Consider the following 57,428-nt stretch of genomic DNA (forward strand, 5'->3'; position numbering starts at 1 on the left):
GCCGCTTCGCCCACTCGGTCCGGATGTCCGATGTGGCCGCCGCCGCGCGGGCCGTGCCGGGCGGCCCGGCCGCTCCTCCCGCGCGCCCGGCGGATCTTCTCCTCGACGCGCTGACGACCCGGGCGACGGAGGGCTTCACGGCGGCGGTGCCGCTGTTGCGCCGGGTGGTGGAGACGTACGACGCGGAGGGACGAGGCCGGGTCCGGGCGCGCGCCGACACCGGTCCCCGTACCGGAACCCACGGCGAGCGGGGCGACGGCGGCCGTCCCGCGACAGGCGAGCTGTGGCTCGCCTGCTGCGCCGCGATGGACCTGTGGGACGACGGCGCGTGGATCTCCCTCGCGGAGCGCCAGCTGGCGGAGTCCAGGGCGGCGGGCGCGCTGGCGGTGCTGCCGGTGGCACTCAGCTACCGGGCGCTCGCGCACATCCACACCGGGCAGTTCGCCGACGCCGCCACCCTCGTCGCGGAGGCTTATTCCGTCGCCGAGGAGGTCGGCGCCCCGGGCCTGGAGTACGTCGAGGTGACCGTGGCCGCCTGGCGCGGCGAGGAGAGCCGGACCCTGGAGCTGGCGGACCTGGCGAGGGCGGGTGCCGAGGAGCGGGGCGAGGGCAGACTCGTCACCGCCGTCGAGTACGCCCAGGCCGTCCTCCTCAACGGACTCGGCCGCTACGACACCGCCCTGGAGATCCTGCACCCCGCCTGCCGGCTCGACGAGATGGGGTTCCACGCCTGGATTCTGACCGAGTTCCTGGAAGCGGCGGCCCGCACCGGCGAACGGGAGATCGCCGCCCCGGTGCTGGCGCGCCTGCTCGACCGGGCGGGGAGCGCGGGAACCGACTGGGCGAGGGGAGTGGCCCTGCGCGCCCGGGCCCTGCTGGCGGAGGGACCGGAGGCCGAGGAGTGCTACCGGGAGGCGATCACCCGGCTCGACCGCACCCGGGGGGCCGTGCACGCCGCCCGTGCCCGTCTCGTCTACGGCGAGTGGCTGCGGCGCGAGGGGCGCAGGCGGGAGGCCCGTACCCTGCTGCGCACCGCTCACGAGCGGCTCTCCGCCATGGGCGCGGGCGCCTTCGCGGCCCGTGCGGCCCGCGAGCTGGACAGTACGGGAGAGCACCCCCGGAGCCGTAAGCTCCCGGCCCCCGTCGGACTGACCGCGCAGGAGTTCCGGATCGCCCGCATGGTCGCCGCCGGCGCGACGTCGAAGGAGGTCGGCACGCGGCTCTTCCTGAGCCCCCGGACCATCGACGCCCATCTGAGGAACATCTTCGGGAAGCTCGGCATCACCTCGCGCAGACAGCTCGGACAGATGCCGTTCCACCGTGATGACACACCGGGGGAGCGGAGCGGACGGGCCGGTCGCGACGGCTGAGCCGCGCTCGGGCGCCGGAGCCCTCCGGCCGCGCCGGGCCGTATTGTTGACGTGTCCTCAAATGTGGGAGGGTGAGGCGCGCGCCCGTGATGCCCGGGCGGGCGGCGCGCCGGGCCCCGGCGTGCGGCGGTCGCGTCGGACGACGGGGGAGCGGTGTCCACCCACCGGATGTCGCCCGGGAGCGGGGCTCCGCTCATCGGCCGCCGCCAGGAGAGCCGGCGGCTCCACCGGCTGATCGCCGGCCTCGCCGCCGGGCGCGGGGGAGCGCTGGTGATCGTGGGCGAGGCGGGCATCGGGAAGACCGCCCTGCTGGCGTCGGTGCGGACCCCGCCGGGGACCACCGTCCTGCGCGGCCATGGCGAGGAGACGGACAGCCGCCGGGATTACGACGGGCTGAGCCGGCTCTGCGCCCCGCTGGCGGCCGTCGTCGCCACGCTCCCCCCGCCGCAGCGGCGCTGTCTGGAGGCAGCGCCGCTGCGGGGCGCCGCCGCCACCGACCGGAATCCGTTTCTCGTGGCCACGGCGGCGCTGGGCCTGCTGGCCGCGGCCTCGGCCGAACGGCCCGTGCTCTGTGCCGTCGACGACGCGCACCGGCTGGACCGGGCCTCCAGCCGGGCACTCGCCTTCGCCGCCCGGAGAGTCCATGACATTCCGGTCGTCTTCCTGCTCGCGGCCCGGCGGCACCACGGCCGGACCGAACTGGCCGGTCTTCCCACGCTGTTCCTCGCCGGACTGCCCGAGCGGGACGCCCGAATCCTTCTGTCGCGGCGCGACCTCGACCCGCTCGACCGCCCGGTGCGGGACCGTGTCGTCGCCGAGGCCCGGGGCAACCCTTCCGCCCTCATCGGAATCTCCCGGGCCGCCCGCCTCCCCGCACCGGACGACCCGGATGAACCGGAAGAATCCAATGACCCGGACATCCCGGGGGGCCCGGGCACCCCGGACACGCCATCCGGTGACGCCCCGCCCCGGGCGTGTGCGGAGGCCGACCTCCGCGACCGCCTCTCCGCGCTCCCCCCGGCCACCCGCCGGCTCCTGCTGGTGGCGGCGGCCGAGCCCACCGGACACCCCCTGTATCTGTGGCGGGCCGCCCGGCACCTGGGCATCGGCGCCGAGGCGGCGGCGCCCGCCGAGCGGGCCGCGCTCCTGGAGGTCGGCCTGTGGGTCCGGTTCAGCCACCCCCTCGTGCGGACCCTCGTCTGGTGCGGGGCCACACCGGCCGAACGCCGGTCCGCCCACCGCGCCCTCGCGGTCGCGGCGGACGCCGTCGCCGGCCGACCGGACCCGGGGACACGGCACCGCGCGCACTCCCTCGCCGGTCCGGACGAGGCCATCGCGGCGGCCGTCGAGCGATCGGCCGCGCGGTCCGGGACACCGGGCGGGGCCGCCGTCCTCCTCGAAGCGGCGGCCCGGCTCACCCCCGGCGCCCGGGACCGCGCCGCGCGCACTCTGAGCGCCGCCGGGGCCCACCGTGCCGCCGGAGCCCACCGGTCGGCCGAACGGTTGCTGGCACGCGTCCGCTCCGGGCCGCTCGACGAACGGCTGACCGCCCGTGCCGAGACCCTCCACGCCCGCCTGGCCCTCGATCGCGGCCGGTACGCGAGCGCGGCCGGTCTGCTGCGGCGGGCGGCCGCGCTCCTGGCCTCCGTCCCCATGGACGCGCCGCTGCTGCGGGAGGTCTCTCTGGAGCGGCTGATCGCCACCGAGCGCGCGGGCCGCCTCGCCACCGGAGCGCATCCCCCGCATCCCCCGGAACCCCCGCATCCCCCGGAACCCCCGGAACCCCCGGAACCCCCGGAACCATCCGGCAGCGGGCACCCCACCCCGCCTCCCGGCCTCCCACGCCCTCTCGATCTGCTGCTCAGCGCCCTCACCACCCGCGAGCGCGCGGGTGTCGCCTCCGCCGCGCCCGCGCTGGAACGCGCGCTCCGCTCCCACCTCGACGGCCAGGGGACCCCGCCCCCCGGAGCGGATGAGGCGGGGGCGCTGTGCGGTGCGGCGATCGATCTGTGGGACGAGTCCGCGTGGCACCGGCTCGCCGACCGCCAACTGCGCGAGGCCCGGCGCTCGGGCCCTTGGACCGTGCTCCGCGCCGCCCTGGGCCGGCGGGCGTTGCTCCATGTCCACACCGGCGAGTTCGGGGCCGCCGCGGCCCTGGTCCGGGAGGCCGGCTCCCCGCCGAGCGGCCCGGACCGCCCCGACTGCCCGGATGGGTCCGGCGACCCGGAGCTGTCCTGTGCGCGGATCACCCTCGCCGCCTGGCGCGGGGACCGGGCCCGGACCGCGTCGCTCGCCGCCGAGGCCCGGCGGGACGCGGTCGCGCGCGGGGACGGCCGGCTGCTCACGGCCGTCGGCCACGCCCGGGCCGTCCTCCTCAACGGACTCGGCCGCCCCGCCGACACCGTCCGGGTGTGGCGCTCCGACCATCGGCTCGACGAGACCGGCCTGCACACCTGGGGTCTGGCCGAACTCGTGGAGGCGGCAGCCCGGTCGGGAGAGCGCGGCCTCGCCGACGCGGCGCTGGAGGGAGTGATCCGGCGCACCCGCGCCAGTTCCACGGACTGGGCGCTCAGAGTACGGCTGCGCTCCCAGGCCCTCCTCTGCGGCGGTGCGGAGGCCGGGGAGCTGTACCGGGAGGCCATCCGGCGCCTCGATCTCAGCGGGGCGGCCCCGCAGGCCGCTCGCGGCCGTCTTCTGTACGGGGAATGGCTGCGGGCCGGCGGATACCGGGTCGAGGCACGCCGACAGCTGGGACAGGCGTACACGGTGTTCTCCGCCTGCGGCGCCGCCGCCTTCGCCGCGCGGGCCGCCCGGGAGTCGCGCGCTGCCGGGGAGCGCGCCCGCACCCTCCGGGCGCGCTCCGCGCCCTGGACCGGACGGGCCGACACCTCCTTGCTGACCTCCCAGGAACGGAGGGTTGCCCATCTGGTGGCGACGGGAGCCACCACCAGGGAGGCGGCGGCCGAACTGAACCTGAGCCCCCGGACGGTGGACGCCCATCTGAGAGGTGTGTTCAAGAAGATGGGCCTCTCCTCCCGCCGGCAACTGCCCACCGCGCTGCCCGGGATCTGACGGAGTCCCGGCCCGGGGAGCGCGCTCATTTCCCCCTCCGGGGCCATGCCGGCCCTCTGCTACCTTCCCTCCCATGAAAGAACCGCGATGGCTCGACGAGCGGGAGGCGCGGGTCTGGAAGATGTACCGGGACCTGCGCCGGGATCTGCAGAGCGCGCAGGAACGCCAGCTCCTGCGGGACTCCGGTCTCTCGGGTGCCGACTACGCGCTGCTCGTCCCCCTCTCCGACGCGCCCGGCGGACTGCTGCGGTCGAGAGAACTGGGCCTGGAGGTGGGATGGGAGCGCAGCCGGCTCTCCCACCAGATCATCCGTATGGAGAAGCGCGGCCTCGTCACCCGGGAACCGTGCGCCGACGACGCCCGGGGAGCCATGGTGCGGCTGACCGCCTCGGGGCGGAGCGCGATCGAGAGCGCGGCCCCTCTCCATGTGGAGACGGTCCGCCGGTGTTTCTTCGACCCCCTGACGTCCCAGGAGGTCGACACCCTGGGCGAGCTGATCGGCAGAATGCTGGACGCCGTCGGCCGGGAACCGGGATAGGGAACCCGTCCGGGGTGTTCCGCGCCCCCCGGGGAGGATTCGCCGGACGGGCCCCGCGACCGCCCCGGCGGGGGCACCGCGGGGCCGTCCGGCGCGGGTTCAGCTCTTGTCGAGGCCGAGCAGTTGCAGCTCCCAGGCCAGGCTGGTGCCGAAGACACCACCGTGCTCCAGCAGGATCTCGGTCACGCCCGGTACGGTCTCCTCGCGGGCCCAGTCCCGCTGCCACTCCCCGATGACGGTTCCGGAGCAGGTCGGGATCACACCGGCCTGGATCATGCGCTGGATGCCGCGCTCATGGGCCTCGACACTGGTGGCGCCCGAGGCGTCCGTCACCGCGAACACCCGGTAGCCGTCGGCTATGGCGTGGATCGCGGGCCAGGCCAGGCAGATGTCCGTCCAGAGCCCCGCCATGACGATGTCCCTGCGGCCCGTGGCGGCCACGGCGTCCACCACCCGCTGGTCCTCCCATGTGTTGATCGTCGTACGGTCGATCGGGGTCTGGTCGGGGAACACGTCCTGGATCTGCCGGATGAGCCGGCCACCGCGCTCCTCCACCACGGTGGTGAGGATGGTCGGCACATCGAACACCTTGGCCCCCTTGGCCAGCGCGGTCACATGGTTGACCACCAGACCGGCGTCCATGCTGCGCATGCCCGCGAACTGGGCACCCTGATGGTCGATCAACAGAACGACGGAGTTCTCCGGGGTGAGGAGCGCGTCGAGACCGGTGTAGGTGATGCCCTGGGCTGCCATGAGTTCTCCCGCTGGTCGTTGTCGGTCCGCGGCCGTTCGGTCACCGCGCCTGTGACCTTTCCACCGCGCCGTACGCGCTCGCGTCGGCGACAACCACCTAGAACCGCGCCGCGCCGGCGGGCCGGCCGGTTCACAGCCATCCGCCGCGCTGCGCCTGCAACGCCAGCTGGAAGCGGTTCGCGGCCCCGAGCCGGGCCATCAGGATCTGCAGCCGCCGGAACAGCGTGCGGCGGCTGATGCCCAGTTCCCGGGCGATGGCATCGTCGCTCGCGCCGGAGGCGAGAAGCCACAGCAGACGCCGGTCCGCGGGTGGCGGGCCGCCCGGACCCGCCGCGCGGCCGGGGAAGGGCAGGGCGTTCCGCCAGGACTGCTCGAACAGCGCGATCAGCGCGGAGAGCAGGCCGCACGGCTGCACGACCAGCATGGTGTTGTGCACATCGGCCTCGTGGATCGACAGCGAGACCAGCGCGTACACCTCATCGATGATCACGAGTTTGACCGGTACCGACGGCAGCACCCTGGCCTGCTCGCCGGCCCGGACGCACGGCTCGACGGCGTCCCTCAGATGCCCCGGATGCTCCAGCGCGTCCCGGGAGTACACCACCCGCTGCGTCACCCCCCGGGCGAGTGTGGCCAGCGCGTCCTCCGTGGCGCCCGCCAGGGGTGCGTACGGAGGCGACTCGAACTGCCGGATCTGATCGCGGGCGCTCGCCCAGGCCTGGCGGATTCTGGGGCCGACGGCGTCGCCGGTGACCACTTCCACGAGATGGTCGTTGTACGCGGCGAGCCGCTGCCGCCGGAACGCGTCGAACGCGCCCCCGACAGCGAGCCGCGACTCCTCCACCTCGGCCGCCCGGTGCCGGGCGAGGATCTCCAGACCGGCGGTGGGCGGCACCGGCGCCACCGGGGCCCCGCCCTCCCCGGCGGCGCTCGCCAGCCCGGCGTCGACCAGCGCGCCATGGGCCGAGGCCAGCTCAGCGCCGCCCAGACCGGCCGCGGCCCCGATCTCCCCCAGCGGGGCCGGGGCCACATCGAGGAGGGCCAGATAGAGCTGGGCCGCCGCACGGTCGAGCCCCAGAAGGCGGAGCGCCTCACCGAGTTTCGCGTTTCTCATGCGCCTCATTATCGGCGGCCCGGACCCACCGGTGGCCGATCCGTGCCAGTGGCACTCCTGGGCACCGGGCGGGCACCACGCGGGATACCGTCCGGGAACCGCCGGCGAACCGGCCCAGAGAAAGGTGTACGAGGACATGGCGAAAACCCGGAAGAACGGTCTCTACGCGGGGATCTCCGAGGAACTCTCCGCCCTGATGCGCACGGGCTGGGCCGACACCGAGCGCCGCGATCTGCGCCCCGGTGAGCAGGCCCCGTACGCCGCCCGCCGCCGCGCCGCGCTCTCCGCGCGCTTTCCGGGCGAGCGTCTGGTGATCCCCTCCGGGAACCTCAAGGTCCGCTCGAACGACGACAGCTACCCCTTCCGGCCGCACTCGGCCTATGTCCACATGACCGGGGACCGGGCCCGGAACGGCGCGCTCGTCCTCGAACCCCGGCCGGACGGCGGCCATGACGCCCACTGCTACCAGCTGCCCCGGGACAGCAGGGACGACGACGAGTTCTGGACCGGCCCCACGGCGGAGCTGTGGATGGGCCGGCGCCGCTCCCTCGGGGAGGCTGAACGCGTCCTCGGTCTGCCCTGCCGCGACATCCGCACGGCCGCCGCCGACCTGGCCGCCGCGCCCGGCGCGCCGACCCGGATCGTCCGGGGTGTCGACCCCTCGCTGGAGGCGGCCGTCACCACCGACGCGGAGCGCGACGAGGCACTGGAGGAGGCGCTCAGCGATCTCCGTCTGGTCAAGGACGACTGGGAGATCGCGGAACTCCGCAAGGCCGTGGACTCCACCGTGCGCGGATTCACCGATGTGATCGGGGAGCTCTCCCGGGCGGTCGCCTCCTCCGAGCGGTGGATCGAGGGCACCTTCTTCCGCCGCGCCCGCCTTGAGGGCAACTCCGTCGGCTACGGCTCGATCTGCGCGGCCGGGGAGCACGCCACGATCATGCACTGGACGGACAACGACGGTCCGGTGCGCCCGGGGGACCTGCTGCTGCTCGACGCCGGGGTGGAGACCCACACCCTCTACACCGCCGATGTCACCCGCACCCTGCCGATCAGCGGCACCTTCACCCCCCTCCAGCGCAAGGTCTACGACGCGGTCCACGAGTCCCAGGAGGCGGGCATGGCCGCCGTGGTGCCGGGCGCCCCGTACCGCGACTTCCACGAGGCGTCCCAGCGCCATCTGGCGGCCCGGCTGGTCGAGTGGGGCTTCATCGAGGGACCGGCGGACCGCGCGTACGAACTCGGCCTCCAGCGCCGCTTCACCATGGCGGGCACGGGCCACATGCTCGGCCTCGATGTCCATGACTGCGCGCGGGCCAGGAACGAGGAGTACGTCGACGGCGTGCTGGAGCCGGGCATGGTGCTCACCGTGGAGCCCGGTCTCTACTTCCAGCCGGACGATCTCACCGTGCCCGAGGAGTGGCGCGGCATCGGTGTCCGGATCGAGGACGACCTGCTCGTCACCGCCGACGGCCACGAGAACCTGTCGGCGGGCCTGCCGAGGTCGGCGGACGAGGTCGAGGAGTGGATGGCCCGGTTCGCGGGCTGACCGCGCGGACGCCCGGTGCGCGCCGGACCCGGTCCATGGCCCGGCGCGCGCCCGTGAGAGCCGTCAGGGGGTCCGGGGGCGGGGAACGACGTACAGCCGCGCGGGCCCGTTGAGGGAGAGCGAGGGGACGGGGTCCGGGGTCCGGTCGGGGTGGGCGAGGGCCAGATCGGGGAAGCGCGCGAACAGCGTGGTCAGGGCGATATGGGTCTCCAGCCGGGCGAGATGGGCGCCGAGGCAGAAGTGCGGGCCGTGGCCGAAGGCGAGATGCTCCTTCCCGGGCCGCGCCGGGTCGAAGGCATCGGGGCGGTCGGGGTGGAGCCCGGGGTCGCGCCCGGCGGCGGCGAAGGCGATGATGATCGGCTCGCCCCGGCGGATCAGGACGCCCTCGCCGAGGTCGATGTCCTCGATGGCGTACCGCATCGGGTGGTGCATGATCGGGCCGTTGTGCCGCAGCGTCTCCTCGATGACATCGTCCCAGCCGATGGCGCCCCGCCGGAGCCGGCCGAGGTGTCCGGGCTCGGCGAGCAGGGCGTGGACGGCGCTGGTGATGAGGTTGACGGCCGTCTCGTACCCCGCGGCGAGCATGAGGAAGAGATGGTCGAGCAGTTCCCCGTCGGTCAGCTCCGCCTCCCCGTCCGCCGGCGGGGCGAGCAGATCGCTGGTGAAGTCGGCGCTCGGATGCGCCTTCTTGTGCTCCAGCAGCCCCGCCAGCCGTGCGGTGAGTTCGGCCAGCCGGGCCCGGCCCTGCTCGGGGCTCGCGGTGGTGTCCATCAGCGCGTCGATGGCGGCGCCCAAGTCCTCCCGCAGGGAGGCGGGGACACCGAAGAGATCACAGATGACCGTCATGGTCAGCGGCAGGGACAGGGCCCGCCGGACATCGGTGCTCTGACCGGGCGCCAGCGCGGCGAGGCCGTCGGCGAGACGGTCCGCCGTCGCCTGGATCTGCGGGCGCAGCGCCTCCACCCGCCGGGGCGAGAACGACGGTGCCATCCGGCGGCGCAGCCTGCGGTGCTCGTCGCCGTAGGAGTTGAGGAAGTTCCGCATGAGAGCGGAGACGGCGAGCGACCAGCCCTCGGGCACATCGGCGAGGCCGGGCCAGTGCCGGTACGGATCACGGGAGACCCGGGGGTCGCCGGTGAGCCGCTGGATGACGCTGTGACGCGTGACCGACCAGGCGCGGACGCCCCCGGGAAGCTCCACCGGGGCGGCCGGGCCCAGGGCGCGCAGAACGGCCGCGTCCGCGTGCGCGGTACGGGCGGTGGGGTCGAGCACGGGACACCGGGAATCGGACAGAGCAGTCATACGGTGCTCCTCTCGGCTGTCGTGCCCGCGGGACGGACGCGGGCGGACGCGGCAGCCGTCGTCCGCGTCGGCGGTCAGCGTAGCCGCTCCCGCTCCGGGTGGCGCCTGCCCCGAGGGGGCGCCCGGAGGGCATCCGGGGAGCGGGCCGACGGCGCGTTCCGCCCCGCCCGCCGCGCCTCCGTGGGCCGCCCCGGGCCTGCGGACCCGGCGCCGGATGGCCGCACCCGGTCGTGGGCACGGCCCCGCACCGGCTCTCCTCACCCCGTCCCAGTCCCCGCCCGCTCCCCGGACGGCCCCCTGATCACCGCCCCGGTGAGGCGTACGGCCGCAGCGGCGGCTCGTGGTGCGTCCGGGGGGCCGCGGCCAGTGCCGTGGCCGCCGCGGGGACCACCGCGGCCGTCGCGCGGACGACATCGAGGGCGCCGACCCCGGGGACGTACGGAGCGGCGAGACAGGCACCGGCCGGCAGCCGTCGCGGATCGGCGGGGCCGGGGCTGCTCAGGGCGTCGAGCACCAGCCGGAACGCCACCGAGTCGTAGACCAGCCCCACATGGGTCACCAGCCGGATGCCGCACACCTCCTGGAGCCCGATGTTGCGGGCCCCGTCCAGGACCGCCGTCCAGTGCGGGACGGCGGCCAGGTCGTCGCGCGTGCGGATCGAGGTGTAGGAGACGGCGCCGGGTGTCTGGTCACCCGAGTTCAGCGCGGCGAGGAAGGCCGAGCCCTGTGTCATCTGATGTGCCGCCGCCGCGCAGGGCAGCACGCACAGCAGGTCACCGGCCGCGGTGCCGTGCTCCGGTGTGCCCAGGCTGACCACGTCGTCGACCATGTCCCGCAGCCCCGGCCACCAGGTCAGCCCCCAGCGGATCTGGAGGCCGCCCTGGCTGTGCGCGACGACATCGGCCTTGCGGCCGGTGGCCGCGTGCAGCGCGGCGACGGCGTGGACGACGTACTCGGCGGACTCCTGGATGTCCCCGGTCGACCGTCCCGGCAGGTCGACGGTGCACACGTCGTACCCCCGGTCCCGCAGCGCCGGGGCCTGGTTCCAGCCCCAGTTGAGAGCGGAGTCCACGCCCGTGCCGTGGACGAGCAGGACCGGCTCGCGCTCCGAGCGGGGGAAACCGGCCGGGCAGTCCAGGGCCGCGGCCAGCCGGTCCGGCGGGGTGCTCAGCGGTGGACCGCCGACGGTGACCCCCGCGACGTTCCCGGCCGCCCGGGCGGTCCACGCGGCCGAGGGTCCGGCGGGCGCGAGCACGGTGGCCGCGACCAGCGCGGCGAGCAGCGCGCCGACGAGGACAGCGCGTACGCGGGCGGGCCGGGGGCGTATTCGGTGGGTGCGGTGGGTGCGGTGGGTGCGGTGGGTCCCGTGAGCGTGCATGTGGGCGCTCCTTCCGTCCGGGGCTCCGGCGGCTGGGGGAGGGGCTGTGCAGCCGAATGTCACACGGGCCCGGCACGGCCGGAAGGTGCCGGGAAGACGGTGCTCCACCGCGCGTGACCATCCTGTGCGCCGGCACACCACCGGGGCGGACCGCCGCGCGCCGGGCACAGCCGGGCCGCCCGCCGGGTCAGCGACCGGTGCCGTCACCGGTGCCGCCCGCCGGGTCAGCGACCGGTGCCGTCACCGGTGCCGTCCCCGCTGAGGGAGCCGTGGCCGCCGGGCGGTGCGCTCACCCACTGCGCCTCCAGGGCCATCGCCAGGTCCGCCGCGTCCCGGGGGTGCGCCAGCCGGCGGCCGGTGAGCGCTTCGAGCCGGCGCAGCCGGTTGAGGACGGTGTTGCGGTGGCAGTACAGCCGCTCGCCCGCCCGCCGGGTGGAGCCGCCGCACTCCAGCCAGGCCGCGAGGGTGGCCAGCAACTCGTCCCGCTCGGCGGGCCGCAGCGCCCGTACGGGACCGAGCACCCGGTCCGCGAAGTCCTCGGCCAGATCCGGCCTGGCCAGCGCGAACGCCCGCAGGGGCCGGTCGCCCACCGGGGTCAGCTCCCCGTCCGCCGGGCACGCGCCGAGCGCCAGCTCCGCCAGGCCGTGGGCCCGGCCCAGCTCCGCCAGGCCGCCCACCACCGTGCTGACACCCCCTCGGGTGTGCGCTCCCACCGGGATGAGCGCGCCCAGGCCGGCCAGCGGCCGGTCGCCGAGCAGCGCCACGACGGCCACCCCGTCCTCGCGCGGGCACCAGTACAGCTCGACGCCCTCGCGGAGTTCGCGCGCCGGGCCGGTGTCCCAGAGCCGCGCCCCGGGGCCGCGCAGCACGGCGACCGCGTACCGGCCGTACCGGGGCAGGCCCAGGGAGGCGGCGAACACCGGGAGGCGCGCGGGGTCGGCCTGCCCGCGCAACAGCGCCTCCAGCACCGGCCGGTGCCGCGGGCCGTCATCGGGCGGCGGCCCGGCAACCGCTCTGCGGTGGGCCTCGGCCACCAGCGCGGCATCCCCGTCCACCCGCCGCCAGACATCGTTGGCGGCGTACGCCATGGCCGCGACCCGCTCCGGGCACTCGCGCGCCACCCGCGCGACCAGCGCGTCCCACAGAACGGCCCCGGCGATGCGGTAGGCGTGCAGCAGCGCCTGGACCGGAGCGCCGTCCCGGCCGCGCCGTTCGCCGACCGCCCGGGCGTACTCGCCCGACTCCGCCGCCCTCTCCGGCGCGATGAGCCCGGCGACGAAGGAGTCCAGCGCGGTCAGCGCGGACCGCGCCAGATCGGGCGGGGAGAGCAGCGGATCGCCGTAGTACGCGACGGCCGCGCGCACCCGGCCCACCACACCCTCCGTGAACACGGGGAGATCCGGGCGCAGCAGCTCGGCCGCGTGCCGCAGCACCGGATCGACGGCCGCCCCGGACGGTCCGCCGGGTGCCCCGCCGCCGGGACTCCGGTGCGGATACGGCTCGGGGGCGCACGGTCCGCGCACGGTCACCTCCGCTGTCCGGGACGCCTGTTCACGTTAGAGGTGAATCACGTCATGGTCCACTGATGTGCTGAAAGACTGATCAGGACTTCCCTCTGAGAGGTGTTTCGGATTCACTTGTGCCGAGTTGACGCACCTTCGGGGAGGGGAGCCGCGATGCCGGCGCAGAGACCGGACGCAACGGACACGAGTGACAGCGGGGCCGCCGAAGAGGCGGCGGTGCCGGGCGGTGGCGCGGACGCGCCCTACGGCGAACTCGCCGAGTTCTACCGGCTGATCGACACCATCCTGGCCACCTGCCAGGACTTCCGCACGGCCCTGACACGGGTGGAGGACTCGCTCGTGGAGCTGCGGGCCGGCCGCCGCCCCGGACCACCGTCCGTGGTGCTCGGCGGCTCTGCCATGCACACGGCGTGGGCGGAGTTCTCCGCGGCCTTCCAGGCGCTCAACGGCGCCGTGACCCACGGGCGGGTGGAGGGCTACCGCGCCGCCGTCGACGACGGCGGCCTCACCCTCACCGAGCTGGCCCGGGTCGCCGGCCGCTCCCGCCAGCAGGTCACCCGGCTGGTCAACAAGGGCCGCGACTCCCACCGCGCCGGGCCGGGGCGCTCCGTCCCCGGCCGCTGACCGCCGCCCCGCCGCCCCGCCGCCGTCCGGCGAAGGCCCCGCCCGCCGGGTTCGGCGGGCGGGGCCGGTAGCGCGGTGCGGATCGGTGGCGCGGTGCGGGCCGGTGGCGCGGTGCGGGCCGGTCGCGCGGTGCGGGCCGGTGGCACGGTCCGGGCCGGTGATCAGAAGCCGGTGACCCCGGCGCCCGCCGCCGCCTCCCGCGCGTCATCGGGCAGCCGGGTGTCCAGCGGTGCCCGCTTCGCGCCCGGAGTCAGCCGGTTGAGCTCCCAGCCGCCGCGGTCCCTGGCGGTCGCCCGCAGATTCCAGGAGGAGGCCATCCCCGCGTACAGGAACCCCTTGTCCTCGAAGGGCAGGAAGACCCGCACACCGTGCTGCGAGCGGTTGCCGAAGCCGTTGAGCGTCTCGGCCACGGCCGGCTTCGCCGGGTCGTCCATCCGCCAGACGTCCCCGCCGCCGAGAGTGGCCTTCAGCGACGGACCCACCACCGACTCCAGACTCCGCTTCGCCGTCTGCGACAGGCCGTTGTTGACCGCGGTGAAGTGCGAGCCGGGCGTGATCAGCCCGGTGCCGTCGAACGTGGCCATGTACAGCCGGTCCTGGAAGACCGTGAAGGTCCAGGCGTAGGAGTTGCCGACATTGCCGTTGAAGCCCGACGGGCCGAACCTCGGCTTCTGCCCGAGCAGATTGGGCTTGGAGCTCCACCGCCTGGTGTTCGGGTTGTAGACCGGCAGCTTCTCCTCCCCGTACAGCAGGGTCGTGCGCTGCTTCTCCGAGCCCGGGTCGCTGATCCGGAAGACCGTGGCCGGCCGCGCGGCGGAGAGCATGTCGCGCTTGCGCAGCGCGTCGCCCTTGGGCTGCCCGTACGCCTTCCACATCGTCTGCACCGCGCCGACCGCGGCCTGGTTGTAGCTGCCGACGTACAGCTCGCCGCGCCACTCGGTGAGCGCGCCCCAGGCGACGCCCTTGCTGATCGCCGGGTCCGGGTCGTACTCGTCCCAGGAGAAGATCGGCTGCCAGGCCGCCGCGCCGTCGAAGGTGAGCCCCGACGCCGGGATCGGCGGGCTCATCCAGACCTTCGACGCGCCGCCGCTCACCGCGCCCCGCTCACCGGGCACCTGGGTGCCCCAGCCGGAGGCGACGAGACGGTCCTTGAAGGTGGTGAGATAGCCGGGGTCGTTCTCCAGCTGGGCGACGACATCGAAGGAGAACGGGTTCTCCTTGTCACCGGTCCAGCGCAGCACCCGGCCGCCGTTGACGCCCGGCGCGCGGCCCGCCAGATACAGGTTGCCGTCCGAGGCGACCACGCCGCCGCGCGCGCTGACCAGATCGGTGTACGCCTTGGAGCCCAGGAACTCGCCCGTGCTGCCCTCGAAGGCGAACATCGACAGGCTCTGGCCCACGGCCTGGCCCTCGTTCACCGTCTGCCCGAAGAGCAGGACGACGTCGTCGTGGGCGGCGGCGCCCCGCAGCCCCAGCGTCCGCTTGATCAGCGGGTCCGACGCCGGAGTGACGTCCTCGACCTTCTGGGTGTCGGCGTTGACGCGCAGTACCTGGGGCGTGCGGGCGTCACCGTAGATCTCGCCCAGCGCACCGGCGTTGGTGCCCTTGCCGAACTCGCACACGTCCGCGTTCCGCACCAGGTACGGAGTCGTGTCGCCGGAGTAGGTGGAGGAGGCGTTGCAGGTGATGTTGGAGAGGGTGCCGAAGTACGCGTGGTCACCGGAGCGCGCCGCACTCCACACATACGCGCCGTTGATCTTCGGCTGGAAGCCGGACGGGCAGACCCCGCCCCGCGGCAGCGGCCGCGGACCGCCGATGGACCTGAAGCACTCGTCCACCTGGGCCCGGGCCGTCCGCTGTGCGTCGAGGACCGGACCGCGGTGGGACGCGGCCGACGCGCGGTCGCGCTCCTGCGGCGCGGCCGGCGCGGCCGGCGCGGCCGAGGCGCCGGTCTGCGGCGCGACCAGCGCCGCGAGAAGGGCGGCCGTACTCGTGGCCAGCACCGCGAGACGGCGGTTGCGGGGCGGTCGGCCGGTTCTGGACAGTCTCATGTCAGGGGCACCTCTGTGTCGTCATCCGCTCACTGCCGGTACGTACCGAGCATCACGGCGCACGCCGGGGGTGCGTCAACGCCCACCGGCACCCCGGCGGTCCACGGGCCTGTGGTGATCGTCACGGTCCGGCCCGCCACGCCCCGGACGGCGCTTGACCTTGACGCGGCGGCAGGGTTTCTACTGAGGCCATGCGGATCGGAGAGATCGCCGCGCTCGTCGGGGTCACGACCCGGGCGATCCGGCACTACCACCATGTCGGGCTGCTCCCGGAGCCGGAGCGGCGCCCCAACGGATACCGGGCCTACAGCGTCCGCGACGCCGTCCTGCTGGCGCGGGTGCGCCGGCTCACCGAGCTGGGGCTCAGCCTCGACGAGGTCAGGGACGTCCTCGCGGACGACGCGGGGCGCGACCTGGCCGACGTACTGGAGGAGCTGGACACCGACCTCGCCCGGCAGGAGGCCGCGATCGGGGAGCGCAGGCGGCGGCTCGCGGCGCTGCTGGCCGCCGGCCCGGACGAGGCCGAAACGCTCTCCCCCGCGCTCGCCGCGCTCCTCGCGAAGGCACCGCCCACGGCCTCGCCCGCCGCCGCGAAGGACCGGGAGCATCTGACACTCCTCGACACCCTGGGCATCGACGGCCGGGAACTGTACGCGGTGCTCGGCCCGTTCGCCGCCGATCCCGCGCTGCTCGCGCTGTACGAACGGCTCGACGCGCTCGCCGACGCCCCGGTCGACGATCCGAGGATTCCGGCGCTGGCGGCCGAACTCGTGGCGGCCGTCCCGGACGAGGTGTTCGCCGCGATCCCCGCCGACGGGCGGGTCGTGGACGGATTCCGGGAGGCGCTGCTCGCGGAGTACGCCCCCGCGCAGGCGGAGGTCGTCCGCAGGCTCATGGCGGAGTTCCTGCGCCGGGGCCGGCGATGAGCGGCACCGGGTACGCGCGGGGCGCGCGGGCCGCCGTCCGCGCCGTCGTCCCCGTGCGGATACGCCGGCTGCTGGCGCACGAGGCGCGGGCCGCCGGCTCCCTCGCCCGGTGGGCGGCGCGCCGGACACACGGTGTACGCGCCGGGGACCACGCCGCCGGATACACCGGGCCGCAGACGGCACTCATGTACGGACTGGTCTTCGTCTCGGTGGTCGAGACGGTGGCGCTGGCGTATCTGATCCCCTGGCCCGTCGTCCACCGGGTGCTGCTCGTGCTCGACGTCTACGGCGTCCTGCTGTTGCTCGGCATGCACGCGGCCTGTGTCACCCGGCCGCACGTGGCGCGCCCCGACGGCTCCGTGCGCATCCGCTACGGCGCCCTCTTCGACCTCGACGTCCCGGCGGACGCGGTCGCCTCGGTCCGGGTCGACCGCCGCTACCCGCGGGGCAGGCTCGTGTCGCTGTCCGGCGAGGGCGTGCTCGACCTCATCGTGGCCGGCCAGACCACGGTGACCCTGGAACTCACCCGCCCCCTGGCCTTCACCCGCCCGCTCGGCGGCCGGGGAGAGGCACGCGTCATCCGCTTCCACGCCGACGACCCGGACGCGCTGGCCGGCGCCCTGCGCCGGTCCCGGCCCGCCCGAGACCCCCGAGACCCCCGAGACCCCCGAGACCCCCGAGACCCCCGAGGGAAGGACATTCGATGAACACCGGAACCGAGACCAACCGGGCCGTGCTGCGCACCGCCTTCGAACGGCTCCAGAGCGGCGACCTCGACGCCTGTGCCGAGCTGCTGACGGAGGACTTCACCGCCAGCCTCCCCGGAGTGCCGGACCCGCTGCGCGGACGGGAGGTCTGGCGGCTGGGGGCGCGGGCCATGCTGGAGGGCTTCCCCGACCTCCGGATCACCGTCGAGGACATGTTCGGCGCCCACGACAGGGTGGCGGTGCGCCTCCGCTTCCGCGGCACCCACCGGGGCACCTTCCAGGGCGTGGCCGCGACCCACCGGCCGGTCGGGTTCCGCAGTATCGAGCTCTACCGTTTCGAGGACGGCAGGATCGCGGAGGAGTGGGTGGCCCCGGACCTGATGGACCTCATGCGGCAGATCGCGCCGCCGCCCGGGCCCTGACGGGGCGTACCTCGCGCGTGCCGCCGGTGCGCGCCGCCGCTGCTTCAGCGGGCGCGGGCCCGGGCCCGGACGGCACACTCGGAGATTTCGGGCTTGTCGAGGTAGCGGTGCACATCGTGGGCGCGCAGGGTGCCGTTGTGCACCCTGGCGTCGGTGACACCGTCCGCGAGATCCGCGAGGCCCGTGCCCCGGCTCACCACGTCCCGGGGGGCGTAGAGATTGGTCCACCGGACCCCGTCCGGCACCGAGAGCGGGCCGCCCGCGGCGTGGACGCCCTCGCGGACCGCGAGCCACCGCAGCGGGGAGCCGCAGGTCACCAGGGTGGTCACGGTGGGCGCTCCCCGGCGGTCCACGGGCACCTCGCCCCGGCTGAGCATGTCGTAGAAGATCACGCTGCCGAGGGAGTGCGCGATGACCATCGCCGTGTCGTCGCGCAGCAGCGCCTCCCGCACCGTCGCGCGGACGGCCGCTCCGACGCCCGGCTCCCGCAGATAGGTGTGGGCCTCGCGGACGATCCACAGCAGACGGCCGGTCACCCCCTTGCCCTCCACGCGGTTCACGGCCCTGGCCCGCCGCCGGATGCGCGGGGTGAGCCGGTCCTCCTCGCCGAGGGTCCCGGCCGACGCGAGCCGGTCCTCCCCACCGTCGGCCAGGGCCCCGGCCTCGGCCACGAGGGCCGAGGGGGAGTAGGCGGCCAGCGCCTCCAGGATGAAGGTCTCCTCCTCCTCGCCCACCGGACCCGTCTCCGTCTCCTCCGGTTCATCCGGCCCCAGCCGGATGAACCGGGTACGCGTCCTCGGGAAGACACCCTGGTAGGAGGGGACGGTCACCGCCACCCCCGCCGGGCCGGACCAGAGCGGTCCGCCCGGCGGCTCCGGCGCCGACGCGAGCGTGGTCCGCCAGGCGTCGCTGAGCATCTCGGTGGTCGCACCGGCGCCCTGCCTGATCCCGTGCACCCCCACGATGTGCAGACCGCGCATGCGCTCCCTCTCCGTCCGGCCGGCGTCCGGCCCCCGATCCTAGGTCGTCTCTTCCGGATCGTGCCGGGCTCGCGAGCCCCGGCACCGCGCCCCGCCGCGTTGTCGTCGGTCGCCGGCGCTCCGCGTGGGCTCCCTCCTCCGCCTCGCGATCCACGGCACCGGACCCCGCTCACCGGTCCGGCCCGATCCGAAAGAAACTCCCCAGCCGCCCGCCCGCCTGCCGCTTCCGTGCCCAACCACGCCCCGTACGAAGGTGGTTAGGCTGTGTCCGCCGCCCGACCGTGCGGCGCACTCACCGGGGGGCCGGCGGTTGAACGGTGCGGACACCGAAGCTCTGGACGGCATCGCCCGGCGCCGGCTGGTCGTCGTCGCGCTCGACGAAGGCAAGGACGACGGCTTCCGCGAGGCGATCGACGGCCAGGTGGAGCGGATCACCGGCTGGCTGGCCGACCCCGCTCTCGGCCCGGACCGCCGGTTCGAGGTGGTGCGGGCCGATCCCGCTCCGACCACCGTCATGGAACTGCGGAGCTTCCTCATGGAGGTGGACCTGGCGGCGGCCGGATACCGGGACGCCGTGGTCGTCTACATCACCGGACACGGAGTCAGGGGCCAGTCCCCCCGGCACTATCTGACCCTTCCCGAGACGTGCCCGCACCGGCTGCTCTCCACCGCGTTCCCGACGAGCGAGCTGATCACCCCGGTGCTGGACAGCGCGTCCGAGCATGTGCTGGTCCTGGTCGACTCGTGCCACTCGGGCATCCTCCGCGCCGAGCTGGCCCAGCTCCTGCTGGACCTGTCCGATGAGCGCTACGGCCACGGCGGCGCCGCCGTGGTGACCGCGGGCCACCACCACGAGCGCCCCCTCGTGGGGTCCTTCACCCGGCGGATCACGCTGGCCCTGGAGCGGATGCGGGAGGAGCCGGCCGGCTACACCGCGTCCCATCTGTCCTTCGGGGAGTGGGAGCAGCTGCTGCACCAGGTCGGACTGGACGACGACGGAGAGGAGGAGGACCTGGTCTCCGCCGAGTGGATCATGCCCCACGCCCGCCGCCACCGGCCGAGCGCCTGTCTGCCCAACCCCGCCCATGTGCCGTCCGTCTCCCTCGTCGACGAGGCGCGCCGCGCTCTCGGCTGGACCCGGGCCGAACTCGACCAGTACTGGGTGTCGCGCGCCGCCGGAGCGCCGGCGACCGGGAACGGGCTCTGGTACTTCACCGGCCGGTCCGCGCTCGTCGGCCGTGTGCGGCGGTTTCTGACCGCCGGGGAGGGGACGCTGATCGTCACCGGGACCGCCGGCTCCGGGAAGTCCGCCCTGCTGGCCCGGCTGGTCACCCTCAGCGATCCCCGGTTCCGCGCCGATCCCCGGTACCGCCCGGTGGCGGACGCCGTGCCGGAGGAACTCCGGTTGCCCATCGGGTCGGTCACCGCCGCCGTACTCGCCCGCGGCGCGTCCGCCACCGAGCTGACGGCGTCGCTGTACACGGCCCTCACCGGCTCCCCGCCGCCGCCGCGACCGGGCACCGACCCGCTCGACCGGGTGGCGTCGGCCGTGCACAGCCTCTCCGGTCCCGGCACCGGCCCCGTCACCGTGGTCGTCGACGGGATCGACGAGGCGAAGGAGCCCGACCGGATCATCACCGATCTCCTCCAGCCGCTCGCGGCCCTGCGCCGCGCCGCCGACGGCCGCCCCGCCGTACGGCTGCTGCTCGGCATCCGCAGCGGCCTGCCCGCCCCGGACGGCTCGGGCCCGCGCACCTCCGCCCCGTCCGACGAGCCCTCAGCGGACCTGCTCGATCTGCTGATCCGGGTCACGGGAGCGGGGACCCCGCTCCGCACGGACGGCGCCGGCACCGCCGCCGACATCGCGCTGTACGCCGAAGCGCTGCTGAAAGCCCAGTACGGAACGGCGGACGACGGCGCCGACGGCTTCCCCGGCCCGGGCCGCCGCTCCCACGGTCTGCGGCTGGAGGAGCTGGCCAGGGCCCTGGCCGAGACCGTGGCGCCCTCCTTCCTCGACGCCCGTATCGCGGTCGAGCAGCTCGGTGCGCACTGCTTCCTGACCGAGCTGCCGGACCCGGAGGACCCGGGGTGGCGCGCGAGCCTCTCCCAGGGCACGGAGGAGCTGCTGCGCCGGGATCTGGCGGACACCGCCGACGGCACCGGGGTGCCGGTACGGCATCTGGTGACCGTGCTCCGCTCCGTCGCCCTCTCCCGGGGCGCGGGCCTGCCCTGGGCGGACATCTGGCCGGCGGCCGTCGCCGCCCTGTCGGACACCCCGGTCGGGCGCGACACGGCCGGCGCCTGGATTCACCGGCTGAGGGAGAGCCGGCTCATGGGCTATCTCACGATGGCCGAGGAGGACGGCAGAAGGGTCTACCGGCTGACGCACGAACGCGTCGCGGAGCTGCTGCGCGACACCCCCCACCTGCTGGAGAGCGGCACGGCGCCCCCCGCCGGAGGAGCCCCCGGACCCGCCTCCGCCACCGGGGCCCACGCCCGGCTCGCCACCGCGTTCAGCTCCCTGCTGGACAGCGGGAGACTCCCGCCCCACCCCTATCTGCGCCGCCATCTGGTCGGGCACGCGGCGGCGGGCGGGGTCCTGAACGACCGGCTGGTCCCGCCGTGGTTCCTGCCCTGGGAGACCCAGGGCGATGTGCGCGGCGCCCTCGGCCTCCTGGCGGAGGACACCGACGGCACAGCGGGTCTCTCCGCCTGGGCGCGGGTCGAGCCCTGGCTGGCCGACGCCCCGCCCGTCTCGCGCGCCGACAGCCTCGCCCTCGCGGCCCGGGAGCCCTCCGGAGCCGTCCCGGCCGGCTCCGGCGGCGCCCACCGTCTCGTGCCCCGCCGGAAGGAGTTCGCCGTCCGGGGCAATGTCCTGACCGCGGTGGACTCGGAGATCCACGCGCTGGTGTGCTTCCGCCCCCCGGGCGGCCCTCCCCTGGTCGCCATCGGCGGCGCGGACGGCGTGGTGCGGGTACGCGATCTGAGCGCGGGCCGCCCGTACGGAGTACCGGTCGCGGGACCGCGCGGCTCGGCCGTGCGCGCCCTGGCGGTGGAGGACCGGGGGAATGGCTTCCCCCTGCTGCTCGTCGGATGCGAGGACGGGGCGTGGAGGTGCGACCCGCGCACCGGGGAGGTGCGAGAACTGCCCCCGGGTGTGCGGGACATCCGGGCGCTGGCCGTCGTCACGGGCCCGGGCGGTACGGCGTGGGGACCGGCCGTCGGCACGGGGGACGGCCTGAGTTTCCCGGGCCCGCCCGGCCGCCCGCGCGCCGGAGGTCCGCCCGAGGGCGCCGGGGACCGGGGCCGGGGGGAACCCGTCCGGGCGCTCTCCTTCCTGGAGGTCCCGGGCGGCCGCCGTCTGCTGGCCGTGGCACGGGCGGACCGGGCGGAGATCCTCGACGCCGGGTCGCTCGACCCCGTCGCCACGGTCCGCGAGCCGGCGGGCCGGAAGATCGGCGCACTCGCCCTCTGCCTCGGCCGGGACGGGCAACCCCTGCTCGCGACAGCGACAGCGGCAACAGCGGCGGCGGCGGGCGGCGTCCGGGTGTGGGACGCGTCGAGCGGCGAGGAACGGCCGTTCGCCGCCATTCCGCGACCGGCCGTCGTCCTGGTGCGGTACGACCGCCCCGGCCGGGGCGACCTGCTCGCCCTCGGCTGCGCGGACGGAGCCGTACAGCTGTGGAACCCCGAAACCGGTGAGGAGGTCCGGCGCTTCCCCGTCGGCCACACGGGGCGGGTGACGGCCCTGGCCGTGGTGCCCGGGGACGGGCCCGGCCCCGCGCTCGTCTCCGGCGCGCTCGACCGGTCCGTCCGGATCTGGAACCCCCGGGCGGCGGCGGGCGATCCGGAGCCGGCCGTCGTCCGCACCCGGCTCGTCCCGCTCTCCCGGACCTGGGGGCCGCACGCCCTGCTCGCGCTCGGCCCCGGGAACGAGCTGGCCACCTGGCCCCCCGGGCCGGGAGGGGGCGCCCGCGTGGAGGCCCGGGCGGAGGTGACCGCGTTCGCCGCGCACACCGGGCCCGGCGGCGAGTGGACCGCCGCGGTGGGACATCCGGACGGCACGGTCCGCCTCTGGCGGCCCGGGGACGGATGGCGGGAGACGGACATCTGGTGCGCGCCCTTCCACGCCACCGCGTTCGCCGTCCTCGACGACGGGTCCGGACACCCGGTGCTCGCCGTCGGCACGAGCGGCGGCTCGGTCGCGTACTGCGATCCGCGCGACGGAGCCGGGTGGGGCCGCCCCGGGCCCCGGGGCGGCGGTCCGGTCCACGCCCTGGTCTCCCTGCCCCCGGCCACCGGGCATCTGCTGGCCGTCGCCTCCGACGACGGGGTACGGCTGTGCCACCCGCGCCGGGCGCTGTGCGCCCCGCTCCCGGACGGGCCGGGTGCGGTCCGGTCACTCGCCGTCCTGCCCGGGGACGGACCCGGCGGCGCGACCCGGCTCGTCACCGGGGGCGCCGACGGCCGGATACGGCTCCGGCCGCTCGACGGCCCCGGGACGGAGAGGGCGCCGCTCGTCCTCGCGGGGCACGACGGCCCGGTGTCGGCCCTCGCGGTCCTCCCGCCCCGGCCCGGCACCGGCCGTCCTCCGCTGATCGTCAGCGCGGGGTCCCGCGACACCACCGTCCGCGTCTGGGACACGGCCGCGCACACCGAGGTGGCGCGCCTGGTCACCGGGGTGGGCGTCCACGGTCTGAGTGTCTTCGCGGCGGAGGACGGGCGGAGCGCCGGCGATGCCCCGGCCGATCCCGTGATCGTGTTCAGCGGACCCGCGGGCGCCGCGGCGGTGACCCTGGCCGGCGGGGACCGGCGCACGGCGGATGCCCCCGCCGTACGGCTCCACTAGGCTGGCCGCCCCCACTCCCGAACGCGCGTGGGGATGAACCGCGCAAGGGTTGGACCGAACGCACCTCCCCGCGCCCGCGGGGACGCACCCCTCAGCGAGCCCCCTGGATCAGACGGCCGACCGCCTCCCCGGCCCGCCGCCGGGCCCGCTCCCGCAGCCGCTCGCCCGGGTCGGAGGGCCGGGCGAAGTCCGGGGCCGGCCCGCCGGCCGCGAGCCGGTTGCACCGGGCGACCAGCCGGTGGAAACCGGCGAGCCCGTCCGGCTCCGCCGCCCCGGTCAGCCCGGCCAGCCGCTCCGTCCGCAGCCCCACGTGCTCCGCGACGGCGCCCACCAGCGAGGCCCGGACGGCTCCCCAGCCGGCGCCGAGCGCGGCCCGGTGGGCCTTGGCCACCTCGTCCCGGTGCAGCCGCTCGCCCCGGACGGTGTTGAGGGCCAGCGCGACATCGAAGAGACCCTGATGGGCCCGGTCGAAGCACCGCTCGCCGTCGGTGAACTCCGGGCAGTCGCAGCCGGTCAGCCGGGGCAGCACCGCGGCCGTCAGATGCTCCGGCCGGGCCCGGTAGGGTCTGTCGCCGGCCGAGGGCAGCGGCAGGCCCGCTCTCCCGGCCTCCGTGCGCCACCGCTCGCGGGCGTCCGCGAGCGCGGGGGAGGGGTGGTCGCCGAGACCGAAGGAGTCCATGCGGGCGGGGTTGGCCTCACCGAGCCGGCTCACCCCGGCGAGGAACGCGGCGACGAGCCGCGCCGCCCGCTCGTCCCCCGCCCCGAGGCTCACGGTGAGCATCGCGCGCTGCTCCTCCGGCAGCACCCGGTCCCACAGTTCGAGGAGAACGGAACCGCTCCCGAGCAGCTCGGCGGCGAGCGGATTCCAGGCCGGGGCGGCGGGCAGCGCCCCCCCGTCCGGCAGGTCCACGGTGCCCCAACACCACTTGTGCGCAAGAGGAGTTGGATTCTGTGAAGGGGGCATGGGGCCTCCGCCCGGCGTGCTAGCGTCCTGGCTCATCCCAGCAGGCAATCGCAAGGGTTGGCAGAGGTTCAGATGGCATTGGCGGAAAAGCGCCCGTCCCCGGAAGGGGGCTCCCGGCCCCGGTGGGACCCGCGCGGCAGCCCGTGCGTACCGGTGCGGACCTCGGCCGGCGGGACGCGGACCCTCAGCCTCACGGACGCCCTGCGGCTGGCCGACCCCGTGCCGGGCCCGGGCCCTGATCCCGATGCCGGTCCGGGTCCCGCCCCGCCCGCCGGCTCCGGAGAGTACGCGCTGGCCGTCTCGGGGGCGACCCCGGGGGAGACCGTGGCACTCCTCGAATACCTCCTCGCCATCTGCTACCGGTCCGGCTGCTGCCCCGGGTCCGACGCCGAGTGGCGCGTCTGGGTGCGCGACGCCCACCCCCTGACCCGGGCGGCCGACTGGCTCGCCCAGGAGCGCGACGAGCACTGGGACCTCTTCCACCCCACCGAACCACTCGGGCAGAACGCCCTCCTCGCCCCCTATCTCGACGAGCGCGGCGCGGGCCCGGCCCAGCTGGTCATCGAACACGCCGGTGACTACAACCAGTTCTTCGACCACCACCATCTCGAACACCCCGTCCCGCTCGCCGCCGACGCCGCGTTCCGCGCGATGCTGACCCAGCACGCCTACGGTCCCGGCGGCCGCGCCCGGATATCCGGGAAGGACACCCTCGGGCCCGCCCTCACCAACCTGGCCGCCGGACGGCTCGCGGGCCGCGTCCGGGTCCTCGCGCTCGGCACCTCCCTCGGGGACACCCTGCGGCTCAATCTGGCACCGACCGACAGCAGACCGGCCGGCGGAGCGGCGTCCGACCACTTCAACCGCACCTGGACGGTCTCCCCGCAGCCCCGCCGGGAGTTCCGGGCCAAACCTCCGGGGCGTCCGGTCGACGGCCCCGCCGATCTCCACACACTGCTGGGACGCTCCATCCTGATGCGCCCGGCCGTCACCGCCGGCGGCGAGCCGGTCCTCGCCGGGAACGGGCAGCCGGCGGTCGACCGGGTCCTGCTGGCGGCGGGAGAGCTGCTGGCGCCGCTGCCCGGCCACTGGACGCAGGACGCCGTCTTCACCACCACGTCGACGGGCACGCGGAAGCCCCTGTGGCCCTCGCCGTCCAAGGCGCTCTGGCGCGAGGCCCACGCCCTCTACGCGGCCGTCGCCGACCGGGACCCGGTGGGCCCCCGCACCGGGCTCTGGGACCGTCTCGCCGAGATGCCGCACCGGCCGGTCCAGCTCTGGGCGGTGGGGCTGCTCGCCAAGCAGACCACCGCCATCAGCTGGGTCGCCGACACCTTCCCCTTCATCCCCGGGCGCGAGGCCCATCTCCGCCAGGCCGCCGAACGGGGCTCCCTGATCGCCGACCACCTCGCGGCCTGTCTGTACAGGGCCGCCCGCGCCGCGTGGAAGGTGACGTACCCCCGTTCCAAACCCGCCGACGAGAAGGACCAGATCGCCCGCTTCGACGCCCGGCCCGAGCACTGGGCGCACACGGCGGAGCCGTTCCACGCGCTTCTCGACGACACGGCCACCGCCGGTGGCGAGGCCCGGGTGCACACGGCGCTCCGGGTGTACGCCGCCACGCTCGCGCTCGCGGCCGACCGCTTTCTCCACCACCGCCTGGAGTCCCTTCCCGCCAACTCGCGCGGCTTCCGGGCCCGCAGCGCGGCCCTCGGGGCCCTGCGGGCCGGGCTCACGGCGCCCGGAGCGCCGGACGAGCTGAAGGAGGAACCCGCATGACCATCCCCTCGGAACCGCCCGGGGAGCGGCCCGGCCCGGACTCCGGCCCCAGCCCTGTGTCCGGCCCCGGCACCGGCCCCCTGCCCGTCTCCGGCACCGGCCCCCTGCCCGTCTCCGGCACCGGCTCCGCGTCCGGCCGCCGGCTCACGGCCTGGCTCGCCGGTCTGGTCCGGGCACGCGAGTACGGAACGCTCGCCGAGCTGCGCCGCCCCACCCTGAGCGAGAACGCCCACATCCGCGCCGGCTGGCTCGACGAATCCCGCCGCGAGGTGTTCGAGCAGGTCGCCTTCCTCTTCGCCGTCTACCACCGGGGGGCGTCCAGCCCCTCCTACGGATGGGGGAGCCTCGGCACCGCGGCCCGCGCGATCGGCACCGGCGCGCGGCGCGGCCCGGCCGATCCCGGGGCACAGCGGCTGATGGACCGTGTCGTCGCGAGCCGCCGGCCGCCCCTGCGCCACCTCCAGCACACCATCGCCCGGCTGCGCTCCTGCGACAGACCGCCGCCCTCATGGGCCGGGCTCGCCGACGATCTCGCCCGCTGGGGCGAGCGCGACGCCCGTATCCGCTACCACTGGGCCGTCGACTTCCACGCGCCGCCCTCGCGCGGGGCCGGGCAGCGGCAGGCCACCCCGACGACCAGCGCGGCATCCGCGCCCACGGAGAGGTACGACACGACATGACCACCCACGTCGAGCCGGCCGGAGCGCAGTTCCTGTCGCTGCACCTCCTGGAGACGGTCGTGGCGGTGCTGCCCGTCCGGGACGAGAACGGCGCCCCCAAGGCCATCGTCTACGGCGGTGTGGAGCGCCATATGATCACCAGCCAGGCGCGGCGGCGCGCCGAACGGATGTATCTGCGCGACCGGGCCAACTCCGGCAGGGGCCCGCTCGCCGGACAGACCATGGGAATCCGCACCAGGGAGTGGGCGCTCATCACCGCCCGTGCCCTGGAGGCCGGGCACGGCTGGCGGAGGGACGAGGCCGTCACCACGGCCCGTGCCGTACTGGAGGCGATCGGGCTCAAGTTCGGCGACCCGGAGAAGAAGACAGTTGCGAACCTGACCCGCGTACTCGTCTTCGCCCCGGCGGACGCGGGCACCAGGATCGCCGCCCTGCTCCACGGCGCGCGCGACACCGTGACCGAGTGGACCCGGGCGTACACCGCGGCCGGGGCGGCGGCCGGACCGGCCAGGGGCGGCCGGCGGACGGCGAGGACCGGGGAAACCCCCGCCGGGGACGGCACGGACAGCGGCACGGACGGTACCTTCCCGCCGCTGCCCAGGGAGATCCGCGCCGCCGTACTGACGGCACTCGCCCCCCGCGACGCGGTCGACATCGCGCTCTACGGCCGCTTCCTGGCCGAGATCGCCGACTCGCCGAACGTCGACGGAGCGATCCAGAGCAGCCACGCCTTCACCGTCCACGAGGCCGAGCACACGGACGACTTCTACGCCGCGGCCGACGACGCCAAGCTCGACCGCAGAAGCAACGCCCTGGACTATCTGGACGCCGCCGACGACGCGGGCGCCGGCATGACCGGATACCAGTCGCTCATCTCCGGCACCTTCTACCGGCACGCGGTCCTCGACCGCCGTGAACTGCGGGTCAACCTCCGCGCCGCGGGCATGTCCGAGGCGGAGGCGGAGACGGCGGCCGTCGCCGCCGAGTCGGAGTTCGTCCGCGCCTTCGTGGACGCCTTCCCCCGGGCCAAGAAGAACTCGACCGCCTCCACCGGGACCCTGCCCGCGCTGGTGCTGGCCTTCGAGGGCGATCGCCCCTTCAACTACGCGGCGGCGTTCCAGAAGCCCATCGACGAGGCGGCGGAGAGCGTCCCGGCCGGGGAGGCCGCCGTCCGCCGGCTGCTCCGGCACCACGAGTTCGTCCGGGGGCGCCGGGACGACATCTCCGCCGGCCGGCTCCTCACCTACGACCCCTCCGTCGACGCCGTCCTGCGGGAGCTGGGCGTCGACAGCGTCTCCTCCGTGGAGGGGCTCACCCCGTGACGGCGCACGTCCTGCTGATCCGGCTCGCCGCGCCGCTCCAGTCCTGGGGGACCGTGTCCCGCTTCTCCCGGCGCGACACCCACAGCCGGCCGACGAAATCCGGGGTCATCGGCCTGTGCGCCGCCGCGCTCGGCCGCGCCCGCACCGACTCCCTCGACGATCTCGCGTCGGCCCGGTTCGGCGTCCGCGCGGACCGGCCCGGCACCCCGGTCCGCGGCTACCACACCGTCGGCGGCGGCGGGTACCCGATCAGACCGCGCGACCTCATCACCGACCACCGCCGCGCCGCCGCGCTCTCCACCGCGCCGGCCGCGAGCGGCACGGGCGACGCCTTTGGGCACCATGGACTCGCCCAGTGGTACGGCGCGCCCAAGTACATCGGCGCCGACCCCTCATCCGGGACCCTGGTCTCCGCGCGGCCGGTCCGCGGAGCGCTCCTCACCGAGCGCTGGTATCTGGCCGATGCGGCGTTCGTCGCCGCCCTGGAGCACCCGGACCGCGATCTCCTCGCCGCTGTCGCCCATGCCCTGGAACACCCCCGGCGTCTGCTGTGGCTCGGCCGCAAGTCCTGTCCGCCATCGGGCGGCCTCGCCGGGCCGCTGACCGGCCGCACCATCGAGGAGGCCTTCGAGGGGACCGCGCTGCTCCCCTCCCACGACGGGAACGGAACCGGGCCCGCCGGCCGCCCCTGGGCCTGGATCGAACCCGGGCCGGGCGCCACGGCCGGGACACCCGTGCGGGACCAGCCCGTCTCCTTCGACCCGGAGCGGCGCTCCCACTCCGTCCGCTGGGAGACCCGCACCCGGGTCACGATCACCGACACCGCCGCCGAATGGGACATCATTCCGTGACCAGGACCGCCGCAGCCGCCCGCTTCGTCGCCACGCACAGCGTGCTGACCCTGGACGCCCGCCACCCCTACGCGGCCAAGTCGCTCATCGACGCCCAGGACATGCACCGGACCGTGATGAACGGCTTCCGGGGATGGGTCGACAACGGCAGCCGGGACGCCCGCGCCCAGATGGGCGTCCTGTCGACCTGGTCCGTGGATCTGCGGGCCGCCGTCCTCGTCCTCGTGGTGCAGTCACGGGTGCCGGGCGACTGGTCGGCCGTTCCCCGTGCCGCGCTCACCGGACGGCCGCGGGTCATCACGGTGGACCGCACCTTCCGGGCCGGCGACAGCCTGACCTTCCGTACCGTCGTCAATCCCACCCACAGCCGGCCGGTGAGCGGCGCGAACGGTGCCCGAGCCCGGGGCAAGCGGGTCGCCCACACCCGGCCCGACCACGTCAGGAACTGGTTCGCGCGCCGGCTCCAGGCCGACGGCGAACCCCGGAGCGCGCCCGATGGCCTCGTCCGTATCGGTGCGACGGCGGACCCCGAGGACCTCGGTGTCCGCATGCTTCCCGCGGTCACGAGCCCCGCACCCCACCAGGGGCTGCTCATCGCCCGTGCCGAGATCCGCGGCACCCTGACCGTCACCGACCCGGCCGCCCTGGTCGAGGCGCTGACCCACGGCATCGGCCACGCGCGCGCCTACGGGTGCGGTCTGCTGCTGACCCGCTGACCCGCCGGGCGGCCGGAACGGCATCGGACGAGCGGGAAAGCGGGAACGCGGGAGCCGCACCGGAGGAGGATCAGAAGGGCATACGGCGCCGGGCCCGGCGACCCGCCGAGCCGCTGCGGCCGACGGCACGGGAACTGCTGTGGAAGGGCTTGCTCAGCAGCCTGCCCAGAACGCCCGGCGCCTTGCCCCCGGCACGCGCCCCGAGGCCCAGGGAACGCTGGGTGCCGCGTTCGGGGTGGCGGGAGAAACGCGGGATGAAGAAGGCCAGCACGGCCAGGACCACACAGACGGCAATCACGGCGACGATTATCATGGGCTCTCCCTCAATTGATGTGATGCCCCACGGGTTCCCCGTCACGCCGCCCGCATGCGTTCCGTGACACCCGGAGCGCCGGGAGGGGATTGCCCGCGGGGCTTCTCACCAGGCGGGGGAGGGATTCACAGAAAACGGCGGATGGGGACCACCGCGGCCTCCCGCAGCCGCTGCGCCGCGGAACGCCGCCCCCAGCGGTCCCGGTCGATCATTTCGCTCACGCGCAGATCCTCGTCGAAGTGCCGATCGAGCGTGGCGGTGAATTCCTCGTCCAGGACGGTGAGCATGATTTCCTCGTCATGGTCCAGGGAGCGCCGGTTGACATTGGTGGAGCCGACCAGGGCGGCCACCCGGTCAACGGTAATGATCTTCGCGTGCATCATGGTCGGCTGATACTGGAAGACCTTCACTCCGCAGTCGAGAAGTTCCTGGTAGAAATTCTGTCCGCTCAACTGGCAGACCCTTTTGTCGGTATGGGGACCGGGCAGCAGAATCTCCACTTCGACGCCGCGCCGGGCCGCCGCGCAGAGCAGACCGATGAAATAGGCGTCCGGAGCGAAGTACGCGGTGGCCAGCCGGAGGCGTTCCTGGGCGGACTCGATCACCACCCGCAGCAGGGTCTGCATGTCCTGCCAGCCGAAACTGGCCGAACCCCGGACGACCTGCACCACCGCGTCGCCCTGAGTGCGGTGATCGGTGAAGCGGTCGCGGGTGTCGAAGAGGGTGTCGTGGCACTCCGCCCAGTTCTGGGCGAACGCGGCGGCGATGCCGTCCACGGCGGGGCCGCGCACCTGGACATGGGTGTCGCGCCACTCCGTCTCGTCGCGGGCGTCCCCGCACCACTCCTCGGCGATCCCCACACCGCCGGTGAACGCCGTCTCCTCGTCCACCACCAGCACCTTCCGGTGACAGCGGTGGTTCTGCTTGAGCGGGGAGAGATAGAGCGGCTTGCGGAACCACGCGATCTCGGCGCCGGCCCGTTCCATCAGATCGAGCAGATCCTTCTCGATGAGCCTGCTGCCGAATCCGTCGAGCAGCAGCCGTACCCGCACACCGGCGCGGGCCCGGTCGGCGAGCGCCTCGGCGAACTGGCGGGCGATCTCACCGCGCCAGTACACGAACGTCATCATGTCCACGGTGTGCTCGGCGCCCCGGATGCCCCGCAGCATCGCCGCGAAGATCTCGTCCCCGTTCCGCAGCGGCAGCAGTGCGTTCCCCTCGGTGGCGGCGATGCCGATCAGCCGCTCCAGACGGCGCCGCATTCTCTTTCCGCGCTCCGCCAGAACCAGATCCGGCGAGGTGGTTCCGGCGGGATGCTCCGATGTGTCGCGGGGGTTCGCCATGGCTCTCCTCGGCCGGTGAAGAGAGAGACCCCGGGCGTCCGGCACCGCCGAGGCGTGCCGACTGTACACACGCTCGGCGGTCAGGGGTAGCGCGGTCCCGGCGGCGGCAATCGTGACCTTCTCCCGGGAGCGGCGGGATGGTACCCGAATCCCCGTGCGTCCGTTTTCCGGGGTGGCGGGACCGAATATCCCGGCAATGGTCCGCGACCGAAAGGAAGCGGGAGGCAGGCCCCCTTTCCGGAGGGGCGGAACGCGGAGGCCCCGCGGTCCGGCGGGGGCGCCGAGACCCCGGCGGGGCGGTCGGCCGCGGCCCTGTCGGCGGCGGGTCGTAGGGTCTGCGGTATGGACATCGATCAGCTGAACGGTGTGGGCGCACAGCCGCAGTCCGGCGTGCAGTGGTACTACGCGCAGTACGCCGAGGCCCTGGCCGGGCGGTACGAGAGCCTCGGCTTCGACGCGCTGTACGAAGAGGTGCTGGCCTGGCTGCCGGCCCCGCCCGCCAGGGCCGCCGACATCGGCGCCGGGTCCGGGCGGGACGCCGCGGCACTGGCCCGGCTGGGATACCGGGTGACGGCCGTGGAGCCGGTGCGCGAGATGCGGGAGATATCGGCGCGGCTGCACCCCGAGGAGATGGTCCGGCTGGCGGACGCGCTCCCGGAGCTGCCCGGGGTGACGGGCCCCTTCGAGCTGCTGCTGCTCTCCGCCGTGTGGATGCATCTGGACCGGGACGAGCGGCCGGTCGCCATGGCCCGGCTCGGCGGGCTGCTCACCGGTGGTGGCCGGATGGTGGTCACCCTGCGGCACGGAGAGCCGCCGCGCGACCGGCGGATGTTCGATGTGCCGGCCGACGAGACCATCGCCCTCGCCGCGTCGTGCGGTCTGCGCCTGGTGCACCGCGGCGGCGGTGAGGACCGCCTCGGCCGGGACGAGGTGCACTGGAGCCGGCTGGTCTTCGAGAAGGCGGGACAGCTCCCGGCCGCCCCGCTCGCTCCCCGGGGGTAGCCCCGCCGCCCGCTCACCCCTCCTGAGCCGCTCCCGGAGCCGGCCCGGAGGGTGCCGGAGGTGTCCTCGTCCCGCGCGCCGCGCCGGGCACCCGCCGCGGCGCGCGGTGAGCGGGTCAGACGCCGATGCCGCGGCCGTCCTCGCGCCAGACGGCGACGACCGAGGGCCGGACGAGTCTGCCGGGGCCGTCGGGCCAGGTGCTCGCGGGGTTCTCGACCGACGCGCCGTCGATCTCGCCCGGGTGCTGCACGGCGATCACCACCCGGCGCTCCTGGATCACCGGACCACAGGTCTCCGCGCCCACCGGGACGGTGAGGAACTGCTTCAGCTCACCGCGCCGCTCGCCGTGGGTCGCCACCCCGAAGAGGCCGTCGTTCGAGCCCAGTTTATTGCCGTCGGTGGAGATCCAGAGGTTGCCGTGGGGGTCGAAGGCGACATTGTCCGGGCAGGAGATCGGGCTGACCCTCTCCTTGGGGAAGCCCGCGAAGTAGGTGGACGGGTCCTGGGGGTCGCCGGCGACCAGGAAGAGACGCCAGGCGAAGCCGTCGCCCGCCGGGTCGTCCCAGTTCTCCGCCAGCTCCAGGATCTGGCCGTGCTTGTTGAGGTTCCGCGGATTGGCCTCGTCCGCGCCCGGCTTGCCGGGCTTGCCCCGGTCGGTGTTGTTGGTGAGCGCGACATACACCCGGCCCGTGCGCGGCGAGGGCTCGACATCCTCCGGCCGGTCCATCTTCGTGGCGCCGGCCTTGTCCGCGGCGAGCCGGGTGAAGACATGGACCTCGTCGGCGGTCATCCCCGGCACGTGCGAGACATCACCGGTGACCAGCGGAATCCATACGCCTGTCCCGTCGAACTCCCCATCGGCCGGGTGCTTTCCGCTGCCGTCGATGTCCTGCGGGCTGTCACCGGTCAGCCTGGCGACATACAGGGTGCCCTCGTCGAGGAGGGTGAGGTTGTGCTCGCGCGCCGCCCGCGAGGTGCCCTTCCGCATCCGCTTCGACGACACGAACTTGTAGAAGTACTCGAACCGTTCATCGTCGCCCATGTACACCACCGGGCGCCCGTCATCGGTGAGCCGGGGCTCCGCGCCCTCGTGCTTGAAGCGGCCGAGCGCGGTGCGCTTGCGCGGCACCGAGCCGGGGTCGTACGGGTCCAGCTCGACCACCCAGCCGTGGCGGTGCGACTCATGCGGCTCCAGCGTCGCGTCGAAGCGCCGGTCGAACCGCTCCCACTTGCGCTCGGTCGCCCCGGGGGCGATGCCGTACCGCTCGTCCGTCGCGCTGGAGCCGTTGGCGAAGTAGGCGTTGATGTTCTCCTCGCCGTGCAGGGTGGTGCCCCAGGGGGTGGTGCCGCCCGCGCAGTTGTTGAAGGTGCCGAGGACCCGGGTGCCGCTCGGGTCGGCGGAGGTCCGCAGCAGCGGGCTGCCCGCCGCCGGGCCGGCCATCTCGAAGGGACTGGTGGCGGTGACGCGCCGGTTGAGCCGGTGCCGGGGGACCGGGGTCAGCCGGCCGGTTCCCCGCTCCTCCTGGACCACGACCACCGAGAGCCCGTGCCCGGCCCAGCCGATCCCGACCTGTTCGCGCGTCGGGTTCTCCTGGTCGTAGCCCCGGAACATCAGCCACTCGCTGGTGTACTCGTGGTTGGCGACCATGATCTGACGCCCCCGCTCCCCGGGCAGCGGGAGGAGCGAGAGGAAGTCGTTGTTGTAGCCGAACTGGCCCGCCTGGGCCCGGGCGGTCTGGTGCTCGGGGTCGAAGGCGGGCGCGCCGCGCAGGATCGGGTCGCCCCACCGGATCACCACCTCCTGGGTGTGGCCGGCGGGGATGGTGACCGTGTCCGTCCCATTGGGGGCGACGGCGGTGAAGCGCAGACCGCGGGCGCCATCGGCGCGCCCGCGACCTCCGTTCGGGACCGCCTGCCCGGCCGCCGCACGGGCCGGGGAACCGCCTCCGGGACCGGCGACCGCCGAGGCGCCGGCGGCTGCCGCGACGGTCACCACCGCGGCCGCGCGCATCAGCGAGCGGCGGGAGAGGACCCCGGCGATGATGTCCCCCGCGTACGCGTTGGCGCTGGTGTTGGGTATGGGACGGGAACAGGCGTCCCCGCAGCGGTAGCGGCAGGTGAGCGCGGAGCGTCCGCCGGAGTGCGGCTCGGTGGGCAGAAGCGGCAGCGGTTGGGGCACGGTTCTCCTCCTCCGGCGCGCGTCGCGCGCCGACAGATGTTCGACGTACTCGGTCCAGAGCGTGCGACGGTGCTGACGGGCGGGTGGCTCCCGGAGGAGGGCGGCCCGGTGGCCGCCCGCTCCGTGGCGCGGTCCGGTGGCGGCCCCTCTCCGCGACTACAGCAGGAAGGCCCCGAGGATCAGGACCGAACCCAGTGCGACCAGGCCCTGGACGAGGGTAGCGGCAGTCTGGGCCCGGTAGGCGGTCTTGACGCTCATGCCGGAGAACTGCGAAACCACCCAGAAGTAGGAGTCGTTGACATGGCTCACCACCATCGCGCCGGCCCCGATGGCGAGGACCGCCAGCACCTGTCCGATGGGGACCGAGCCGAGGTGCCCGTCCAGACCGAGCGCGGGCAGCAGCGGCTGGGCCAGCGTGGAGGTGATGATCAGTGAGGCGGTGCTGCTGCCCTGCGCGGTCTTGAGCAGTGCCGCCAGGCCGAAGAGCACGAGCAGCGCGGTGAGGCCGCTGACCGCCGATCCGTCCCCGATGAGGGAGGAGATGTAGTCGGCCATCGGGGTGCCCTTGATGACCGCGCCGAACGCACCGCCCGCACCCGTGATGACCAGGATCGGGGCGGCGTCGACCAGTCCCTCGGCGACCCAGGTGGTGAGCGCCTTGGCGTCGCGCTTCGGGGGCAGCAGCGCGAGCGCCAGGATCACCCCGATCAGCAGCGCGTTGACCGGGGCGCCGAGGTCCTTGAGCAGGCTGCCGAGGGCTCCGTCGACGAGTGTGCCGTCCCCGGCGGGGAAGGCGGCGACCGAACCGATGGCCATGAGCACGATCGGCAGGATGATCGGGGTGAGGGCCCGGGTCAGGCTGGGGAGCCGGTCGAACTGTGCCTTGTACTCCTCGAACGTCTGGTGGGCGTCGGGGAGCCTGCTCTCCAGGTTGCCGGTGCGGCGCAGGGCCCAGACCAGTCCGGCGAGCGCGGCGACCAGCGAGACGGGGATGGAGAAGAGGATGACCCAGATCAGTCCGTCGGAGCCGATGCCGACATTGCCGGCCGCCGCGATCGGACCGGGCGTGGGCGGTACGAAGGTGTGCGAGGCGTAGAGGCCGGTGGCCAGCGCGGTGCCCAGGACGACCGGGTTCTTGCCGGTCTTCCGCGCGATCGACCGCTGGAGGGGGGAGAGCACCACATAGCCGGAGTCGCAGAAGACCGGGATGGAGACGACCCATCCGATCAGGGACATGGCTATCGCGGGATGGCGCTTGCCGACGACCTTCAGCACGGCCTCGGCGAGGGTCACGGCGGCGCCGGTGCGCTCCAGCACCTTGCCGATGATCGTGCCGAAGAGGATCACCAGGCCGATGCTGGCCAGGATGGACCCGAAGCCCTCGGCGATGGTGGTGCCGAGCTGGTGGACAAAGGGCTTCTCCGCGCCGGTCGCGGCGCCGATGCCCATCGCGACGAGTCCGAACCCGTAGGTGGCCAGGACGATGGCGAGGAACGGATGCATTCTGAACCGGCCGCAGAGAAGGATGATCAGGCCGATGCTCGCCGCCAGCGCGGCGAGCAGGGCGGGTCCAGCGGTGCTCATGGGACTCCTTGCGGGGAACGGGGGACTGCGTTCGGGTACGGCGGACCGCGTTCGGGTGCGGGAACCGTCTTCGGTACGGGGACGGATTCAGGTACGGGGAGGAGGGGAGCCGGTCCGGAGGGGACGGCCTCAGGAGGCGTCCGGTCCGGAGCGGCTCCCCCGGGCGGGGGCGGGGGAGCGGCGTGCGGGTCAGGCGGTGCGCAGCCGCACCGTCTGTTCCGCCGCCGCCGCCAGCAGCCGGGCCGCGTCCCCGGTCATGGCGGTGAGGGTGCGGGGGCCGTCGGCGATACCGAAGGCGGCGGTGAGTCCGATGGCGTACAGATCGTCCAGCGGGTGGACGATCTGCCCGGCGAGCGCCACGGCCGGCACACCGCGCTCCCCGGCGAGCCGGGCGACCATCGAGACGACCTTGCCCGCCGCGCTCTGCCGGTCCAGCCGGCCCTCGCCGGTGATCACGAGGTCGGCGCCGGTCAGCGCCGCCGGCAGCCCGACTGTCTCGGCGACCAGCTCGCAGCCGCGCACCGGCTCGGCGCCCAGGACGGCGACCATGCCGCCGCAGGTGCCACCGGCCGCGCCCGCGCCCGGCAGCTCGTGCACCCGGACGCCGAACTGTCCGGCGAGCACATCGCCGAACCGGGTGAGGGCCCGGTCGAGCTGCCGGACCTGGTCCGGGGTCGCGCCCTTCTGCGGCCCGAAGACGGCGGCGGCGCCCTCGGGGCCGACCAGCGGGTTGGTCACATCGCAGGCGATGCGGAACCGGGTCTGCCGGACCGCGTCCCCGACCCCGCCGGCATCGACGCGGGCCAGGCCGGCGAGCGCGCCGCCGCCGGGCGGCAGCTCGTCCCCGGCGGCGTCCTCGAAGCGCGCGCCGAGCGCGCGCAGCAGTCCGGTGCCGCCGTCCGTGCTGGCGCTGCCACCGATGCAGACGAGCACCTCGCGCGCGCCCCGCCGCACCGCGTCGGCGATCAGCTCGCCCGTACCGGTGGTGTCGGCGCGCAGCGCGTCGGTGGCGCCGGCGAGGAGCGGCAGTCCGGAGGCGGCGGCCAGCTCCACCACCGCGGACCGGCCGTCGGCGGCGAGTCCGTACCGGGCCCGCACCGGCCATCCCAGGGGCCCGGAGACGGTCAGCCCGATCTCCTCGCCGCCGGTCGCGCCGAGGATGCAGTCCAGGGTGCCCTCGCCGCCGTCGGCCATCGGCACCCGCACCACATCGGCGTCGGGCAGCGCGCGGCGTACCCCGGTCTCGATCGCGGCACAGACGGAGGTGGCCGTGAGGCTGCCCTTGAAGGAGTCGGGGGCGATGACGACACGCACGGAACCAGGCCCTTCGGGAGGATTCAGCGCATTCGGGATTCGGATGGGCTGTGTCGGAACTCTAGGGACTGGCGGGCCCGGTCAGTATTGGCCGGGACGACGAATTCCGGCCCCTGTGCACAGGTCGGTTTGTGCACGGTGCACAAAGGCTCGTGCACAAAGGCTCGTGCGCAAAGGCTCGTGCGCAAAGGCCCGTGCACAAAGGCCCGTGCACAAAGGCCCGTGCGCAAAGGCTCGTGCGCAAAGGCTCGTGCGCAGAGGCCCGTGCGGGAGGCGCCGTGCGCGGGGCGGGCGGGCGGTTCAGCGCGGGTCGGCGAGGTGCAGGGCCACCTGGAGCACGACCGCGTCCTGGAAGGACCGGGGGTCGCGCGAGGTCAGCCGCTGGATGCGGCCCAGCCGGTAGGCGAGGGTGTTGCGGTGCACGTTCAGGGCCAGGGCGGCGTCGGTGAGACTGCGGTTGTGGCTCAGATAGAGCCGCAGGGTCTGCCGCAGTTCGGCGGAGAGCGGACCGAGAATCCGCTCCGCCGTCGCGGCCCGGGTCCCGGTGTCGAGCCGCGCGAGGAGCGCGGGCAGCTCCAGATCGGAGAGCCGCACCTCGCCGACGGGCCTTCTGCGCATCGCGAACACCGCCTGACCGGTCCGCTCCGTCAGCGCGGCGAAGTCCTCCGCCGTCCCCGCGTCCAGGGTGCCGATGTCCGGCCGGCTCTCGCGGAGCGCCGTGAGCCGGCGGCGCGGGGCCGCGGCGGCGGTCCCGCCGGCCACCGCCCAGACCGTCCCCTCGGCGTCCGCGGCCACCAGCACGGCACTCTCGTCCGCGTCCAGCCTGCGGTACAGCTCACGAGGGTCGGCGGGGGTCGCGAGCCCCTCGCCGTGGAGCGCGAGGAGTGTGTACGGGGGCTCCACCCGGCACCCCGCGAGCCGCTGGCGCTGGCGCCAGCTCCGCACCGTCAGCCGGTCGGCGATGAGGTCCTCCACGATCTGCTGACGCACCCGGTGGCGCCAGCCGGCCTCGCCGAGGAACGCCTGCTGAAGCACCATCAGCTCGGCCAGCCGCACGATGGCCAGCGCGATCTCGCCCACGTCCTGGGGTTCACCGCTCACGCCGACCACGCCGACGATCTCGTGGTCGAGACGGAGCGGGAGGTTGACACCGGCCCGCGTTCCGTTCAGCTCCCTGGCCCGCACCCCGGTGACGGAGAACGGCGCCCCCGTCCGGAGCACCTCCAGGGCGCCCTCGTGGAGGCTTCCCACCCGGGAGCGGTCACCGCTGGCGGTGATCACCCCGCGCTCGTCCATGATGTTCACATTGACCCCGAGCCGGCCGACGATGTCGTCGACAATGGCCTGTGCGGTGGTGCCGGCAATCATCGGGCCAACCTACCCGTGCGCGCGCGATCCGACCGGCGACCGCGAACACCGCGCCCGCGCGCCCGTCCGCGCCCCTCGCCCGTTCCGGGCGCGCTTCTCCCCGTGTGCCGCCGAGTTGCTGACACCGTGCGCCGTCCCCCTCTATGCTTCTACAGGCGTGTAGAAGTAGCGGGCGCCGGACTGTTCCGCGCTGCCCCCGCGCGCCTCTCACCGTCACCGCACTCACGAACAGGAAGAGGGGAACGCCGTCATGGTGTTCAAACGGTTGCTCGGCTCGCTCGGTGTCGGCGGGCCCACGGTGGACACGGTCCTCGACGCGGACGCCGTACTGCCCGGCGGCCGTCTCACCGGGCAGATCCGGCTGAGCGGCGGCAGGTCCGATGTCATGGTCGAACAGCTCGCCCTGGAACTGGTCGCGGGTGTCGCGTCCGGCGACGACGGGAATCCCGCGGAGACGGCCGTCCTCGACCGGTTCCCCGTCGGCGGCGGCTTCCGCCTCGCCGAGGGCGAGCGGTGGAGCCTCTCCTTCGAGGTGACGCTGCCGTGGGAGACCCCTCTCACCGAACTGCACGGCCAGCGCCTCGGGGTCGCCCTCGGAGTCCGCACCGAACTGGTGGTGGCGGGCGCGCGGGACCGGGGGGACCTGGACCCGCTGGTGGTGCGCCCCCTGCCCGCCCAGGAGGCGGTCCTCGAAGCCCTGGGACAGCTCGGCTGCGGATTCCGCTCCGCCGGACTGGAGTACGGCCGGCTGCACGGCACCGGTCAGCGGCTGCCCGTCCGCCAGGAGATCGAACTCACCCCGCCGCCCCGGTACACGGACCGGGTGGACGAGATCGAGCTGACCTTCCTCGCGGAGAGCGAGGGCCTCGACGTGATCCTGGAGGCGGACAGGCGCTCCCGCTCGGGGGAGCCCGACGCGATCGCCCGCTTCACCGCGGGCCACCACGACGCGGGGCACCGCGACTGGGGCGCCGAGGTCGACTCCTGGCTCCGCCGGCTGACCGGGAGCGGCACCCCCGGCTCCGCCCCCGACGCGTACGCGCACACCGATGCCCACCACGGCCACCACGCCCACCGCTCGGGGCCGGGCGCCGGCACGGTGGTCGCCGCCGGGGCGGCCGGGCTCGCGGTCGGGGTGGCCGGCGGACTGATCGCGGCCGAGGTGGTCGACGAGATCGGCGATCTCATCGAGGGCGACGAGGAGGAGGGGGCGGAGGAGGAGGGCTGAGCCACCGGTGACACCGCCGCACCCCGTGCGGCACGGCCTCGCCGACCGCCCGGTGGCCTCCGGCCCACCGGGCGGTCCGGGTCACAGCGGTGTGGCCGCCTTCAGGATGAAGAAGAGCGTGACCGCCGAGTTCGCCGACGAGAGCGCGGAGACCGTGGTGCCCGCCGCCGCTCCCCAGACGGCCAGACCCACCGTGGTGAAGACCGACGGCCAGACCCGGGGCGCGGGGGCCGGGCCGAGCAGCGCCGCCATCCTCCGGGGCACCGGGCCCGCGACGGCGAAGTGCGCCAGGACCGCCGGGGGCGCGCCGCGCGACACCAGCGCGGCCCTGCCGATCGCCCGCGCGACCGTGCGCCGGTCGCCGACCGCCGCCGCGGCGTCCTCGTCGGCCCAGCGCTCGGCCGCGTAGAACACCGCCGTCCGCAGGGGCCGCAGAAACGGATGGGCCCGCGCCGCGAGCTGCGCGGCGAGCAGGAACCGGTGGTGCCGGGCCGCGAGATGCGCCCGCTCGTGCGCGAACAGGGCCCGGCGCTCCGCCGGGTCCAGCTCGGCCAGCATCCCGGTCGTGACCACCACCCGCCCCGGCCCGCCCGGGAGGGCGTACGCGTACGGAGCCCCGTCGCGCACCACCGCCACCGGCCCCGGCGCGATCCCCGCCAGCGCCCGGCCGGCCAGCCGGCGCACCCGCGCATGCCGCCACACGGTCCGCGCGCAGGCGGCGACCACGGCGACCAGGGCGACGATCGCGGCCCTGCCCGCCACCTCGTCGTACGGGACCGCCGCGCGCACCTCGGGGTCCGACCAGCCGTCCGGCAGCGGATTGCCGGGCAACTGCGCGGTGCCGACGACCATCAGCAGCGCCAGACAGAGCGTGCTGCACACGGCGAGGACCCCCGCGACCCCCGTCAGCAGCCAGGTGGCGGCGCGGGGGTGGAGATGCTGTTCGGCGAGGCGGGCGACCGGCCAGGCGGTGCAGGGCAGGACCAGGGGCAGAAGGACGAAGACGCCCACGCGCTCACTCGTCCTCTTCGGGAGGGAGCTGCGCCAGCAGCTCACGGAGCAGCCGCTCGTCCCCCGGGGAGAGCGCGGTCACGAAACTCGCCAGCACCGCCTGCCGGTCCGGCTCGCCGTCCAGGACCTTCCGCATCCGCAGGGCGGCGAGCCCCGCCTCGTCGGCGACCGGCGTCCAGACGAAGGACCGCCCCGTCCGCTCCCGGGCGACCGCGCCCTTGGCGTGCAGCCGGGTGAGGATGGTGATCACGGTCGTGTACGCGAGACCGCCGCCGATCCGCTCCCGCACCCAGCCCGCGCCGACCGGGCCGGGCGCCCCGCCGAGCACCCCCAGCACCGCGGCCTCCAGCTCGCCCTGTCCGCGCCGCCGGGGCCCCGGGCCGCCGTCGCCGTCTTGGTGCCGGTCCGTCATGCCGTCTCACTCCCGCTTCCCCGCCCGCGCACCGCCGCGGGGCGGTCCATCGTACTGAGCGGTGCCCGGGCCCGCGCGCGTGCGGGCCTCAGCGGCGTACGCACAGATGGTCCAGGGCGAACGCGTCGGCCTTCTCCTGGAGCAGCCGCTCCGATTCGAGCTGCTTCAGCAGCCCGTCGAGCAGCCGGGCGTCACGGGGCCGGTGGAGAAACTCCAGGACCGCCCGGTGGAAGGCGCCCCGCAGGGTCGGCGGCATGGCGTCCGACGCGTCGAAGCAGACCCGCTCCGCCTCCCGGAACAGCTTCAGCGCCGCCGAGGTGCCGGCCGTCAGCCGGCCGGGGCCCGTGGTCGCGTCGGGAAAGAACGGCCGCTCGGCCGGTTCCGCCGCCGCGGCCCAGTCGTCGCGGGTCTCCCGCCGCACCAGCCGGCTCATCAGCTCCCAGGCCGCGTCGCTGGGGGTGAAGACCGCCGCCATGTCGCCGGACACCTCGAACACCCTCTCCCCGGAGGCCGCCGGGCCCGTGAACCCCGGCAGACCCCGGGGGCCCGCGAGGAACTCGGCGGTGGGCCGGGGCGTCACATCGTCCCCGTAGTGGCGGCGGATGAACGAACCCTGGTGCTCCCGGGCGCAGTCGCCCCGGTTCAGCAGACCGTACCGGCCGTCGCCCAGACTCTCGAAGGAGGTGGATATCGCCTCCTCGCCCGCCCGCGCGCCGTCCGCGGTGAGCAGGGTCCGCCACGCCCGCCAGGCGCTGCGCACCTCCGGCCCGGTCCAGCTCAGATCGCCCGTCGCCCACCGCTCGTACACGGCGCTGCCGTGCAGCTGGAGCAGCAGGTCCTCGATCCAGTCCGTGCCCGGCCAGCCGGACATCCCGCCCGACTCCATGCCCAGGCACCACCGGTCCCCGCCGCTGCCCCCCGGGGCATGGGCGCGGCTCCAGACCAGGCTCTTGAGATCGACCCGCACCGGTACCCAGTAGGCGTGCTGCCGCTGCTCGCCGTGCTCGTCCGGCAGCGAGACCCGGGGCGCCCAGGGGGAGATGGCGGCGCCCGCCAGCTCTTCCGGCAGGGGCTTCGCGTCGCCGTCGCGGGCGTACTCGGCCAGCTCGCCCTGGCCGCTGAGGATCGCCACATCGGGCGGCGAGTCCGTGCGCAGCTGGGCCACCAGCGTCTCGCGCAGGGAGCGCGTGCCCTCGTACACATAGCGGTGGCCCGTCCGCTCGCCGATCTTGGCGAGCGCCGCCACGAACGGCTTCTCCTCCCCGGCCGTCCAGGGCCCCAGAACCACCAGCGTCCGGTCCTCCTCGGCGCCGCACCCCGCCGCGGAGAAGGCCGACAGGGCCAGCAGCACACAGACCAGGGCGGTGCGCAGCAGCGGGCGCCGTGCCCTCATACGGTCCTCCCGCGCACGCTCACGCCGTCCTCCACTGGATCGCCAGATGCCTGCGGTTGTAGTGGAAGAGGGTGAAGCCGCAGGCGAGCGCCCCCGCCGTGCCGAGCCCCAGCGAGAGACCGGCGGCCAGGGACCACTCGCGCGAACGGGTCCCCCGCAGCTCGGCGGCGAGCAGACCGGCCTCCTTCTCGATCGCGGCACCGGCCCGGATCTCGCCCCGGATCTCCGCGCTCGTCAGGTCCTCGCCCGGAGCGCCGGCGGCGGAGGCGCCGTGCGGCACCGCGACCTCCCCGAGCCGGTCGGCGGTCCGCCCCACGTGCTCGCGCGCCCGGTGCTGGCCGTCGACCCCGAGGGCCAGCACCACGAGCACCAGCAGGACCGGCGCCGCGTACACCGTCAGCAGCGGGCTCCGGACCCGCAGCTGCCCCCGGACGAAGTCGAGGGTGCCGACGACGGCGAAGGCGAAGACCAGCGCCGTCAGCAGCGCCGCCACCGCCGTCGCCGAGGGCAGCGCGCTCCACCCGGACAGCCGCTCCGCGTCCGCGCGCAGCTCCCGTTCCAGCGCCCGTACGCGGTCGAGCACGGCCGTCGAGCCGGCCGGGCCCGTGCCGTCCCCCAGCAGCCCGGCCGCGTAGCTCAGTCCCGCCCTGCGCAGCTCGTCGCTCTCGTGGTGGCTGTTCGCCCAGCCGATCCAGTTGTCGTACGCCACCACCAGCCCCGACACCACCCGGACCTCCTGCTCCTGGGCCCGGCGCAGGGCCCCGGTCCGCGCGGCGTTGTTGAGGCTCTGGGACGCCTCGGTCACCAGGGAGGGATACCGCTCGCCGAGCCCGACGAGATCCGTCTGCGGCAGCGGTTTGCCGTCGTCGGTGCCGAGCCGGCGCTCGGCCTCGTACCGGGCCACCGTCAGCGAGACCCTGGCGTGGGTCAGTTCGACCAGAGCCGGGGCGTACCGGTCGCGGAGCCGCTCGGTGCGGCCGTCGAGGGTGAAGTACGCGGTCGCGGCGAGGGCGAGCACCGCGAGGGCCAGGGCGGGCAGCAGGACCATCCGGCCCAGCAGGAACTGCCCGGTGGATCTGCGCCGGTCCGTGGCGGTGCGCCCCGACGACCAGTGCCACAGTGCCCGGCCCGCCGATCGCCAGGCCGCGCGCTGTCCGAGCCGCCGGAGCCCCCGGGGCAGGGCCCCGGCGCGACGGCGCGGACCGGACCGGCCGTCCATCACCGCTCCCCGGCCCCGGTGCCGCCGCCGGGACGGTCGGCCGGGCGCGCCGGCCGGCGCCGGAACAGGCCCCGGCGCGGCTCGCCCCGCCGGTGGGTGAGGGCGATGGGCCGGGTGCGGTACGCGTTGTCGACCAGCGCCTCCGCCAGCTCCCGCCGGCCCGGCCCGCGGGCGAGCGGCACCTGCTCGAAGAGCCGCAGATAGCAGGCGGCGAGCTGTTCGCACAGATCGCGCCGGGTGAGCGGGGCCGGGATGGTCTCCGGCAGCTCCGCCAGCTCCGCGTGGAGCGCGGCCAGCGGACCGGCCTCCGCCGGCCGCTCCTCGCGCCCGCGCGGGCGAAGACTCCGCTCCCGGGGTCGCGCCGGGCCGACCAGCCGCAGCAGCAGCTCCAGGAGGTCGGCGCGCAGCCGCTCCTGGGCGTGCCGGTCGGTCAGCCCCTCCTTCAGCGGCAGCCGGTGCAGCGCCACCCAGGCCCGGCGGGCGGCCGTCACGGTCGGCGGGGACCCGTCGGCGGGCGGGTCGGCGAGGATGCGCACCATGGCCGTCCGGGCGGCCGTGCGGTGCCGTGAGTCGGGAGGCACCGCGCCGAGGCAGTCGAGGGCGAGCCTCGGCCTGCCGTCCGCGAGATGAATCCGGGCGAGGCCGAAGGCGGCGCCGCCGAGCGCGTGGTTGCGGTGCCACACCGCCCCGTACAGCACCATGGCCTCCTTCGGGTCGCCGAGGAGTTCATGGCAGTAGCCGAGCGCCAGCTTGGGCGCGTACTCGCCGGGGATCGCCTCGTAGACCAGCTCGAAGCAGGCCAGGGCGGACTCCACCTGGTCGCGGGAGAGATGGAGCAGACCGCGGTGCCAGTGCAGACGCCAGTCGTACGCGGCGAGGGCGCCGACGGCGGACCGGGCGCGGAGCAGCTCCCGCTCGGCCGCCGCCTGCTCCGCGGCGGCCTCGCCCGGGTGCTCGCGGGCGATCTCCAGATGGAGCCGGCAGCGCAGCAGGGCCCGTTCGGGCGACTCGTGCCAGGCGCTGCTGAGCTGGAGCAGACCGGCCGGGTCGTCGTACGAGGTGCGCTGGAGCTCCTTCCGGTTCGCGTCATCGCCGTCGGGTTTGGGCACCGGCAGCCCGAGCGCGACCTCGGCGGGGGCCGGCGGCCGGGCCGTCAGCCGGCGCTTCTCGCTGCCGCCGCCGCGCCACTGGTCGAGCGGCGGGGCCTTGCCGAGTTCGCCGTCGAGCGCGGCGGGCGCGGCGCCGAAGAGCGACGACGGCTCGAACTCCTCCTCGCCCAGCCGCAGCGAACGCAGCTCCCGCAGCACACCGCGGAGCTGCACCGACATCTCCTCGGCGGTGGCGAACCGCTCCTCGGGCAGGGCGGCGGTGGCCCGGCCCAGCGCGTGCCGCAGCGAGACGGGGCCCAGGCCCGGCGGGTCCTCGGGCACCCGCCCGAGCAGCGCCCGGAGGACCTCGCCGACGGCGTACAGATCGGCCGACACGGTCACCCCGGTGGACTGCCGGACCTCGGGGGCCGGATAGGTGACCGGTCCGGGCGCCCCGACGTCGCGCACCCCGGCGACATCGATCAGTTTGATGCCCTCGCCGCAGTGCATGACATTGCCGAGGGAGAGATCGCCGTAGACGAAGCGGTGCTCGACGTGCAGATAGCGCAGGGCGTCCAGGATGTGCAGCCCGTAGACGGCGATGAACTCGTGCACCCGGTAGTCGTGGAACGGTTCGACGCGCCGCGCGATCTGCTCGGCGACCCAGTGCAGCGGGGCGCCGTTGGCGTACTCCATCACGATGAACATGGCGGTGTTCGCCGGATGGTCGGGGTGTTTCGCGTAGTTGAAGACCTTGATGATCGAGGGGTGGTTGAGGCTGACGAGCCGGAGCCGCTCCGTCCGCGCGGTCGTGGTGGCACTGCGGTCGGCGGGGTCGTGCACTCCCTTCAGGGCGACCTCCCGCTTCTCCAGCATCTGGTCGTGGGCGAGATACACCTGACCGAAGCTGCCCTGCCCGAGCCGGCCGACCACCCGGTACTGCTGGTGCAGTTCCTCGCCCCGCGCGAGCGCGGGACCGGGGGCGGGGGCGGAGCCGGGCGGCACCGGGGGCTCCGGCTCGACGATGTGGTCGGGGTTGCCCACGACGACCTTGGGGAGCTTCGTCAGCTCCGGGCCCGGCGCGGTGACGGTGTACCCGTGCGGGGCGTGCGGCGGATCGAGGGCCTGTACGGCGTCCTCGACGGCCGTGCGTATCCGGAACAGCTCGTACAGCGAGGCCGCCTCATTGCGCGGACCGCCGTCGCGGCGCAGCGCGGCCAACCGGGCGGAGAGCTGCCGGGACAGCGGTCCGGGGACGGGCTCCGCGGCCGGGCCCGGCCCGGCCGCCACGGTCGATCCGCGCCGCTCCAGCCGGGCGAGGACGGCGAGCCGCGCGGCCGTGGCGTCCGCGCGCCGCTCCGCCCAGCGCGGGTCGAGCAGTTCGGCGACCTCGGCCAGCAGCGGGGAGCGCGGGTCGCGGAAGGTGAGCATCACCCGGCTGCGGCCGGATGTCAGCAGCGCCCGGAGCAGGGGCAGCACCGCCTCGCCGGTGGGAACGGCCCGGTCGACGGAGAGGAAGGCCGCGGAGAGCGGTGGTCCCTCACCGGCGATCCGGGCCAGCAGGGCGGCGGTGTCGGCGGCCGGGGCCGCCCGGCCGCCCGGCCCGGTGCCCCCGGTGGTCCGGGCGACCAGCCCGGCGCGGGCGGCGGTGCGGAACACCAGCCGCTCGGCCGTCCAGCCCGTGGCGTCCAGCGCGAGATCGATCGAGCCCACCTGCGGCTGGTTGGCCCCGCCGTCCCACATCACCCGGGGGTTGCGCTCACGGTCGGCGAGGATGAGCGTCGAGTGGATGGCGAACAGCGCGTCCTGGTCCTCGTCGCCGGCGAAGGCCAGCTCCACGGGCTCGGTCACCCGGCCGGAGCCGGCGGCCGGGCCCCTCGGGTCGCCCGCCTGCGCCGTCCCTCCCGCGCCGGCGGCCGTGCCGGTGCCGGTGCCGGTGCGGGCCAGCGGGACCCCGTCGCGGAGCCAGTGGGTCATGACGTACCCCACCCCTGCGGCCCGTTCGGGGCTGTGCGGGCCGGTGGTGAGCGGGATGGTGCGCGAGACCGCGGGCGGTCCCGACACCGTCAGATTCAGCTCCTCCGCGGGCAGGTGCCGAAGAATCGTCTCCGCCGGGATCATGTAGGCGTGGTCGAGCGCGACGGGGAACCGCTCCGTGCCGTGCTGGTGCACCAGGATGCCGATGACCCCACCGGTGCGGCGGTGCACCACCCCGCTGCCGCTGAAGCCGTGCCGGATCACATAGGGCGCCGACTCGGCGTCGAGCTGCACCCACTCGGGGTAGCTCCCGGGTCCGCCGCGCCCCATGATGCGCGCCCTGACCGCCTCGCCGCCCGGCAGATCCCGGGGGTAGCCGACGGCGTGCACCAGGTCGTCGAGCGAGAGCACCTGCCGGTGGAGGACGACGGGGTCGACCGGAGGGCTCTCGTCCAGTTGCAGCAGTGCCAGATCGGCGCTGAAGTGCGAGGTGAGCGGGCGGAGATACGGCGCGAGGACCGTGGCGCGCAGCGGCCCCGCCCGGTCCGGCGGGGCGCCGGGGAACTCCGCGTACACCTCCGTCAGCGGACGCGGGACCTCGGTGCCGTCCTTCCGGGAGGAGCGCTTCTCCATCACGACATGGGCGCAGGTGAGCACCCGGCCGCCGGGAAGCAGCACACCCGCTCCGAGCGACGCGGCCCGGGGGTGCCCGCTCTGCGACAGCCGGACCCGCCAACTGTCCTCCGGGACAGTGTCAGGGGAATGCCCCTCGGGCTCGTCCATGCTCCGCAACAATAGCCACGAGGGGCCGGAATCGGACCCCGAATACCTGATGAGGGGGCGGCCGTGAATGCGAGTGACGGACGGGGCGCGCGGGGTGGGCCCGACGGTGCGGAGACCGCGGGTCTGGCCGAGGTGATCGGCCGGATTCGCGAGGAACTGGAAACGGCACAGCGCAACGGCGCGGACAGCGGGCTCCAGTTCCTGGTGGAGCGCGTCAATATCGAATTCGCCGTGCAGATCCGCCGGGAGGGCGGCGGCAGGGGCGGGGTGCGCGTCGGGGTGCTCACCGCCGAGGCGGGGGCCGCCGTGGCGCGCGAGAACACCCACCGCATCGAGATCGAGCTGCTGCCGCACGACCGGGACGACCGCCCGGAGGGCCCGGGCATCAGCATCGGCGGGCCCCGGTAGGGCGGGCCCCGGTAGGGCGGGCATCCGGCGGGAGGGCCGGCAGCGGGCGCACGGTGCCGGTGCCGGTGCCGGTGCCGTCGTCGGGGCGCGGGCCGGGACCACCGGCGCCGGAGAGCGGTGCGCGCGGAGGCGGGCGGTGGGGGAACGGGGGCGGGCGGTGGGTGTGCGGGGGCGGACCGGCTCTCCGTTCCTGTCCCGTCCGCGGTGTGCCCGGCTCTGTTCCGCGGCCAGAATTCAGTGTTCAGAATTCAGTGTTCCGGTTCCCGTGCTCCGAGGGTGGCGCCGGACCGAATCCCGCATTCCGCCGGTCCGCCATTCCGTGATCGTTTCCAGGGTGAAACCGCGGGGCTCCGCCGTGCGGCCGGCGATTCCCGCGCCGGGTGCGGAGGCGGCCTTCCGGCCTCCGCGCCCGGGGTGAATCCCCCGCGCGGCGAACCTCGTTCACCCGATTCCTCGGCGGGTCCCGCCGCCGGGCCCCGGGGCCGTCCGGGGCGCCACCGCGGCGTACGGCTCTGCTAGCCTTCCGCCCGTGTTCCCCCACCGTGTCTAGGCCCGCCGACGCCCCCTGTTCCGCTTCCCGCGGCACATGGCGCTCCGGCCTGCCCGCACACTCCGGCGCCATCGGGCGCCGTCCCGATGAGGAACACATCCCATGTCTTCGCCTTCACGGGCCCCCTCGTACGCCGCCGTGCTGCGAGAGCCCCACGCCCTGCGCACCTTCGGCGCCGCGCTCGTCGGCCGCTTCTCGTACGGCATCGTCTTCGTCTCCCTGGTGGTGGCGCTCACCCGTGCCACCGGCTCCTACGCGTGGGCCGGGACCGCCCTCGCCCTGTTCGGGCTCGGCGGTTCCTGCCTGGCGCCCCTGCGCGCCCGGCTGATCGACCGCCACGGCGCGCGGCGCGTGCTCGTACCGATGGCCACGGTCTACGCGTCGCTGCTGACCGCGCTGGCCGTCGCGGCCTCGGGCTCCGGCGCCCCCCGCTGGGCGCTGCTCACCCTGACGCTCGCGGCCGGTGCCTGCGCGCCGCCGCTCGGTCCGGTGATGCGGACGGTGTGGAGCGGTCTGCTGCCGGAACCGGCGCTGCGGCAGCGGGCGTTCTCCCTGGACACGGTCGCCGAGGAGGTCCTCTATGTGATGGGTCCGCTGGTGGCCGGGGTCTTCATCGCGCTGGGCAACCCGGCCTGGGGGGTCGGGGCGAGCGCGCTGCTGGTGCTGAGCGGCACCCTCGCCCTGGTCTCCTCGCCGGCCCTGCGCACCGTGCCCGGCCGGGGTGCCTCCTCCGCCCCGGAGCCGCGGCGGCGCGGGCGGGCGGCCCGCGCCCCGGGCGCGCTCGAACCCGTCGTCATCGCGGGCGCGGTCGGGGTGTGCCTCGGCGCGCTGACCCTGCTGGCCGTCGTCTTCGCCGAACGCCATGACCGGATCGCGGCGGTGGCCTGGATCGAGGCGGCGCTCTCGGTGGGCAGCGTGGCCGGCGGTCTCGCCTACGGCGCCCGGGTGTGGCGGCTGTCCGGCCGGCTCCGGCTGGCCCTGGCGACGGCCGGTCTGTCGCTGACCCTCGGCCTCGCGGGCCTCTCCCCGAACCTCTGGGTCCTCGCCCTCATGGCGGTCTGCGCCGGGCTCTTCCTCTCCCCGGCGCTGACCACCGCGTATCTGACCATGGACGAGTACGCCACACCGGAGACCCGCACCCGGGCCGGCACCTGGGTCAACAGCGCCCTCAACGCCGGTACGTCGGCGGGCACCGCCGCCGTCGGACTCCTGGTGGGCCGGCTTCCGCTCTGGCTCTGCTTCCTGGTGACCGCCGCTCCGGCCCTCGCCGCCGCCGCGGCGGTCCTCCTGCGGCTGCGCCCTTCCGCGCCGCCCGCGAGGGCCGGGGCGCCGGAGGGTGAGCCGGTGGCGGGCCGTCTTTAGGGGCCGGCTTGCGGGGCGCACAGGGAGAGCAGGGTCTCCAGGGCGTCCCGGAAACGCCGGGGGCGCAGGGTCCCCGGCAGATGGGGCCCCGCCCAGCCGGGACCCGCCACCAGGACCGCCGGGCCGGTGCGGGCACCGCGCACCCCCCACTCCAGGGAGCCGATCCGCTGGGCCAGCGGGCGGCTCGCGGTGCTGAGCGACTGGGACCAGAGCACCACCGCGACCGGGCCGGTCCTGCGCACCGCCTTGTCGAGTGCCTCGGCCGGCACGGCGGCCCCGAACATGGCGACCGGCACGGAGCGCTCCGACAGGGCCGCCGCGAGCGCCTCCAGCGGGAGGGTGTGCAGCTCACCCGGGACGCACGCCAGCAGCACCGGCGGTACGGGGGAGCGCTCGGCGGGCGGAGCGGCGGGGCGGCGCAGGGCCAGGGAGACATGCCACGACAGCAGATGCTCGACCTCGACATATCTCTCGCCCTTGTCGCCGGAGTTCTCCCACTGGCGGCCGACCGCGTGCAGCGCGGGCATGATCACCTCGTCCCAGGCGCCGACCAGCCCCAACTCCGCGACGACGGAGGCCAGCAGCCGGTCCATGGCGTGCGAGTCGAGGCGCGACGCGGCGTGGATCAGTCCCTGGCACGCCCGGCCGGACGCGGCCGGGCGCCGGGGCTCCGGCATCCGGGCCGGCCCGGGCCGGGGGGCCGGCCCCCGCGCGCCCTCCGCGCCGGGCCCGGGAGCGAGCGCGGCCCGCGCGGCCTCGGAGGGCGGCACCCCCGCGCTGGTGAGCCGGCACATCCGCTCCAGGAGCGCGATGTCCTCCCCGGTCCACCGGCGGTGCCGGCCGTCCTCCCGGGACGCCGGGCCGATGCCGTAACGCCGGTCCCAGGAACGGAGGGTGGTCGGCGCCACGCCGAAGCGCCGGGCCACGGCACCGGTGGTCAGCCCCGCTTTCGGGATATCCGCACGTGGCGGGGGAGATGAAGCACGCACGTACGGACTATAACGACGCACAAACGACGCGTGTTGCCCGGCGGGGCCGCCAGTGGAAAACCTGGGGCGACCGAGGCGCGGTGGGGCGCGGACGGTCCGGTGGCGCCCCGGCCCGCCCGGGCCGGCCCCACCGCGCCGCCGAGCCCGGCACGAGGAGCAGAGCGCATGGCGACGACCGCACCGTACGGCCCGGCCGGCACACCCCGGCCCGCGCCCGGCGACGAGCCGCCCGAGCCCGCGCGGTCCGGGGAGCGCTCCTTTGCCACCGGCTCCGCCGAGAGCACCCGGTCCGGCGCCGGACCTGCCGTGCCCGGGGGGCCCGCCGGGGCCGGACCGTCCCTCGGCGGTTCGCCCGCGACGGATTCCGCCGGGGTGCGCCCCGCCGAGGGAGCACCGCCGCCCGGCACCGGACCGTCCGGTGGTGGGGTGCCGGCCGGTGGGCGGTTCGGGGCCGGTTGTGTGGATGGCGGGGTATTGGGGGGTGGGTTGTCCGGAGCGGATTCCCCCGGGGTGGGGTCCGTGGAGGGTGTTCCGCCCGGGGGCGGGGCGGACCGTTCCCCGGCCGCCGGTGACGCCGAGGCCCTGGCCAGCGGCTTCGTCGGCGGCGACGAGCAGAGCTTCGCCGCCCTGTACCGCACCTGTGGCGCCCTGGTGCACTCGCTCGCCGCCCGGACCCTGGGCGACCCGCGCGAGGCCGAGGACGTCACCCAGCAGGTCTTCCTCGCCGCCTGGCGGGGCCGCCACGGCTACCGCCCGGAGCGCGGGCCGCTCTCGGCCTGGCTGGTCGGCATCACCCGACGGAAGATCGCGGACGCGCTCTCCGCCCGCACCCGGCGCACCGAACTGGTCGCCGCCGCGAGCGCCCGGGCCCGCCCGCCCGGCGAGCGCGCGGACACCCGCCCCGAAGCCGCCCTCGACGCCGTGCTGATCGCCCAGGAGCTGGCGAAGCTGCCCCGGGCCCAGCGCCAGGTGCTGGGCCTCGCGTTCTGGGAGGACCTCACCCAGGTCCAGATAGTCGAACGGACCGGGCTTCCCCTCGGCACGGTCAAGAGCCACACCCGCCGGGGACTGCACCGGCTGCGCCGCTCCCTGGAGGACACCCCCGACCGGCCGCCCGCCGGACCCGCGGGCCCCCGCGCCGCCGACCACGCGCGCAGATGCGTGATGCGCTGACATCCGGCCCGCCGATGAGCGGTGTCCCTGCGCCCGGGAGCGCCGCCGGTACGGAATCCTGAGGGCCCGCTCCGGCCGGGCCCGGCGACCGAGAGAACCAGGGAGGGGTTTCATGGAGGACGGCACCGAGATCTGCGTCGTCGGGGCGGGCGCCGCGGGGCTCTCGCTCGCGTACTGGCTCCACGCCGCCGCCCCCGGGCGCACACCCCCGACCGTCACCCTGATCGACGCACCCCCGGGCCCCGCCAGACCCCCCGAGCGCACCTGGTGCTTCTGGGAGCCGGAGCACGGCGCCTTCGACACGGCCCTGACCGCGAGCTGGGACACCCTCCGGGTACGGGCCCCCGACGGGACACCCCTGGCCGGATCCCCGGCCCCGCTGCGCTACAAGATGCTCCGCTCCACCTCCTTCGAGGCCCTGGTGGGCGAGCGCCTGCGCCACGAGGCGGGGCTGCGCCGGACGGAGGCCACCGTCGGCACCGTCGAGGACACGCCCCACGGCGCGCTGGTGCGCGGGGTCACCGCGCGGGGCGAGGAACTGGCGCTGCCCGCCCGGTGGGTCTTCGACTCCCGCCCCCCGCGCCGCCCGCCCGCCGCCCGCACCACCCTGCTCCAGCACTTCCGGGGCTGGTTCATCCGCTCCCCGGCACCGGTCTTCGACCAGCGGACCGCCGATCTGATGGATTTCCGGACCCCGCAACCCGCCCACGGCCTGTCGTTCGGCTACATCCTGCCGATCAGCCCGTACGAAGCACTCGTGGAGTACACCGAGTTCTCCCGCGCCGTCCTCGACGACCTCGGCTACGAGCGCGCCCTGCGCCACTACACCGAGGAGGTCCTCGGCCTGGACCGGTTCGAGATCACCCGTACCGAGCAGGGTGTGATCCCGATGACGGACGGCCGGTTCCCGCGCCGGGCCGGGCGGTCGGTCTTCCGGATCGGCACCGCCGGCGGCGCCACCCGCCCCTCCACCGGCTACACCTTCGCCGCCGTCCAGCGGCAGGCCCGCGCCGTCGCCGCCCGTCTGCACCGGGGGAGGACCCCGGTGCCGCCCGCCGCGCACTCGCGGCGCTCGCTCGCCATGGACGCCGTCCTCCTCCGCGCCCTGGACACCGGCCGCGTCGACGGCGCGCGGTTCTTCACCGGGCTGTTCCGGCAGGTCCCGATGGAGCGGCTGCTGCGGTTCCTCGACGGCGCCACCCGGTGGGACGAGGATGTCGCGATCGGGCTGCGCACCCCCGTACGCCCCATGCTGCGCACCGCCGCCGAACTGCCCTGGCTGCCCCGGCGCGACAGATCCGCGCGCCCATGACCCACCCGGCCCGAGAAGTGCCCGCCCCCGCGCGGCTCCACGAACACCCCCACCCCCGACGAGAGAGCGGAGACCCGATGGCCCTGCTGCGCGACGACACCCTGTCCGCCGCCTTCGACCACGCCGCGCGCACCTACGACCGGCTGGTGGCCGTCAACCCCGGCTACCACGCCCATCTGAGGCGCTCAGCGCGCCGCCTCGGACTGCCCGACCGGGGCGCCGGGCTCCGTCTCCTCGATCTGGGCTGCGGCACCGGCGCCTCCACCGCGGCCCTGCTGCGCGCGGCCCCGCTCGCCGAGATCGTCGCCGTGGACGCCTCACGGGGCATGCTGGAGCGGGCGGCGGCCAAACGCTGGCCACCCGGGGTCACCTTTGTCCACGCCCCCGCCGAACGCCTCGCCCGCGCCGGTGTCGATGGCCCCTTCGACGCGGTCTTCGCCGCCTACCTCTTCCGCAACCTGGAGGACCCGGACACCGTCCTCGCCCGGGTGCGGGAACTCCTCGCACCGCACGGCCGGCTGGCCGTGCACGAGTACACCCTCGGCGGCTCGGCGGCCGACCGCGCCGTGTGGACCGCCGTCTGCAACGGCGTGGTCCGGCCGGCCGGCACCCTCACGGGCGACCGTGGCCTCTACCGGCATCTCTTCCACAGCGTCGTCGGCTTCGACACGGCCCACGCCTTCGGCGACCGGGTGCGGCGCGCCGGATTCACGCGCGTACGCGTACTTCCGCTGCCGGGCTGGCAGCGCGGCATCGTCCACACCGTGGTCGGCGCCGCGGGCGGGCCGGAGGCCCGGCGATGAGCCCCGGGGCCCGCGAGGGCGCCCGCCGGGGACGCGACCGGCGCGCCCGTGTCCTCCACCCGCTCCCCGGCAGCGCCCGCGTCAGCGGCGACCCGCCCGCCGTCGCGGTCGTCGGCGGCGGCATCGCCGGACTCGCCGCCGCCACCGCCCTCGCCGAGCGCGGTGTGGGCGTCACCCTGTACGAGCGGGAGCGGCAGCTCGGCGGCCGGCTCGCCGGCTGGCCGGAGCGGCTCGCCGACGGCTCGGACGTCACCATGAGCCGGGGCTTCCACGCCTTCTTCCGCCAGTACTACAACCTCCGGGGACTGCTGCGCCGGATCGACCCCGAACTCTCCATGCTCACCCCGCTCCCCGACTATCCGCTCCGGCACAGCGGCGGCCTCCAGGACAGCTTCGCCCGGGTGCCCCGCACCCCGCCGTGGAGCGCCCTGGGCTTCGCCGCGCTCAGCCCCACCTTCGGCTGGCGCGATCTCGCCGGGATGAATCCGCGCGCGGCCCTGCCGCTGCTGGACGTGCGGGTCCCCGAGGTGTACGAGCGGTACGACGGCCTCAGCGCCCGCGAGCTGCTGGAGCGCATCCGCTTCCCGGAGGCCGCCCACCATCTGGCGTTCGAGGTGTTCTCCCGGAGCTTCTTCGCCGATCCGCGCCGGCTCTCGGCCGCCGAACTGGTCCTGATGTTCCACATCTACTTCCTCGGCTCCAGCGAGGGCCTCCTCTTCGACGTGCCCGCCGAGCCGTTCCCCGCGGCCCTGTGGGACCCTCTCGGCCGCTATCTCACGGGCCACGGCGCGTCACTGCGCACCGGCAGCCCCGTCGAGAGTGTCGAACCGGCGCGGGACGGCACCTGCGTGGTCCACTCCGGACGCGGCGCGCGGGTGTACGACGGTGTGGTCCTGGCGCTCGACACGGACGGGCTGCGGTCCGTGGTCTCCCGCTCGCCCCTGCTCGGCGACGAGGAGTGGCGGGCGCGTGTCCTGCGGCTGCGCACCACCCCGCCGTTCCTCGTCAGCAGGCTCTGGCTGGACCGCCCGGTGGCGGCGGACCGGCCGGGGTTCCTGGGCACCAGCGGATACGGCCCGCTGGACAATGTGAGCGTGCTGGAGCGCTGGGAGGGCGAGTCGGCCCGCTGGGCGGCCCGCACCGGCGGCTCGGTGGTCGAACTCCACGCGTACGCGGTCGATCCGGCCGCCGACCGGCTGGTGGAGCAGGACCGGCTGCGGGCCGAGCTGCGCCGTGTCTACCCGGAGACGGCGGGCGCCCGCGCCGTCGACCAGCGGCACGAGTGGCGGGCCGACTGCCCGCTCTTCCCCGTCGGCGGCCACGGCGACCGGCCCGGGGTGCGCACCCCCGAACCCGCCGTGGTGCTGGCGGGCGACCTGGTCGGATCGGGGCTGCCGGTCGCGCTGATGGAGCGGGCGGCGACCACGGGGTTCCTCGCGGCGAACGCCCTGCTCGCCCGGTGGGGCGTACGGGGACAGACCCTGTGGACCGTGCCGGACCGGGGGCGGGTGCCGGCCCTGCGGGCCCTGAACCGGCTGGCCGGCATCTGACCCCCGGCCGGCCGGCATCAGAACCCCCGGGCGCCGACCCGGCCGGCCGGCACCTGAGCCCCCCGCCCCGGAGGGGGGCTCAGCCCGGGAACCGGCCGGTGCTGCGCAGCTCCCAGCGCCGCTCCGCGTAGGCGATGTCATCGCGCCACAGCCGCCCGGCCGCCGCCCGCATCACCGGCCGGAGCAGCGGGGCCGCCGCCCTGGCGGCCGTGAACCCCCGGCGCCCGGACGCGGCGACCACCGCCTCGACAACGGCGGTACGGGGTGCTCCGGAGCCCTCCGGGGTCAGCGGCGTGGCATGGGTCTCGACCACCGAACCCCGCCCCTCGCCCCGGGTGATGCGCATGACCACCGTCCGGGGCCCGGGTGCGGTGAAGACCGCCCGCACCGGCACCACAGCGCGGCCCGCCACCTTGAACGAGACATCCACCGTGAAGGCGTCCCGGTCCCCGCCCTCCTCCTCCGCGCCGTCGCCCGGCTCGCCGACCACGGTCAGATCGACGAAGGAGTACGGGTGGAACCAGGCGCCGTGCCAGGGGTCGAGCCGATTGGCGATCACATCGTCGGGCTCGCACCGCCCGACGACCGTGCAGACCGCGTCCACCGCCCCCGCCGGATGCGGGCGGTGCGGCACGACGGGCCACTCCAGCGGCTCCTCCCCGCCGGCCCGGTCGAGCCGCACCCAGGCCAGCACCCCGTCGTCGTACGCCGGATAGGGCTCCCACCCCGCCCGGGGACCGCCGTCCAGGGCGAGGCCGTGCCAGTGGCAGACGAGGGTGCCGCACCGCACCGGGCTGTCCCTGAGCGGCGCCCCGAGGTGGGGGCAGGCGCCGGGGCCCGCCCGCAGCGCGCCCCGGGCGTCCCGCCAGGCCACGACCTCGGTGCCGGCGACGGTCAGCCCGAACGGGCGGTCGCGGCCGATGTCCCGGGCGGCGCCCAGCACGTACCAGTTGCCCGACGGGCGGGCCCGGGCGCGCTTCAGCGCCCCCGCGATGACGCCGGGGGAGGCGTCGCGCCAGGTGGGGCGCTGCCGCTCCCAGGGGACCGGCCGCCGCCGCAGCCGCAGCGGAAACCGTCCGGTGTCCTCGCTCATACCGTCTCCCTCCGGGTGGGCGCGCGACCGGCCGCGGAGCCGGCGGCGGACCCGTTGGCGGGCGCCGCCGGGCGCCCGGCAGGCCCCGGCGAGGCCCCCCGGGCGCGCAGCCGGGCCACGGCCAGCCGGGCCAGACCGTCGGCCGCGACGGCCGCTCTGCGACGGCGCGGCACCACCGCCCGGCGGTGCACCACGGACCAGCCGTCCTCCTCGATGGCGTCCAGAATCCCCCCGTACAGCACCCGCGCGGTACGGATGCACGGCCGGGACACCGGGTCGAGCATCGCCACCCCGGGCGCCGCCTCGCGGTACATCCGGCGGGTGAGCGCGGCGGCCGACCGCAGGGCCTCGGTGATCCGCGCGTCGCGGGCCCCCGACGCGCGGCTCCACAGCAGCAGCTCCCGGTCCACCCCGTGCGCGCTCAGCAGATCGGCGGGCAGATAGACCCGCCCCCGGTCGAGGTCCTCGCCCACGTCCCGGAGGAAGTTGGTCAGCTGGAACGCC

The 57,428-nt window shown here is 75.3% G+C and carries 44 protein-coding genes (2 of these 44 cut by a window edge); 22 read left to right on the forward strand and 22 right to left on the reverse strand.

All coding sequences use genetic code 11. The features are described from left to right. The 3 genes from ACWCRA_RS28710 to ACWCRA_RS28720 all read left to right on the forward strand — a co-directional run. Window positions 1-1,370: the final stretch of a helix-turn-helix transcriptional regulator gene (locus ACWCRA_RS28710; RefSeq protein ID WP_451068974.1), read on the forward strand. The gene continues 1,561 nt to the left of window position 1, outside the view; the window shows 1,370 of its 2,931 coding nt (coding positions 1,562-2,931); the start codon falls outside the window, past its left edge; the stop codon is at window positions 1,368-1,370. A 153-nt stretch (window positions 1,371-1,523) separates the two neighbouring features. Next, complete coding sequence (locus ACWCRA_RS28715) at window positions 1,524-4,442, forward strand: AAA family ATPase (protein ID WP_451068975.1); 2,919 nt, start codon at window positions 1,524-1,526, stop codon at window positions 4,440-4,442. Window positions 4,443-4,515: 73 nt separating this feature from the next. Beyond that, on the forward strand, window positions 4,516-4,980 hold the full coding sequence (locus ACWCRA_RS28720; RefSeq protein ID WP_351551024.1) for a MarR family winged helix-turn-helix transcriptional regulator: 465 nt from the start codon (window positions 4,516-4,518) through the stop codon (window positions 4,978-4,980). 99 nt (window positions 4,981-5,079) lie between these two features. Here ACWCRA_RS28720 and ACWCRA_RS28725 read toward each other — a convergent pair whose 3' ends face one another. Further along, window positions 5,080-5,733 (reverse strand): hydrolase, encoded by a 654-nt coding sequence (locus tag ACWCRA_RS28725; protein WP_351551021.1) that lies wholly within the window; start codon window positions 5,731-5,733, stop codon window positions 5,080-5,082. Window positions 5,734-5,863: 130 nt separating this feature from the next. Beyond that, entirely contained in the window at window positions 5,864-6,847 is a 984-nt protein-coding gene (locus ACWCRA_RS28730) for a LuxR C-terminal-related transcriptional regulator (protein WP_351551018.1), read from the reverse strand. Window positions 6,848-6,983: 136 nt separating this feature from the next. Here ACWCRA_RS28730 and ACWCRA_RS28735 point away from each other — a divergent pair, with 136 nt between their 5' ends. Beyond that, window positions 6,984-8,396 carry an aminopeptidase P family protein gene (locus ACWCRA_RS28735; RefSeq protein ID WP_351551015.1) on the forward strand — a complete coding sequence of 471 codons (1,413 nt, stop codon included), beginning with the start codon at window positions 6,984-6,986 and terminating at the stop codon, window positions 8,394-8,396. 63 nt (window positions 8,397-8,459) lie between these two features. Here the strand turns inward: ACWCRA_RS28735 and ACWCRA_RS28740 are convergent, their stop codons facing one another. From ACWCRA_RS28740 to ACWCRA_RS28750, 3 genes are all read right to left on the reverse strand, one after another. Then, the gene (locus ACWCRA_RS28740; RefSeq protein ID WP_351551013.1) at window positions 8,460-9,698 is read right to left on the reverse strand and encodes a cytochrome P450 family protein; all 1,239 of its coding nucleotides are present in this window, start codon (window positions 9,696-9,698) and stop codon (window positions 8,460-8,462) included. Between the two features lie 301 nt (window positions 9,699-9,999). Then, window positions 10,000-11,076, reverse strand: coding sequence for an esterase/lipase family protein (locus ACWCRA_RS28745; protein WP_451068976.1), 1,077 nt, complete (start codon window positions 11,074-11,076; stop codon window positions 10,000-10,002). 224 nt (window positions 11,077-11,300) lie between these two features. Next, window positions 11,301-12,599, reverse strand: coding sequence for a PucR family transcriptional regulator (locus ACWCRA_RS28750; RefSeq protein WP_451068977.1), 1,299 nt, complete (start codon window positions 12,597-12,599; stop codon window positions 11,301-11,303). A 153-nt stretch (window positions 12,600-12,752) separates the two neighbouring features. Between ACWCRA_RS28750 and ACWCRA_RS28755 the strand changes: the two genes are divergently transcribed. After that, the gene (locus ACWCRA_RS28755; protein WP_351551004.1) at window positions 12,753-13,223 is read left to right on the forward strand and encodes a hypothetical protein; all 471 of its coding nucleotides are present in this window, start codon (window positions 12,753-12,755) and stop codon (window positions 13,221-13,223) included. Between the two features lie 161 nt (window positions 13,224-13,384). Here ACWCRA_RS28755 and ACWCRA_RS28760 read toward each other — a convergent pair whose 3' ends face one another. Beyond that, entirely contained in the window at window positions 13,385-15,274 is a 1,890-nt protein-coding gene (locus ACWCRA_RS28760) for a hypothetical protein (RefSeq protein ID WP_451068978.1), read from the reverse strand. 191 nt (window positions 15,275-15,465) lie between these two features. Here ACWCRA_RS28760 and ACWCRA_RS28765 point away from each other — a divergent pair, with 191 nt between their 5' ends. From ACWCRA_RS28765 to ACWCRA_RS28775, 3 genes are read left to right on the forward strand one after another with little or no spacing between them, the layout of a single operon-like run. Then, window positions 15,466-16,200, forward strand: coding sequence for a MerR family transcriptional regulator (locus tag ACWCRA_RS28765; RefSeq protein WP_451068979.1), 735 nt, complete (start codon window positions 15,466-15,468; stop codon window positions 16,198-16,200). Continuing rightward, a complete protein-coding gene (locus tag ACWCRA_RS28770; RefSeq protein ID WP_451068980.1) occupies window positions 16,197-16,907 on the forward strand; it encodes a hypothetical protein in 711 nt (236 codons plus the stop codon). Before ACWCRA_RS28765 ends, ACWCRA_RS28770 begins: the two co-directional genes overlap by 4 nt. Then, complete coding sequence (locus tag ACWCRA_RS28775) at window positions 16,904-17,329, forward strand: ester cyclase (RefSeq protein ID WP_351550994.1); 426 nt, start codon at window positions 16,904-16,906, stop codon at window positions 17,327-17,329. The genes ACWCRA_RS28770 and ACWCRA_RS28775 overlap by 4 nt, the downstream gene beginning before the upstream one ends. A 44-nt stretch (window positions 17,330-17,373) precedes the next feature. Here ACWCRA_RS28775 and ACWCRA_RS28780 read toward each other — a convergent pair whose 3' ends face one another. Next, on the reverse strand, window positions 17,374-18,309 hold the full coding sequence (locus ACWCRA_RS28780) for a hypothetical protein (protein ID WP_451068981.1): 936 nt from the start codon (window positions 18,307-18,309) through the stop codon (window positions 17,374-17,376). 310 nt (window positions 18,310-18,619) lie between these two features. On the opposite strand from ACWCRA_RS28780, the gene ACWCRA_RS28785 reads away from it, so the two are divergent. Then, a complete protein-coding gene (locus ACWCRA_RS28785; RefSeq protein WP_451068982.1) occupies window positions 18,620-23,158 on the forward strand; it encodes an AAA family ATPase in 4,539 nt (1,512 codons plus the stop codon). A 91-nt stretch (window positions 23,159-23,249) separates the two neighbouring features. Here ACWCRA_RS28785 and ACWCRA_RS28790 read toward each other — a convergent pair whose 3' ends face one another. Further along, a complete protein-coding gene (locus ACWCRA_RS28790) occupies window positions 23,250-24,068 on the reverse strand; it encodes an HD domain-containing protein (protein WP_451068983.1) in 819 nt (272 codons plus the stop codon). Between the two features lie 126 nt (window positions 24,069-24,194). On the opposite strand from ACWCRA_RS28790, the gene ACWCRA_RS28795 reads away from it, so the two are divergent. From ACWCRA_RS28795 to cas6e, 5 genes are read left to right on the forward strand one after another with little or no spacing between them, the layout of a single operon-like run. Further along, the gene (locus tag ACWCRA_RS28795; protein ID WP_351550982.1) at window positions 24,195-25,901 is read left to right on the forward strand and encodes a type I-E CRISPR-associated protein Cse1/CasA; all 1,707 of its coding nucleotides are present in this window, start codon (window positions 24,195-24,197) and stop codon (window positions 25,899-25,901) included. After that, entirely contained in the window at window positions 25,898-26,581 is a 684-nt protein-coding gene (gene casB, locus ACWCRA_RS28800; protein WP_451068984.1) for a type I-E CRISPR-associated protein Cse2/CasB, read from the forward strand. The genes ACWCRA_RS28795 and casB overlap by 4 nt, the downstream gene beginning before the upstream one ends. Next, a complete protein-coding gene (locus tag ACWCRA_RS28805; protein ID WP_451068985.1) occupies window positions 26,578-27,903 on the forward strand; it encodes a type I-E CRISPR-associated protein Cas7/Cse4/CasC in 1,326 nt (441 codons plus the stop codon). Before casB ends, ACWCRA_RS28805 begins: the two co-directional genes overlap by 4 nt. After that, complete coding sequence (gene cas5e, locus ACWCRA_RS28810) at window positions 27,900-28,754, forward strand: type I-E CRISPR-associated protein Cas5/CasD (protein WP_451068986.1); 855 nt, start codon at window positions 27,900-27,902, stop codon at window positions 28,752-28,754. The genes ACWCRA_RS28805 and cas5e overlap by 4 nt, the downstream gene beginning before the upstream one ends. Beyond that, on the forward strand, window positions 28,751-29,470 hold the full coding sequence (gene cas6e, locus ACWCRA_RS28815; RefSeq protein ID WP_451068987.1) for a type I-E CRISPR-associated protein Cas6/Cse3/CasE: 720 nt from the start codon (window positions 28,751-28,753) through the stop codon (window positions 29,468-29,470). Before cas5e ends, cas6e begins: the two co-directional genes overlap by 4 nt. 70 nt (window positions 29,471-29,540) lie before the next feature. On the opposite strand, the gene ACWCRA_RS28820 is transcribed toward cas6e, so the two are convergent. Both ACWCRA_RS28820 and ACWCRA_RS28825 read right to left on the reverse strand, forming a co-directional pair. After that, window positions 29,541-29,783 (reverse strand): DUF6411 family protein, encoded by a 243-nt coding sequence (locus ACWCRA_RS28820; protein WP_351550967.1) that lies wholly within the window; start codon window positions 29,781-29,783, stop codon window positions 29,541-29,543. Between the two features lie 125 nt (window positions 29,784-29,908). Further along, entirely contained in the window at window positions 29,909-31,126 is a 1,218-nt protein-coding gene (locus ACWCRA_RS28825) for a phospholipase D-like domain-containing protein (RefSeq protein WP_351550964.1), read from the reverse strand. A gap of 342 nt (window positions 31,127-31,468) precedes the next feature. Between ACWCRA_RS28825 and ACWCRA_RS28830 the strand changes: the two genes are divergently transcribed. Continuing rightward, window positions 31,469-32,128, forward strand: a complete 660-nt coding sequence (locus tag ACWCRA_RS28830) for a class I SAM-dependent methyltransferase (RefSeq protein WP_351550961.1) — start codon at window positions 31,469-31,471, stop codon at window positions 32,126-32,128. A 115-nt stretch (window positions 32,129-32,243) separates the two neighbouring features. Here the strand turns inward: ACWCRA_RS28830 and ACWCRA_RS28835 are convergent, their stop codons facing one another. The 4 genes from ACWCRA_RS28835 to ACWCRA_RS28850 all read right to left on the reverse strand — a co-directional run bounded on the left by ACWCRA_RS28835 (window position 32,244) and on the right by ACWCRA_RS28850 (window position 38,573). Next, window positions 32,244-34,307 carry a PhoX family protein gene (locus tag ACWCRA_RS28835; protein WP_451068988.1) on the reverse strand — a complete coding sequence of 688 codons (2,064 nt, stop codon included), beginning with the start codon at window positions 34,305-34,307 and terminating at the stop codon, window positions 32,244-32,246. Between the two features lie 156 nt (window positions 34,308-34,463). Continuing rightward, on the reverse strand, window positions 34,464-35,891 hold the full coding sequence (locus ACWCRA_RS28840; RefSeq protein ID WP_351543192.1) for a GntP family permease: 1,428 nt from the start codon (window positions 35,889-35,891) through the stop codon (window positions 34,464-34,466). A 189-nt stretch (window positions 35,892-36,080) separates the two neighbouring features. Next, entirely contained in the window at window positions 36,081-37,205 is a 1,125-nt protein-coding gene (locus tag ACWCRA_RS28845) for a glycerate kinase (protein ID WP_351543189.1), read from the reverse strand. A gap of 300 nt (window positions 37,206-37,505) precedes the next feature. Continuing rightward, on the reverse strand, window positions 37,506-38,573 hold the full coding sequence (locus tag ACWCRA_RS28850; protein ID WP_451068989.1) for a CdaR family transcriptional regulator: 1,068 nt from the start codon (window positions 38,571-38,573) through the stop codon (window positions 37,506-37,508). Window positions 38,574-38,823: 250 nt separating this feature from the next. Between ACWCRA_RS28850 and ACWCRA_RS28855 the strand changes: the two genes are divergently transcribed. After that, window positions 38,824-39,801, forward strand: a complete 978-nt coding sequence (locus ACWCRA_RS28855; protein ID WP_451068990.1) for a sporulation protein — start codon at window positions 38,824-38,826, stop codon at window positions 39,799-39,801. An 81-nt stretch (window positions 39,802-39,882) separates the two neighbouring features. On the opposite strand, the gene ACWCRA_RS28860 is transcribed toward ACWCRA_RS28855, so the two are convergent. The 5 genes from ACWCRA_RS28860 to ACWCRA_RS28880 form a co-directional block, all read right to left on the reverse strand. Next, window positions 39,883-40,812 (reverse strand): M56 family metallopeptidase, encoded by a 930-nt coding sequence (locus ACWCRA_RS28860; RefSeq protein WP_451068991.1) that lies wholly within the window; start codon window positions 40,810-40,812, stop codon window positions 39,883-39,885. 4 nt (window positions 40,813-40,816) lie between these two features. Further along, on the reverse strand, window positions 40,817-41,224 hold the full coding sequence (locus ACWCRA_RS28865; protein ID WP_351543177.1) for a BlaI/MecI/CopY family transcriptional regulator: 408 nt from the start codon (window positions 41,222-41,224) through the stop codon (window positions 40,817-40,819). 88 nt (window positions 41,225-41,312) lie between these two features. Then, a complete protein-coding gene (locus tag ACWCRA_RS28870; RefSeq protein ID WP_351543174.1) occupies window positions 41,313-42,617 on the reverse strand; it encodes a hypothetical protein in 1,305 nt (434 codons plus the stop codon). A gap of 19 nt (window positions 42,618-42,636) precedes the next feature. Next, a complete protein-coding gene (locus ACWCRA_RS28875) occupies window positions 42,637-43,836 on the reverse strand; it encodes a hypothetical protein (RefSeq protein ID WP_451068992.1) in 1,200 nt (399 codons plus the stop codon). Further along, window positions 43,836-47,684 (reverse strand): tetratricopeptide repeat protein, encoded by a 3,849-nt coding sequence (locus ACWCRA_RS28880; protein WP_451068993.1) that lies wholly within the window; start codon window positions 47,682-47,684, stop codon window positions 43,836-43,838. The genes ACWCRA_RS28875 and ACWCRA_RS28880 overlap by 1 nt, the downstream gene beginning before the upstream one ends. A 63-nt stretch (window positions 47,685-47,747) precedes the next feature. On the opposite strand from ACWCRA_RS28880, the gene ACWCRA_RS28885 reads away from it, so the two are divergent. Both ACWCRA_RS28885 and ACWCRA_RS28890 read left to right on the forward strand, forming a co-directional pair. Next, entirely contained in the window at window positions 47,748-48,092 is a 345-nt protein-coding gene (locus ACWCRA_RS28885; protein WP_351543165.1) for a trypco2 family protein, read from the forward strand. A 652-nt stretch (window positions 48,093-48,744) separates the two neighbouring features. Continuing rightward, entirely contained in the window at window positions 48,745-50,004 is a 1,260-nt protein-coding gene (locus ACWCRA_RS28890; RefSeq protein WP_451068994.1) for an MFS transporter, read from the forward strand. Here ACWCRA_RS28890 and ACWCRA_RS28895 read toward each other — a convergent pair. Then, window positions 50,001-50,993, reverse strand: coding sequence for a MerR family transcriptional regulator (locus ACWCRA_RS28895; protein WP_351543220.1), 993 nt, complete (start codon window positions 50,991-50,993; stop codon window positions 50,001-50,003). The genes ACWCRA_RS28890 and ACWCRA_RS28895 overlap by 4 nt on opposite strands. A 519-nt stretch (window positions 50,994-51,512) precedes the next feature. Between ACWCRA_RS28895 and ACWCRA_RS28900 the strand changes: the two genes are divergently transcribed. From ACWCRA_RS28900 to ACWCRA_RS28915, 4 genes are all read left to right on the forward strand, one after another. Next, on the forward strand, window positions 51,513-52,166 hold the full coding sequence (locus ACWCRA_RS28900; RefSeq protein ID WP_451068995.1) for an RNA polymerase sigma factor: 654 nt from the start codon (window positions 51,513-51,515) through the stop codon (window positions 52,164-52,166). Window positions 52,167-52,278: 112 nt separating this feature from the next. Then, window positions 52,279-53,478 (forward strand): lycopene cyclase family protein, encoded by a 1,200-nt coding sequence (locus ACWCRA_RS28905; protein WP_351543160.1) that lies wholly within the window; start codon window positions 52,279-52,281, stop codon window positions 53,476-53,478. A gap of 77 nt (window positions 53,479-53,555) precedes the next feature. Further along, window positions 53,556-54,281, forward strand: a complete 726-nt coding sequence (locus ACWCRA_RS28910) for a methyltransferase domain-containing protein (RefSeq protein WP_351543157.1) — start codon at window positions 53,556-53,558, stop codon at window positions 54,279-54,281. Continuing rightward, window positions 54,278-55,831, forward strand: coding sequence for an FAD-dependent oxidoreductase (locus ACWCRA_RS28915; RefSeq protein ID WP_451068996.1), 1,554 nt, complete (start codon window positions 54,278-54,280; stop codon window positions 55,829-55,831). Before ACWCRA_RS28910 ends, ACWCRA_RS28915 begins: the two co-directional genes overlap by 4 nt. Before the next feature lie 79 nt (window positions 55,832-55,910). Here the strand turns inward: ACWCRA_RS28915 and ACWCRA_RS28920 are convergent, their stop codons facing one another. Both ACWCRA_RS28920 and ACWCRA_RS28925 read right to left on the reverse strand, forming a co-directional pair. Next, window positions 55,911-56,924, reverse strand: a complete 1,014-nt coding sequence (locus tag ACWCRA_RS28920; protein WP_451068997.1) for a DUF5914 domain-containing protein — start codon at window positions 56,922-56,924, stop codon at window positions 55,911-55,913. Beyond that, window positions 56,921-57,428 carry the final stretch of a phytoene/squalene synthase family protein gene (locus tag ACWCRA_RS28925; protein ID WP_451068998.1) on the reverse strand. Its footprint extends 527 nt past the window's final position, so only the last 508 of its 1,035 coding nucleotides appear in the window; its start codon lies off the right edge, out of view; its stop codon occupies window positions 56,921-56,923. Before ACWCRA_RS28925 ends, ACWCRA_RS28920 begins: the two co-directional genes overlap by 4 nt.

This window comes from Streptomyces sp. NPDC001889 (assembly GCF_053594535.1).

Bases quoted from the DNA above. Each gene is read 5' to 3' on its own strand.
- ACWCRA_RS28720 (WP_351551024.1), top strand. From the start codon at position 4,516: ATGAAAGAACCGCGATGGCTCGACGAGCGGGAGGCGCGGGTCTGGAAG.
- ACWCRA_RS28725 (WP_351551021.1), bottom strand. From the start codon at position 5,733: ATGGCAGCCCAGGGCATCACCTACACCGGTCTCGACGCGCTCCTCACC.
- ACWCRA_RS28730 (WP_351551018.1), bottom strand. From the start codon at position 6,847: ATGAGAAACGCGAAACTCGGTGAGGCGCTCCGCCTTCTGGGGCTCGAC.
- ACWCRA_RS28735 (WP_351551015.1), top strand. From the start codon at position 6,984: ATGGCGAAAACCCGGAAGAACGGTCTCTACGCGGGGATCTCCGAGGAA.
- ACWCRA_RS28740 (WP_351551013.1), bottom strand. From the start codon at position 9,698: ATGACTGCTCTGTCCGATTCCCGGTGTCCCGTGCTCGACCCCACCGCC.
- ACWCRA_RS28745 (WP_451068976.1), bottom strand. From the start codon at position 11,076: ATGCACGCTCACGGGACCCACCGCACCCACCGCACCCACCGCACCCAC.
- ACWCRA_RS28755 (WP_351551004.1), top strand. From the start codon at position 12,753: ATGCCGGCGCAGAGACCGGACGCAACGGACACGAGTGACAGCGGGGCC.
- ACWCRA_RS28760 (WP_451068978.1), bottom strand. From the start codon at position 15,274: ATGAGACTGTCCAGAACCGGCCGACCGCCCCGCAACCGCCGTCTCGCG.
- ACWCRA_RS28765 (WP_451068979.1), top strand. From the start codon at position 15,466: ATGCGGATCGGAGAGATCGCCGCGCTCGTCGGGGTCACGACCCGGGCG.
- ACWCRA_RS28770 (WP_451068980.1), top strand. From the start codon at position 16,197: ATGAGCGGCACCGGGTACGCGCGGGGCGCGCGGGCCGCCGTCCGCGCC.
- ACWCRA_RS28775 (WP_351550994.1), top strand. From the start codon at position 16,904: ATGAACACCGGAACCGAGACCAACCGGGCCGTGCTGCGCACCGCCTTC.
- ACWCRA_RS28780 (WP_451068981.1), bottom strand. From the start codon at position 18,309: ATGCGCGGTCTGCACATCGTGGGGGTGCACGGGATCAGGCAGGGCGCC.
- ACWCRA_RS28795 (WP_351550982.1), top strand. From the start codon at position 24,195: ATGGCATTGGCGGAAAAGCGCCCGTCCCCGGAAGGGGGCTCCCGGCCC.
- casB (WP_451068984.1), top strand. From the start codon at position 25,898: ATGACCATCCCCTCGGAACCGCCCGGGGAGCGGCCCGGCCCGGACTCC.
- ACWCRA_RS28805 (WP_451068985.1), top strand. From the start codon at position 26,578: ATGACCACCCACGTCGAGCCGGCCGGAGCGCAGTTCCTGTCGCTGCAC.
- ACWCRA_RS28820 (WP_351550967.1), bottom strand. From the start codon at position 29,783: ATGATAATCGTCGCCGTGATTGCCGTCTGTGTGGTCCTGGCCGTGCTG.
- ACWCRA_RS28825 (WP_351550964.1), bottom strand. From the start codon at position 31,126: ATGGCGAACCCCCGCGACACATCGGAGCATCCCGCCGGAACCACCTCG.
- ACWCRA_RS28830 (WP_351550961.1), top strand. From the start codon at position 31,469: ATGGACATCGATCAGCTGAACGGTGTGGGCGCACAGCCGCAGTCCGGC.
- ACWCRA_RS28840 (WP_351543192.1), bottom strand. From the start codon at position 35,891: ATGAGCACCGCTGGACCCGCCCTGCTCGCCGCGCTGGCGGCGAGCATC.
- ACWCRA_RS28850 (WP_451068989.1), bottom strand. From the start codon at position 38,573: ATGATTGCCGGCACCACCGCACAGGCCATTGTCGACGACATCGTCGGC.
- ACWCRA_RS28855 (WP_451068990.1), top strand. From the start codon at position 38,824: ATGGTGTTCAAACGGTTGCTCGGCTCGCTCGGTGTCGGCGGGCCCACG.
- ACWCRA_RS28865 (WP_351543177.1), bottom strand. From the start codon at position 41,224: ATGACGGACCGGCACCAAGACGGCGACGGCGGCCCGGGGCCCCGGCGG.
- ACWCRA_RS28870 (WP_351543174.1), bottom strand. From the start codon at position 42,617: ATGAGGGCACGGCGCCCGCTGCTGCGCACCGCCCTGGTCTGTGTGCTG.
- ACWCRA_RS28875 (WP_451068992.1), bottom strand. From the start codon at position 43,836: ATGGACGGCCGGTCCGGTCCGCGCCGTCGCGCCGGGGCCCTGCCCCGG.
- ACWCRA_RS28880 (WP_451068993.1), bottom strand. From the start codon at position 47,684: ATGGACGAGCCCGAGGGGCATTCCCCTGACACTGTCCCGGAGGACAGT.
- ACWCRA_RS28890 (WP_451068994.1), top strand. From the start codon at position 48,745: ATGTCTTCGCCTTCACGGGCCCCCTCGTACGCCGCCGTGCTGCGAGAG.
- ACWCRA_RS28905 (WP_351543160.1), top strand. From the start codon at position 52,279: ATGGAGGACGGCACCGAGATCTGCGTCGTCGGGGCGGGCGCCGCGGGG.
- ACWCRA_RS28910 (WP_351543157.1), top strand. From the start codon at position 53,556: ATGGCCCTGCTGCGCGACGACACCCTGTCCGCCGCCTTCGACCACGCC.
- ACWCRA_RS28915 (WP_451068996.1), top strand. From the start codon at position 54,278: ATGAGCCCCGGGGCCCGCGAGGGCGCCCGCCGGGGACGCGACCGGCGC.
- ACWCRA_RS28920 (WP_451068997.1), bottom strand. From the start codon at position 56,924: ATGAGCGAGGACACCGGACGGTTTCCGCTGCGGCTGCGGCGGCGGCCG.